We start from the raw sequence: 54,096 nt of genomic DNA, 5'->3' as shown, positions 1-54,096 counted from the left end.
TCGCCGTCGGCGGCGAAGTCGTCGCGCGTGTAGTCGATGACGTGGTCGGCGCCGAGCGATCGGACCAGGTCGAGCTTGGCGGCGCTGGCCACGCCCGTGACCTCGGCGCCGAACGCCTTCGCCATCTGTACGGCGTAGCTGCCGACTCCTCCGGACGCCCCGATCACCAGCACCTTCTGCCCGCGCCGGAGCCGGCCGCCGTCGCGCAGGGCCTGCAGAGCGGTGAGTGCAGAGATGGGCACGACCGCGGCCTGCTCGAAGCTGAGCTGGGCCGGCTTGGGCGCGAGCTTGTCCGCACGGGCCACGGCGTACTCGGCGAAGGAACCCTCGCCGACGCCGAACACCTCGTCGCCCACGGCGTGCCCGGTGACGGCCGACCCGATCGCCTCGACCGTGCCGGCGACGTCGCGCCCGGGCACCGGGTTCTTCGGCTTTCGCAGTCCGAACCCGAGTCGGATGGCATACGGGCGGCCGGCCATCAGGTGCCACGTGCCTCGATCGAGGCCGGCCGCGTGCACCCGCACCAGCACCTGGTCGTCGCCGATCCGGGGTCGCGGGATGGTCGCGAGACGGAGCACGTCCGCGGAGCCGTACGTGTCGTGCACGACCGCCCTCATCGTGTCGGTGGTTGTCGGGGTGCTCGTGGACATGGCGCTGGCGCTCCTTGTGATGGGTGGGGCCGTGAGGTCGGGCCCGGGAGTGCCTGACGGCTTTCGTACTTAGTAAGGGACGCTACCATACTAAGTACGGACCGGCAAGGGAGCCAGGAGCGCCATGAGTGTGGAAGCCAGCGAGCAGAGGCAACGTGGTCGGCTGAGCCGGGACGGCGTGCTGCGGCAGGCGGTCGCGGTCGCGGACGCCGGAGGCCTGGCGTCCTTGACGATCCGGTCGCTCGCCCAGGCCCTCGGGGTCAAGCCGATGTCCGTCTACCACCACGTCGCGAACAAGGACGAGATCCTCGACGGCATCGTCGACATCGTCTTCAGCGAGATCGACCTGCCCGCGGTCGGTGGCGAATGGCGGTCCGAGCTGGCCGGCCGTGCCCGCTCGGCCCGGCAGGTGCTACGCCGCCATCCCTGGGCGATCTCCCTGCTGGAGTCACGCACGTCGCCCGGGCCGGCGACGCTGGCGCACCACGATGCCATCCTCGGAACGCTGCGTACGGCGGGCTTCTCGCCGGAGCTGACCGCTCACGCCTATGCACTGCTGGACGCCTTCGTGTACGGGTTCGCGGTCCAGGAGGCAGCACTGCCCTTCGAGGGGCCGGACAGTGTCGGGGAGGTCGCCGAGCCGATCATGGAGCTGATGTCATCGGGCCAGTACTCCCACATGGTCGAGATGGCGCAGGACCACTATCTGCAGCCCGGCTACGACTTCGGCGACGAGTTCGAGTTCGGGCTGGGCCTGATCCTGGACGCGCTCGCGCAGCGGTTCTCCGACCGAGAAGGCGCACGACGTTCCTAGGGGCCTCACCGCGAGATGGTGCTCTGCTGTCGGGAACCGTCGGGAACGACGCCAGCGGCGGCGAGCGGAGGAGCGGACATGCCGAGCCCGTTGGTACGCACCAAGCTCTACGTCCCCCTGGGCGACTGGAGACCTGGAGGCCGCGCACCAGCGCTACTCGGCCGCCGTCGACGGGCTACGCCGGGCCGGGCACTTCTCGGACGTGCTCGGTTGCTCGATCACGCTCGCCGACCTCCGGATCACGCAGGGGCGTCTCGGTGACGCCCGACGTACCTTCGAGGACGCGCTGGAGCTCGCGGCTCGCGAGCCGGACACCGTGATGCGGGGTACGCCGGACATGCTCGTGGGACTCAGCCGGATGGCGCCCCGCTGGCCACGCTGCTCGAAGCCCTCAGCGGGAGCACGCCTCGTGGCCGTACCCCCGCCATCTCCTCGACGCGTACGACGGCGCTCGATCTGCTCTCGCGCGCCGACCACCGCTGACCGTCGAGGTTCACCAGCCCGTTCACCACACGATGTGAGGCGCGCTCACCACATCGGCTCCTACGTTGCGGCCATGAGCACCACATCCACCAGCTCCCCGGACGGGACCGGCTGGTACGAGATCCGCCTCCAGGGGCGCCTCGACCCCCGATGGGCCACCCGCTTCGACGGGATGACCCTCACCACCGGCGACGGCTTCACCCTGCTCACGGGTCCCGTCGTCGACCAGGCCGCTCTGCACGGCCTGCTGCACCAGCTTCGCGACGTCGGTCTGATTCTGGTCTCGGTCATCCAGGTCGAGAACGACGACAAGAAGCGCTCACCCCGCAAGACCGACACCTCGACCTCAGGAGACTGACATGACCATCACCGCACCAACCGCGACGACGGCGCACTCCGCCGCGCCCACCGATCGGATGCGGAACCACGCTCGGGCCGCGGGCATCTTCTACCTGCTCACCTTCGCGTCCTCGATCCCCGCGCTCATCCTGATCGGGCCGATCCTCGACAACGCCAACTACGTCACCAGCGCCGGCTCGGACACGCGGGTGCTGTGGGGCTGCCTCCTCGACGGCGTGAACGCGCTCACCGCTGTCGGCAGTGCCGTCGCGCTGTACCCGGTCGTGAAGCGACAGAACGGGTCGATGGCCCTGGGCTTCGTCACCTCTCGCCTGATGGAGGCGGCCGTGATCATGATCGGCGTGGTCAGCCTGCTCGCGGTCGTCACGATGCGCCAGGACTTCACCGGCGGCGACGCCGCGTCGCTGACGGTCACTGCCAACGCCCTGGTCGACGTCCGCAACTGGACCTTCCTGTTCGGCCCCGGCCTGATGCCCGTCTTCAACGCCGTCCTGCTCGGCACGCTTCTCTACCGAGCCCGGCTGGTGCCCCGGATCATCCCGACCGTCGGCCTGATCGGCGCGCCGCTGCTCTTCGCCGCCTTCCTCGCGACCTTGTTCGGCGGCATCGACCAGGTCTCGTCGACCGCGTTCCTCCTGACCCTGCCGATCGCCGCGTGGGAGTTCTCGGTCGGCGTGTGGATGACCTTCAAGGGATTCACGCCCTCCCCTGTCCTGCCCACGGTCGTCGAGGCGCACCAACAGGCGTGACCGGCTCGCCCACCGACCGAGGTGGTCCCGCATCAGCGGGACCGCCTTCGGCCGTACCTCGCTCCCCCTGCGGCTCGTCGTGGGCCGAGCCTCACGCCAGCGACGCGAGCACCTCTTCGGCAGACGGCATGGCGTCGATCTCGTCCCGGAGCCGGCGGGCGGCTGCGGCGTACGACGGATCCTCGAGCAGGCGGCGGACGGCGTCGGCCACCGCGGCGGCGGAGATCTGGTCGGGGAGCAGCATCAGCCCGGCCCCGGTCGACACCAGGGCGGCTGCGTTGAGCGGCTGGTCGGTGCCGAGCGGGAGACACAGCTGGGGCACCCCGTGGCACAGGGCGCCCAGCATGGTGCCGGCCCCGGCGTGCGAGACAACCGCATCGCAGCGCGGGAGGACCACGGCCTGGGGAACGTACGAGCGTGCGAGCACCCACGTGGCCGTGCCGGCGACCGACGCCGGGTCCGTGTCGGGCCCCGTCGTGAGCACGACGTTCACGCCGAGCGTCGCGCACGCCTCGAGCGCCGCCCGGAACACGTGCGGCGCCTGGTTCATCACCGTGCCGAGAGTGAGGTAGACGGTCCGGGCACGCGGCAGCGCGTCGAGGGCCGCGTCCAGAGCGGGATCCGGGTCGGCCTCGCCGGCAGAGGGTCGTAGCGGCCGGAGGTCGGCCCATGGCACCTGCTCCTCTCGACGGAGCCCCGGTGGAGTGAGGTCGAGGTACGGCGCGTCGAACACGCCACGCGGATCAGCCCGGCCCGCGTCGGCCACGACGGTCGCCACCGCCCGCACCATCGCGTCGTTCTCCGCGAGGAGGGGCCCGTAGCCGTGGGTCGCGTGCCGGACGCCGCGTTCCTCGGCCGCGGAGGGGCCTCCCAGCTCGAAGGTGTCGTGCACGACGAGGTCCGGCCGCCACTCGTCGAGGAGCTCGCCGAGGTCGCGTGCCCGGGCGAGGGCGCCGGGCCCGAACAGGTGCTTCGCGGCGAAGGAGATCTTCTCCTCGTCGGGCAGGGCGTCGATGGAGCGGCCGATGTCGGGGACGCCGGCGTACCCCTCGGCGGCGGTGAGACCGCTCGACCGGAAGGGGAGACCGAGTCGTCCGGTCGCCGCCGTGAGGTCGCTGCCCGAGGAGACCAGCGCCTCGTGGCCGGCGCGCTCGGCCGCCCGCACGAGCGGCACCATCGGCAACAGGTGCCCGTAACCGGGCCAGGAGCTGAAGAGGATCCTCACCGTCGTACTCGACAGCCCTCAGTCGCCGACCGGAGCGGGTTCTCGTTCGGGATGTGGGTGGGAGGGCGCCACCCGCAGCAGGCGGGCGACGGAGTCCGGGAGCATCCAGTTCCACCGGCCGAACAACGACACCAGCGACGGCACCAGCACCGATCGGACGATCGTGGCGTCGAGCAGGATGCCGAACCCGAGTCCGGTGGCCAGCACCTTCAGATCGGTCCCCGGCCCCGAGGCCAGGGCCGCGAAGGCGAGGAACAGGATCAGAGCCGCGCTGGTGACCAGCCGGCCGGTGCGCCCGATGCCCTGGATCACCGCTTCGTCGGTCGACGCGCCCGCGTCGTACTCCTCGCGGATCCGGGCCAGGATGAACACCTCGTAGTCCATCGACAGCCCGAACAGGAACGCGAAGACCATCAACGGGATCCAGAACGTCACGGCGCCGGTCGCGGCGATGCCGAAGATCGCATCCGAGCCGTAGCCCTCCTGCCAGAAGAGCACCATCAGCCCGTACACGGCGGCCAGGGAGATCAGGTTGAGGACCACCGCCTTGAGCGGGAGCAACAGCGATCGGAAGGCCCGCGCCAGCAGGATGTAGGTCAGGCCGGCGATGATCAGCAGCATCAACGGGAAGTTGCCGTAGACCGCATGCAGGAAGTCGACCTGCGCGTTGCCCAGGCCGGTCACGCCGATGACTCCGTCCGTCTGGTCCGCCAGCGCAGTCACGTCGCGGACGACCTGCACGCTCTGGGAGTTGACCGTCTCCTCGTCGGGGAAGACCAGGACGACCGTCTGCCCGTCCACCGAGGAACCGGGTCCGGTCGGGACGACGACTCTCGTCACCCCGTCGACACGGCCCAGGGTGTCGGCGACCGACTGGGCCTTGCCGGTCTCGGTGAGGACCTCCATGGGGGTGAGGACGCCGGTCGTCACGCCACCCTTCTTCAGCGTCTGGAAGGTGTCGTACGCCGCTCCGCTGTGGGCCAGCGACGCCGAGTCGGCCGACCCGATCTTGATGCCGAGGAACGACGCGAACAGCACCGCCAGCACGGCCAGCGCGCAGAGCAGGGCGGTCCACCGCCGACGCACGATCAGCCGCGCCCACGCCGTCCAGCCGCGGCTCGGCTTGTTCTCGTGCCGGATCTTCGGCCAGTCCACGCGCGGTCCGATGCCGCCGAGGATCGCGGGCGTCAGCGTCAGCGTGACCAGCACGCTGGCGACCGGGATGAGCGCGCCACCCATCCCGATGCTGCGCATGAACGGCACCGGCAGCACCACGAGCGCGAGCAGACCGATCGCGACGGTGATCCCGCTGAAGAGCACGGCATGGCCCGCCGTCTCCATGGCCGCCAGGACGGCCTCGTGGTTCTCCTTGCCGTGATCGCGTTCCTCGCGCCATCGGGTGACGAAGAGCAGGGAGTAGTCGATGGCGACCCCGAGCCCGACCAGCGCGACCAGGAACTGGACGATGAACGACACGTCGGTCAGGTAGGTCAGCGGCAGGAGCAGCAGGAACGTCGTCAGGATCGAGACCGCGGCGATCAGGAGCGGCATGAACGCCAAAGCGGACGCGAAGACGAACAGCAGCACGATCAGCGCGCCGATGGCTCCCAGCATCGTCTCGGTGAGGACGCCGTTGCCTCCGGAGTCGTCTCCGACCGCAAGCGCGTCCATGCCGGTGACCCCGACCGTGGCGCCGGCGGGCGCGGCGGTCCGCACGGTCGTCTCCACGAGCTTGGTGGGCACCTCGTCGGCGAAGCTCTGCGGGAACGGGTAGAACACCATCGCGTACGCCGTCCGGTCGTCCGAGGTACGGAAGGCCTTGTCGCCGGTGCTCGCCTCGTCCACGACGCGGAGCGGGACGTCGGCGTCGCCGAGCGACGCGAAGGCCTTCGCCACCTCGTCCTCGTGCCCGGTGAGCGTCTCGCCGTTCGGCAAGGTCACCGTGGCGATGAGAGGGGAGGTGTTCCCGCCGTTATGGAACGCCGCGATGATCTGGTTCGCCGCCTTGTCACCCGGCTGGCCGGGCAGCGAGAAGTCGACCGTCAGCCGGTCGTTGACCTTGCCGGTCACCGCGATGCCCGCCACCGCGACGACCAACCAGACGAGCATCACGATCCGGCGGTGTCGCAGGACCAGTTCTCCCCAACGACGCATCGTTTCCCCCTTGCGATCTCGGGAACGCTAGCGGGGTCGGAGCAGAGCGCAACAGGGACTTTCGGCAGGGTCCTCTGACCGGCTACAGGTCGAGCTTGTACCCCAGCCCGCGCACGGTGACGAGCATCGTGGGGTGGGACGGATCGCGCTCGAGCTTGGCGCGCAGTCGTTTCACGTGTACGTCGAGGGTCTTGGTGTCACCGACGTAGTCGGAGCCCCAGACGCGGTCGATCAGCTGCCCGCGCGTCAGCACCCGGCCCGGGTTGCGCAAGAAGAGCTCGAGCAGCTCGAACTCCTTGAGCGGAAGGCGTTGCGGCTCTCCGTCGACGGTGACGACGTGGCGCTCGACGTCCATCCGCACCGAGCCGGCCTCGAGCGTCGACGGGGCGAGGTCGGGCTCGATTCCGCGGCGGAGCACGGCCCGGATCCGGGCGACCAGCTCGCGGGGCGAGTAGGGCTTCGTGACGTAGTCGTCCGCGCCGAGCTCGAGCCCGACGATCTTGTCGACCTCGTCGTCCTTGGCGCTGACCATGATCACCGGGACGTTGGAGACGGCTCGGATCTGGCGGCAGACCTCGGTGCCTGGAAGGCCGGGCAGCATCAGGTCGAGCAGCACGATGTCCGCGCCGTTGCGGTCGAACTCCGTGAGCGCGTCGGGCCCGGTGGCGGCCAGCGACACGTCGTACCCCTCCTTGCGGAGCATGTACGAGAGCGCGTCGGCGTAGCTCTCCTCGTCCTCGACGACCAGGACTCGGGTCATGACGTGAACTCCTCTTGCTGGGTTCGGGGGAGGGAGAGCGTGAAGGTCGAGCCCTGTCCCTCCAGGGACCACACACGTACGTCGCCGCCGTGAGTGGCGGCGACGTGCTTGACGATCGACAGGCCGAGTCCGGTACCACCCGTGGATCTGTGCCGGGCGGGGTCGATGCGGTAGAAGCGCTCGAAGATCCGGTCCAGCTCGTCGTTCGGGATGCCGATGCCCTGGTCGACCACCGAGATGTCGACCATGTCCTCGTTCGGCTTGGTCGAGACGAGCACGGTCGAGTCTTCGCCCGAGTAGGCGACGGCGTTGGCGACGAGGTTGGTGATGGCCGCCGCGACCTGCTCCTCGTTGCCGAACACGGTGAGCCCCGGCGTACCACCGGTGACGACCGAGATGTGCCGGTTGGTGGCGTCCATCACCGTGATGTCCACCGACCGCTTGATCACGTCGTCGATGTCCACCACGGCCGGGGTCTCGAGCGGCTCGTCGCCCTGCAGGCGCGAGAGCTCGATGATCTGCTGGACCATCCGGGACAGCCGGTCGCTCTCGGTGAGCATCCGCCGGGCGAACCGCTCGACCGCCTCCGGGTCCCCGGAGGCGTCGGCCACCGCTTCCGCGAGGAGCTTGATCGCCCCGACGGGAGTCTTCAGCTCGTGGGAGACGTTCGCGACGAAGTCTCGGCGCACCGCCTCGACCCGGCGCTCGCGGGTGCGGTCCTCGACCAGCGCCAGGACCAGCCGCGAGCTCAGCGGCGCCACGCGCGCGGTGACCGTCCGGGGCGGACCGCTCGGCCGCGGCATCGTCAGCTCCGTCTCGCGGATCTGGCCGTCGCGGCGTACCTGCTGGACCAGGTCGGAGAGCTCCGCGGACATCAGACGATGGCCGCGCACGATCCCGAAGGCGAGTGCGGGGGCGGAGGCCTTCACCACCTCGTCGTCGTCGTTCACGACCAGAGCGCTGCTACGCAGGACCGACAGCACGGTGGCGATGCCGGTGGGCAGGGCGGGCTCGTCCTGCGGCGTACCTGTGTCCTGCTGACGCTCGCTCACGTGCCACGCGAGAACCGCGCCACCGGCGACGACGGCCCCGATGAGCGCGGCGAGGAACGCCTGCGTCGTGGGGCTCACACACAGATGGTACGCATCACGACACCTGTCGTTCGCTCACGGACGGCGTGCTCACGGAGTGTTCACGGCTCGTTCACCGGCCGACCCCGTCCGGACACCTTGGACACCTACCGTGCAGCCCATGCGCGAAGCGTTCCAGGAGCAGCTGGACTCGATCTTCTCCGACCTGGCCGAGATCTGCCACGAGGTCGAGACGTCGGTCCGCCACGCCACTCAGGCCCTTCTCGACGGCGATGCCGAGGTGGCCGAGCAGGTCATCGCTGCCGACGCCAAGATCGACGTGGCCCGTGAGCGAGTCGAGGACACGGCATTCTCGCTGCTCTCCCTCCAGCAGCCGGTGGCCGGCGACCTACGGGTCGTGGTGTCCGCCCTGCGGATGGTCACCGAGCTCGAGCGGATGGGCGATCTCTCGGTCCACGTCGCCAAGATCGCGCGGCTGCGCGTGCCCGAGGTCGCCGTACCCGACGAGGCGCAGCCCACGATCGCCCGGATGGGCGAGGTCGCGGAGGACATGGTCCGCCGCGTCGCGGCGGTGATCACCGACCGGGACGTCGACGCCGCCATCGAGATCGGTCGCGACGACGAGGAGATGGACCAGCTCCGCCGCGGCAGCTTCACGCAGCTGCTCGGCGACGACTGGCAGTACGGCGTCGAGTCGGCCGTCGACATCGCCCTCCTGGGCCGCTACTACGAGCGGATCGCCGACCACGCCGTGTCGGTCGCCAACCGGGTGATCTTCGTGGTGACCGGGCAGTTCCCGGTGGCGACCGAGTCCGCGTAGGCGCGAGCGGGCCCCTACCGACCCTGCTGGGCGACCGCGGCGGCGGCCTCGGCGGCCGCATCGGGGTCGAGGTAGCGCCCGCCCTTCTCGGTCGGCCTGAGCTGGTCGTCGAGCTCGTAGACCAGCGGCATCCCGGTGGGGATGTTGAGCCCCGCGATGTCGTCGTCGCTGATGTCGTCGAGGTGCTTGACGATCGCCCGCAGGCTGTTGCCGTGCGCCGCCACGAGCACGAGGTGCCCGACCCGCAGGTCGTCGGTGAGCGGGCCGTCCCAGTAGGGCAGGAGCCGGCCGATCACATCTTTCAGGCACTCGGCTCGGGGCAGCTCGGCTCCGAGGTCGGCATACCGCACGTCGTGGGCCTGGGAGAACTCGTCGTCGTCGTCGATCGGCGGCGGCGGTACGTCGTACGAGCGGCGCCAGAGCATGAACTGCTCCTCGCCGTACTCGTCCAGGGTCTGCTTCTTGTTCTTGCCCTGGAGGGCACCGTAGTGGCGCTCGTTGAGACGCCAGCTTCGGCGCACCGGGATCCAGTGCCGGTCGACCACGTCGAGCCCGATCACGGCGGTGCTGATCGCGCGGCGCAGCAGCGAGGTGTGGACGACGTCGGGGAGGATCCCCGCGTCGCGCAGCTGCTCGCCGCCGCGCTGCGCCTCGGCCCGACCCTTGTCAGACAGCGCGACGTCGACCCAGCCGGTGAAGAGGTTCTCGGCGTTCCAGGTGCTCTCGCCGTGCCGGAGCAGGACCAGCGTGGAGGTCATCTCAGCTCGTTGACGACGCGCTCGGGGACGAGGTCGCGTCGGTGGACGGCGACGTGCTGGGGGACGGCGTCGAGATGTCGAGCCCGGCCCACTGCCCGTCGTCGGCGACGACCGGGACGCTGAGGCTCGCGGTCTCGCCGTCGTCGAACTGGAACGAGATGGTGACGAACTGCCCGAGGGCGAACGTCCCGCTCACCGGCATGCCCTTGTCGCCCGCGAGGTTGAGCAGGGTGTTCGGCTGCAGGGTGAACGGCGTTGCGTCGACGTGGGTGATGGCGGTGTTGTCGCCCGACGCGGACTGCAGGCTGATCGCCTTGGTCGGGCTGCCGTTGACGAACGTCGCGATGAAGGTGCCGGAGTTGGCCTCCTTCGCGACCACCGCGGCGTTCAGGATGTCGACGGTCCCGTCGCGGTAGTCGACTCCGGCCGTGATGTTGTTGATGCGGTCGGTCGGGTAATCGAAGCCGCAGGCGGACAGGGCGATCATGGCGGCGAGGCCGACTGCTCCGAGCGCGAGGGGGCGTCGCAGGTTCACGGGCGACACCTTAGTGCTCGTCGACGGAACCTCTTCGGGCCCCCTCGAACGACTTCCGTCGAGGAGCACTGTCTGCCAGCACTCCGCGCTCCGATCGGGTGCTACCGGGACAACCCGACCGTGCTGCCGACCACCAGCATCGCCCCGATCACGAGGGCGCAGTAGAGGCCGGTGAGCACCAGCAGTCGGGGAGCGCCGACCCGCAGCGCGAGGCGCAGCGGAACGTGCCGCCGGCCGGCGCGGTTGTCGTCGACCAGCCCCCGCAGCGAGGTGAGGACGTGGACCCCGATCCCCAGGAGGCCGGCGGCGACGGTCATCGCGATCGTGGGTGGGTTGCCGTCAGCGCCGCCGCCCCACCCGCCGTACGAGAGGTACGCCGGGTACAGCGCGAACGCGATCGCCCAGGGGAGCCACGACCACCGACCGGTCCGCAGCAGGCGGTTTCCGAGCACGCCGACCACTAGGGAGAGCAGGTACGACAGGCCCGCGTTGATGCCGCTCGAGAGTGCCAACGGGACGACGAGAAGGACCGCGCAGGCGAGCCAGAAGCCGAGCGTGCCTCGCTCGAGCGCGCCGGACACCAGCGGCTTCGTGTCGCGCTGGTCCGCCCGATCGGCCTTCTCGTCGACGAGGTCGTTGTCCCAGCCCAGGAGCGCCTGACCCACCAGCACCGTGACCGCGACCAGTCCGACCTCGCGCGGGGCCCGGCCGGAGACGGCGGCCGCGATCGCGAGTCCGAGGGCGGTGAGCACCGCCTGCCGAGGGTGTGCGGCGCGCACCAGCAGGACCGGTGTCAGCCGCTTGAAGCGGCGCTCGCGCGGGCTCGAGGCGCGCTGCGGAGTGGAGGGCGCCGGCATGTCCCGCAGTATCGGCCATCCGGCCCGGGATCAGGGCTGGTGACCGGGTGGACACGCCCGGGCACATGCCGCTCGGGCCAGGCACATAGACGACCGATCTGTCAAGCCCGCAAACCGCGTCTGACCTGCGAAGACGCAACGGGAGCACCTTCGTGCCCGTGTTAGAATGGTCACCTAAGAAGGGTGGTACTGAGCAATATGTCTTTCACCGTGGGCGAAACGGTTGTGTATCCCAATCACGGGGCCGCAGTCATCGAGGACATCGAGACGCGGAAGATCAAGGGGGAGGACAAGGAGTACCTCGTACTCCGGATCGTGGCCCAACAGGATCTCGTAGTCCGCGTGCCGGCCTGCAATCTCGACCTCGTCGGCGTACGCGACGTGGTCGACAAGGACGGTCTCGACCGCGTCTTCGACATCCTGCGTGCCGCGCACGTCGAGGAGCCGACCAACTGGTCGCGCCGCTACAAGGCGAATCTCGAGAAGCTGCACAGCGGAGACGTGATGAAGGTGTCGGAGGTCGTCCGCGACCTGTGGCGCCGCGAGCGTGACCGCGGTCTGTCGGCCGGCGAGAAGCGGATGCTGGCGAAGGCTCGCCAGATCCTGGTTTCCGAGCTGGCACTGGCGGAGAACACCAACGAGGACAAGGCCGAGGCGATTCTCGACGAGGTTCTTGCTTCTTGATTTCGGTTTGATTTCGGTTTGATTTCGGTTTGAGAGCCGATTGACGAAGGCCCCGTTCCGCTCCGGCGGACGGGGCCTTCGCCTTGCCGTGCTGATGCGTAGCCCGGCCCGTAGCATCCGCGCCATGTACGACGAGTCCGATCCGGTGGCCTACGGCGTGGTCGTCGAGCGCGGCCGCGGGTCACTGCCGTTCGCCCTGCTCCACGGGGAGCCGCTGGTGGCCTGCGCGGCATGGGCGATGGGCGAGACGGGCGTCCACCTGCTCGACCTGACGACGCCCTGGGACGCCGTACGCGAGGCGGCCATGCCGCTGGTGTGGCACGACGCGCTGTGCCCGATGACGCCACCGGACTTCCTCGCCGCCTGTGTACGACGAGCGGTCGCCGACGGCGTGGCCGTGGCCGGCGTGCTCGCGGTCACCGACACGGTCAAGGAGCTCGTCGACGGGCCGGACGTGCCGATGGTCGGCGACACTCACGACCGCGACGGCCTGCGGCGGCTGGCCTCACCGCTGGTGGTACCGGCCGACGTGGTCGCCGAGCTGGACGACTGGCCGTCGACGAACTTCCGGGCCGCGCTGGCCGGCCTGCGGCGCCGGCACGACGTGGCGCTGGTGACGGCGCCCGCGGCCGCACGCCGCGTCCGGACGCCCGAGGACCTGGCGGTGCTCGAGGCTCTCACCCGGAGATGAGCGCCTCGGCGAGCGCGACGTCCTCTGTGACCGTGAGCTTGAGGTTCCGCTCGGTGGAGTCGACGGCGGCGACGGTCAGGTCGGCGTACGCCGCGAGGATCCCGGCCGTGTCGGTGGCCTCGAACCCGGCGGCCGCTGCCGCGCGGTGGGCGGCGAGCAGATCGCCCGCGCGGAACGCCTGTGGGGTCTGCACCCCGACCAGCACCGCGGGCAGGTCGGAGCCGTCGGCGGCGACCAGGTCATCGAGCCGCGCGACCGGGATGGCGCCGCCGACTCGCTCGGCGGTGCTCAGGACGGCTTCGTAGAGCGCCGCGCTCGCCAGTGGTCGGGCGGCGTCGTGCATCGCGACGACGTCGACGTCGCCCGCCTCGATCGCCGGGGCGAGGAGGGACAGTGCGGCCCACTCCGAGAGATGCCGGGTCTCGCCCCCGGTGACCATGGCGACCTCGGGATGCTCGGGGTCGAGATGTGGCTCCACCGCTGCGCGTACGGCGTCCTGCTCGCCGTCGCGGACCACCAGCACGACCCGCGCGACGCCCGGGACCTCGCATGCGGTGCGCACTGAACGCGCGACGACCGGGATCCCGGCCAGTGGCAGCAGGACCTTGTTGACCTCGGCCCCCACTCGGGTGCCGGCGCCGGCCGCGAGGACGACGACGGCGGCCCTCATCGGTGGACGAGGGCGGTCGCGATGGCGGCGATCCCCTCGCCCCGACCGGTCAGGCCGAGGCCGTCGGTGGTGGTGGCCGACACGGAGACCGGGGCGCCGACGGCCTCGGACAGCACGGCCGTGGCCTCGTCGCGGCGCGGCCCGAGACGGGGACGGTTGCCGACGACCTGGACCGCGATGTTCCCCACCTCGTACCCGGCGCGGCGTACTCGCGCGGCGGTCTCGGCGAGGAGCGCGACACCCGAGGCGCCCGCCCACTCCGGCTCCGCGGTGCCGAAGTTGCTGCCGAGGTCGCCGAGGCCCGTCGCGGACAGCAGCGCGTCGCACATCGCGTGGGCGCACACGTCCCCGTCGGAGTGACCCTCCAGCCCCTGCGGCTCGTCGGGCCAGGCCAGACCGGCGAGCTGCATCGGTACGCCGTCCGCGAGGCGATGGACGTCCGTACCCACGCCCGTTCGCACTCCGTAAGAACTTCCAGCCACGGGCTGATCATGCCCGAGCAACAATCGACCCGTGCGGACGCGTGCGCAGTGGGCGCTGGCGGGGGTGCTGGCCGGCCTCGGCGGCCTCGCCACGTCGTACCTCACCGCCACCTGGCTCGGCCTCCGCGGCAACCCGGTGACCGACGTCGCCGAGCTGGTGATCCGGCTGACCCCGGGGCCGGTGGCCGAGGATCTGATCCAGGTCGTGGGTCGGCACGACAAACCCTTGCTGGTGACCGGGGTGCTGATCGTGGTGCTGCTGCTGTTCGCGGCGTTCGGGCTGCTGTCGCGGCGGTGGCAGGGCGCCGGCATCGCCGGTTTCGTCGTGCTCGCCGTGATCGGGCTGATCGCCAACCAGTCGCAGTACGGCGCGCCCGCCACCGGGATCCTGCCGAGCCTGGTCGGCGTCCTCACCTGGCTGGCGCTCCTCGGCGTGCTCACGTCGTACCTCCGGCCGCAACCGTTTCGCGACGAGTCGTCCACGGACCCGCAACGACGCTTCCTGCTGGTGGCCTCCGGGGTCGGTCTGGGCAGCGCCGTCGTGGGGTTGCTGGGCTGGAAGGTGGGCGGCCACCGGCGCGCGGTGAACGCCGCGCGCGAGGCCCTCGACCTGCCCGGCGTCACCAACCCCGGGCCGCCCGCCGGCGTCGACGTGGGGCTGAGCGGCATCGCGGTCTGGCAGACGCCGAGCAGCCGGTTCTACCGGATCGACACCTCGCTCAGCCCGCCCGCGATCTCGCCAAACGACTGGAGCGTGCGGATCCACGGCATGGTCGACCACGAGACCACCCTGACGTACGCCGAGCTGGTCAAGCGGCCGCGCAGCGAGATCTGGATGACCCTCAACTGCGTCTCCAACCCCGTCGGCGGCCCGCTGATCAGCAACGCCTGGTGGAGCGGTACGCACCTGAAGGACCTGCTCGAGGAGGCCGGCGTCCAGCAGGGCGCCGACGCGGTCAAGCAGACCTCGGACGACGGCTGGACGTGCGGAACCCCGCTGTCGGCGATGCTCGACGGCCGCGGCGCGATGCTGGCCTATGCGATGAACGGCGAGCCGCTGCTGATCGAGCACGGGTTCCCGGTGCGGACCGTGGTTCCCGGCCTCTACGGCTACGTGTCGGCGTGCAAGTGGGTGCGCGACATCGAGGTGACGACGTTCGACTCGTTCTCGGCGTACTGGACCGAGCGTGGCTGGTCGGTCGAGGGGCCGGTCAAGCTCGCGTCCCGGATCGACGTGCCCGGCAACGGTCACCACGTGCCGGCCGGCCGGGTGCGCGTCGGCGGGCTCGCCTGGCAGCAGAACACCGGGATCTCGGCGGTCCAGGTGCAGCTGGACGGAGGCGGCTGGCAGCCGGCCACGGTCGCCCGCAAGAACCTCAGGGACTCGTGGGTGCAGTGGGTCGCGACCGTCGACGCCGCGCCGGGCCGGCACCAGCTCGCCGTACGCGCGGTGAACGACGACGGTCAGGTGCAGACCGCGGTGCGCGCCGACCCCGTGCCGAACGGATCGTCCGGCTGGCACACGATCTCGTTCCAGGCCGACTCCGTCAGTAGCGGATGACCCGGTAGCGCTTCGAGGTCGCGACGATGCTCTTGGTGCCCGCGATGATGATGCGGTACTTGGTGCCGTTGCGGCTGCCGGTGACGCCCACCTTGTAGCTGCCCTTGACGCTGGTGTGCAGCACCCGGTACCTCTTCCACGAGCCGTGCTTGACCTGCACCAGGATCCTGTGGTGCCTGGCCTTCGGGATGAGCTTGCCGCTGATGTGGCAGTGCCCGTTCGGGCAGGCGCTGGTGTCCTTGAAGTTCCACAGCGTGGTCACCGTCACGACGTCGGAGTACGTCGGCGCGTAGGTGGCGTCACCCAGGTAGTGGAGGCGGTACCTCACATTTCCCTTGGCCTTGCTGCCGTAGTCGGCGATGGTGAGGGTGGTCGGGTCGACGAACGACATGACCGTCTTCCAGCCCTTGCCCGGCTGCTTGCGCTGAAGGTCGGCCCGGCCTTCGTCCACCGGGTTCCCTGCGCCGTCGGTGACACCTCCCACCATGAAGCCGATGAAGTTGCCGTACTGACCTTTGGCCTTGTGGTGACCGTTGTTGATCGTCAGCGTCGCCTGGGTGACCGTCCCCGCTTCGGCCGGGCCGGCTGTGAGGATTGCGGTGGTCCCGACGGTAAGGGCCAGTGAGGCCACGACGACCCCGAGCTTCGTGCGCATGCGAGTTTCTCCCCGTGGAATGTGAGTGAGCGGTCCCGAGACTCGAGAACCGGCGTGAGCAGTCCTATCACCTGGTGGGGGTGAGAATCCCCGAAACGGCCGATCCGGTCACCACGCACCTCGGCTGCCGATCGGAAGAACCTGGTCGTCGCGGTGGATCACGTAGACCGTGCCGCCCGACCCGCCGAGCCAGGCGCGCTCGAACTCGCCGCGGTGATAGGTACGGCGCACGCTGTGGTCGGTCGGGGCGCCAGGGTCGTTGGTGACGACATCGCCGCCTGCTGTGAAGCCTCGGATGACGACGAGGTGGCCATCCGTGCCGTGGGTAGGGGCGCCGCGGAGTGCCCCGCGGGGATAGGCGACCGAGGCGACGAGGGGGATGCCGGCGTCGACGAACCGCTCGGCGTCGCGGAGGTCGCGGAGCCGGGTGACGAAGGCGTGCCCGGCCAGGCCCGCGGCCCACGCGGTGTTGAAGGACCAGTTGCCGGTGCCGGTCCAGGCCGGGTCGTGGACCTGCCGGGCCGCGGCCGGGATGTCGGTGCCCGGTGGCAGCCTGCCGGCATGGGACAGCACCATCGCGACCGACGAGGGCGAGCACCACCCGGCGCCGCCGGTGTCGGCGTACCTCATCTGGGAGAGACGGGGCACGTCGAGGATCCGCTCCCGCCGGTGCAGTGGTGCGGAGGCCGTGCCGCTCCACACGCCGGCGGAGACCATCGCGCCGATCCGGTGCAGATCCGGAGACGGCCGGCCGTGCCGGCGCACCCGCAGCCGGTAGGAGTCCGTGCCGTCAAGCGGGCGCCACACGTCGGTGTCGACCTCCGGGTCGCCGATGACACTGGTCCTCCGCGTCGGCCGCGTGCCCGACGACCAATGCCCGAGCACGTGCCAGGTGCGCGAGCCTCGGGCCTGGGCGGCGACCTCGATCCAGGTCCCGCGTGGGGTGGTCGCCGACCACGAGGCCACCAGTTCGGTGAACGCGAAGCCCGGCTGGCACCAGGGCGTCGTCCAGGTCGGCCGGTCGGCGGGTGACCACGCGTCGTACCGAATGAGCCGGGGCACCCCGCGACTCTACGATGGGGCGCGTGACTCTCCGGCTCCACGACACCGCGACCCGCGACGTCCGCGACTTCGTGCCCCTCGAGGCGGGCAGGGCGGGGATCTACGTGTGTGGACTGACGGTGCAGAGCGAGCCGCACGTCGGGCACGTGCGGTCGGCGGTGAACTTCGACGTGCTCCGGCGCTGGCTGACCGCGACCGGGTACGACGTCACGTTCATCCGCAACGTCACCGACATCGACGACAAGATCCTGGCCAAGGGCGAGGCACAGGGGCGGCCGTGGTTCGAGATCGCGTACCGGATGAGCCGTGAGCTGGACAAGGCGCTGGACGCGATCAACGTGCTGCCGCCGACGTACGAGCCGGCCGCGACCGGGCACGTGCCGGAGATCCTCGAGCTGATCGGGCAGCTGGTCGCGCGCGGCCATGCCTATCCGGCGGAGGACGGGTCCGGTGACGTCTACTTCGAGGTGCGCTCGTGGCCGGCGTACGGCGAGCTGACCCGGCAGAAGGTCGACGACATGGAGCCGACGGAGGGAGTTGCCGACCCGCAGGTAATGGCCAGGAAGCGCGACCCCCGCGACTTCGCGCTGTGGAAGGGCTGGAAGAAGGCCCTCGAGCCGGAGACGGCGGCGTGGCCGTCGCCTTACGGTCCGGGACGTCCCGGTTGGCACATCGAGTGCTCGGCGATGGCCGCGAAGTACCTCGGCCCGGCGTTCGACATCCATGGCGGCGGCGTCGACCTGCGCTTCCCGCACCACGAGAACGAGCTGGCGCAGTCGCGCGCAGCCGGGCAGCAGTTCGCGTCGTACTGGCTGCACAACGCCTGGATCACCACCGCCGGGGAGAAGATGTCGAAGTCCTTGGGCAACTCGCTGCTGATCCCCGAAGTGCTGAAGCGCGTGCGGGGCATCGAGCTGCGCTACTACATGGTGGCTGCGCACTACCGCTCGCACGTGGAGTTCTCGTTCGAGGCGCTCGATGAGGCGGCGGTCGCGTTCCGGAGGATCGAGTCGTTCCTGGACCGGGTGCCGTCGTCGGTCGAGGAGGTCGTGAAGCGACCGTCTCGAAACCAGCTGCCCAAGTCGTTCGTCGATGCGATGGATGACGACCTGGGCACGCCGGCCGCGGTCGCGGTGATCCACGACCAGGTGCGCGAGGGGAACCGCCTGCTGGGTGCCGGCGAGCCGGCGGACGACGTCGCCGCGTCGGTGCGGGCGATGCTCGACGTGCTCGGCCTCGACCCTGCCGACCCGGCCTGGGGCGTGCTGGGCGGCACGGACGACGCCAAGCTCTCGGCCGCGGTCGACGCCCTGGTCGCCGGGCTGCTCGAGGAGCGAGCGGCCGCGCGGGCCGACCAGGACTGGGCGCGGGCGGACGCCATCCGCGACCGGATCGCCGCCGCCGGCATCGCGGTCGAGGACACGCCGGGCGGTCCGAAATGGACCCTGGCGGAGCAGTCGGACGGAGCCTCCTGATGCCGGGGAACAGCCAGCGCAAAGGTGCGATCCGGAAGTCCTCGAAGCGGCCGACGGCCGGCTCGGGCGGCCGGGTCAAACGCGGGCTCGAGGGCAGGGGCCCGACTCCGAAGGCGGCCGACCGGCCCAACCACAAGGCGCACAAGCTGCGGGCGAAGTCCGAGCGAGACGCGGCTCGGCGCCCGAGGAAGCGGTCGACCGCCGGCGACGAGTGGATCGCCGGGCGGAACGCCGTCGTCGAGGCGCTACGGGCGGGCGTCCCGGTGAGCGGGCTGTACGTCGCCGAGGGTGCGGAGCGCGACGGCCGACTGCGTGAGGCGTTCAAGATCGCCGCCGACGGCGGCGTATCTCTGCTCGAGGTGACCAAGGGCGAGCTGGACCGCCGCACCGACGGAGCGGTGCACCAGGGTCTCGCCGCGCGGATCCCGGCGTACGAGTACGCACACCCCACCGACCTGCTCGACGCCGCGGCCGAACGCGACGAAGCTCCACTGATCGTCGCTCTCGACTCGGTGACCGACCCGCGCAACCTGGGTGCGGTGGTGCGGTCGGCGTCGGGCTTCGGCGCGCACGGGGTCGTCATCCCGGAGCGCCGTGCCGCCCGGATGACCGCCGCGGCCTGGAAGACCTCTGCCGGCGCCGCCGCCCGCATCCCGGTCGCCCACGCGACGAACCTGGTCCGCACCCTCAAGGAGTTCCAGGACGCCGGCTGTCAGGTCGTCGGCCTGGCCGCTACCGGCGACCTCACGCTGCCCGACCTGCTCGCCGACCCCGACCTCGCCTCCGGTCCGCTGGTCGTGGTCGTCGGGTCCGAGGGAGACGGCCTCGGCCGCCTGGTCAGCGAGACCTGCGACCGGCTCGTCTCGATCCCGATGTCGTCCTCCCTGGAGTCGCTCAACGCCGGCGTCGCCGCCTCCATCACCCTCTACGCCCTCTCACAGCACCGCTGACCGCCGAGGTGGCCCTTCTCCCGCGCCGAGGGGGGCCTTCTCCGCCTCCGAGGTGGGCCTTCTCCGCCTCCGACGGGGCGCTAGCGACGTGTACGTCGACGCTCGGCACGCGCGTAGCGCGTCCGGCGCGACGGCGAGCGCGCGATCAGCACCTCGCGCAGCTCCCGCAGCCAGGCCTCGAGGCGCTCCCCGTCGAAGTCCTCCCGGCCGACGACGATGACGTACCAGCCCAGCTTGCGCAGAGCCGCTCGGCGTTCCTCGTCGGACTCCTGGTCCTCGTCCTCGGAGTGGTGCTCCTCACCGTCGTGCTCCACGGCAATCCGCCGGCCTCGATAGGCCAGGTCGAGCCGTCGCCTGCCCAGCCCCGGCACCGCGACCCAGAGCTGCGGTTGAGGTACGGGAAGGCCGGCGTCGATGATCTCCATGCGCACCCACGACTCACGCGGGGACTCCGCCCGTGGGTCGGCGTACCCGACGAGCTCACGGAGCTGGGTGCAGCCCCGTCGCCCTCGGTAGCGCCCGAGCATCGCTCGGTAGTCCCCCTGGGTGAGTCCACAGACACGCATGAACGCGTCCAGGACGGCGAGCGCTTCTCGTCTGCCCCGTCGACAGGCCAGGTCGCAGGCAGTCCGGACCGGACTGGTGACTCGGAGTCCAGCTATCGTCCAGACCTCCTCGGGCCGCAGATCTCGCTTGCCACCGTGAACACCGGATCGCCTGGAACGATGGCGTCCGCCGATGCTGACGACATCCAGGTCCAGCGGCGCGTCGAGCGCCGCGGGTGGCTGACAGTCGACCCCCCACAACCAAGCCGCCGTGCGATCGCAGACGACACCATGTGCCGGGAGCACCTTCGCCAGGCAGGCGGCCCGGGTCTCGATCGAGAGCGAAACGTCGTGACGCACGTACACACCGCGTAGCACGCGCCGCAGCACCCCGAAACGGACCAGGCGGGAGGCTTGTTGGGAGGACACCCCCAGCTCCGAGAGGTCGGACAGAGTCATGGGAGTTATCGGGAATCCGCGCATGCGGCGGAGATTCCCCGATTCGGGTGCTTTGCGAACCTGGCGCTGCCGAGCCTGTGGAAAAGCAGTCCGATCTCGGGAGGAGGCACCGGAGATGGCCCACGTGCGCACAAGGGAACGGCCACTTCGGGCGCGGAGAAGGGCCACTTCGGGTCGGGAGAAGGGCCACTTCGGCGTGTGACGGGTTGGTGCGGGATGGGGGAGGAGTGTCACAGGGTGGCATCATCGCCCGCGTGGGTACGACGGTCGAACGCTTGCTGCCGACGGACGACGACGGGGTCGCCGAGGCGCTGCTCGAGCTGACTCGGGAGATCGCCACCAAGGAGCTCGCACCCCAGGTGCACGAGGCCGAGGAGCGGGGCGAGTTCCCGGCGTCGGCGTACCGCCTGCTCGGGAAGTCGGGCCTGCTGAGCCTGCCCTTCGACGAGGAGTACGGCGGAGGCGCGCAGCCGTACCAGGTCTACCTCCAGGTCGTCGAGGAGATCGCCACCGCGTGGCCGAGCGTCGGTGTCGGCATCAGCGTGCACAGCCTGACCGCGAACGTCGTCGACGCCCACGGGAGCGACGAGCTCAAGGCCGAGTGGCTGCCGCGGATGCTGCGCGGCGACTGGCTCGGTGCGTACTGCCTCTCCGAGCCGCAGGCCGGCTCCGACGTCAGCGGCATCCGCACGCGCGCGGTCCTCGACGGAGATGCGTACGTCGCGAACGGCACCAAGCAGTGGATCAGCAACGGCTCCTGTGCCGACTACTACATCCTGTTCGCCCGCACCTCCGACGACGCCAAGCGCGGGCTGTCGGCCTTCGTGATCCGGGGCGACGCCGAGGGGATGACCTTCGGCGCGCCCGAGAAGAAGATGGGTCTCGCCTGCGACGTCACCACCCAGGTGGTCTTCGACGGCGCCCGCATCCCCGCGGCGCAGCTGGTCGGCACGGAAGGCGCGGGCATGCGGGTCGCCCTCTCGGCCCTCGACGCAGGTCGGCTCGGCATCGCCGCGGTCGCCACCGGCATCGCCCAGGCGGCCCTCGCCCACGCGGTCGCGTACGCCGGGGAGCGCAAGCAGTTCGGGCGGCCGATCGGCGAGCTGCAGGGGCTGCAGTTCCTGCTGGCCGACATGGCCGCGGACGTCGAGCGCGCACGCGCGACGTACCTCCACGCGGCGCGGCTGAAGGATGCCGGCCGCCCGTTCAGCCGACAGGCGAGCATCGCCAAGCTGACCGCGTCCGACGCGGCGATGCGGGTGACGACCGACGCCGTGCAGGTGCTCGGTGGCAACGGCTACACCCGCGAGTACCCGGTCGAGCGGCTCTTCCGCGACGCCAAGGTGACCCAGATCTTCGAGGGCACCAACCAGATCCAGCGGACGGTGATCGGTCGCGACCTGCTCCGGTGACTGACCGGTGCCTACAGGACCGCCGCGTCCGGGTCGTCCTCGGGCAGCATCGCGCCGTCGGTCGCGGCGGTCACCAGCTCGTCGGGCTTGGTGGTCAGCACGTTGTCGATGTAGTCGCGAGCCGTCTCGAAGATCCCGACCTCGTGGCCGGCGCGTTCGGACAGGTACCACCGGTGCACGAGGATCTCGTGGAAGATCTCGGCGGGCTCCAGCTTGCCGCGTGCCTCGGCCGGCACCATCGCCGTGATCGGCTCGTAGATCTCGGTCAGCCATCGGTTCGCCGCGATCGCCTTGTCCTCCCGGCCGAGGTCGTAGTGCGCGATGAACGACGTCATGTCGTTGAGGAGCCGGCACGCCTGGCCGTCCTCGACGGAGAGGCCGGTCAGCGCCTGGAGCTCGCGCGTGTGGTGCCCCGCCTCGACCGCCTTGGGCTGGATCCGGATCCGGTCGCCGTCGAAGTCGGTGACGATGTCGAGCTCGTCGACGTCGAAGCCGAGCTCGTTGAGACGCTCGATGCGCCGCTCGATGCGCCACATCTCATCCGCGGTGAACTCCTCCTCGCGGGTCAGCTCGCTCCAGAGCTCGTCGTACCGCTTCTGGATCAGGGCGACGATCTCGTGCCCTTCCACGGTCGGGCCGAGCCGGCCACCGGCCTGGAGGTCGAGCAGCTCCGCGAAGACGTTCTCGCAGCCGACCTCCACGTCGTACTCCCGCATCTGGCGCGACAGCGTCGGGCGCAGCTCACCGGTCTCGGCATCCACGAGGTACGCCGCGAAGCCGCCGGCGCTGCGCCGGAACAGCACGTTCGACAGCGAGACGTCGCCCCAGTAGAAGTCGGCCAGGTGCAACCGCACCAGCAGCACGACCAGGGCGTCGATCAGGCAGGGCAGGCTCTCCACCGACATGCCGTGGGCGAAGAGCGCCCGGTAGGGGAGCGAGAACGCGAGGTGCTCGGTCAGCAGCGCGCAGGGCAGCTCCTCGTCGCGGTCGTCCTCGCGGCCCGTGACGACGCCGACCGGCTTGACCGCGGGGAGGCCGAGCCGCTGGAGGTCGCGCAGCAGGCGGTACTCGCGGAACGCGATCTCCTCCTGCGTCTCCTTGATCGCATAGGTGCGGCCACCGAGCCGGACGATGCGCACGATGTGGCGGCTCAGGCCGCGGGGAAGCGGGACGACGAAGTCGTCTGACCACTCCGCGAGCGGCGTCGACCAGGGCAGGCGCACGAGCGCGGGATCGGGCCTTCGGGCGACGATGTGCAGCGCCATGTCCTTCAGGCTAGTGCTGCTCGACGCTCAGTGACCGTCGAGGAACACCGGCCCCGGTCCGCGAGGCGCGACGACGTCGTCGGGATTGCTCAGGCTGCAGCGCCTGAGGCTGAGACAGCCGCAGCCGATGCAGGAGTCGAGGGTGTCGCGGAGTCGCTCGAGCTGGGCGATCTGCGCGTCTAGCCGCGGCCGCCACCCCCGGCTGAGGCGTGACCAGTCGGCTTTGGTGGGCGTGCGGCTGCTGGGCAGGGTCGCCAGTGCTGCCTCGATCTCCTCCAGGGAGAGGCCGACCCGTTGGGCGGTCCGGATGAACGCGAGCCGCCGCAGCATCGGCCGCTCGTAGCGGCGCTGGTTGCCCGTCGTACGACGCGAGGTGACCAGCCCGCGGTCCTCGTAGTACCGGATCGCACTCGTCGCGATGCCGGACCTTTCGGACAGGTCGCCGATCGTGAGTTCTGCCATACCGGCCAGCATGCCTTGACTTAAAGTTCACTTCAACTTGTGAAATGGGGCCGTGGACAACATCCAACGCCTGCTGACCCTGATGACGGGGGACGAGAAGCACGACCCTGCGTCGTACTCCACCCTCGACGTGCTCCGGGTGCTCTACGAGCGGGTCCTCGACGTCTCGCCCGAGACCGTCGACGACTCCCGTCGGGACCGGTTCCTGCTCTCGAAGGGCCACGGCCCGATGGCGTACTACGCCGTGCTGTGCGATCGCGGCTTCATCCCGGAGTCGTGGCTGCGCGAGTTGGGCGCGTTCGACTCACCCCTGGGCTACCACCCCGACCGCAACCTGGTGCCGGGAGTCGAGATCTCCAGCGGATCGCTCGGCCACGGGCTGCCGCTCGCGGTCGGTACGGCGCTCGGCCTGCGCGCGCAGGGGCTCGACTCCCGCGTGGTGGTGCTGGTCGGTGACGCCGAGCTCGACGAGGGCTCGAACCACGAGGCCCTGGAGCTCGCCCCCGCACTCGGCCTCGACGCGTTGACCGTGGTCGTGGTCGACAACCGAAGCACGTCGTACGTCGTGCCGGGCCGGATCGCCGAGCGCTTCTCGACCGAGGGGTGGCAGGTCACGACCATCGACGGGCGCGACCACGACGCGCTCGAGAAGGCGCTGTCCGAACGCGGCCTCGGTGTGCCGAACGCCGTCGTCGCGACCGTCCTCGACGAGGAGGTCGCAGCATGACGACCACGACACTCAGCCGCGACCCGCGGACCCAGTTCGGTCGTACCCTGACCGACCTCCTCGGCGAGGACCTCTCGGTGGCGCTGGTGTACGCCGAGATCTCCGGGCGGTTCTTCACCGAGGCAGAGCGCCGCTTCCCGGAGCGGGTGGTCAACGTCGGCATCCGCGAACAGCTGATGGTCAACGTCGGTGCCGGCATGGCCCTGACCGGCCTCCGTCCGGTGGTCCACTCCTTCGGGACGTTCCTGGTGGAGCGCGCCTTCGAGCAGGTCAAGCTCGGCTTCCCCCACCAGGGCGTGGGCGGAGTGCTGGTCGGTGGTGGTGGGTCGTTCGACGCGTCCCGGTCGGGCCGCACCCATCAGGTCCCGGGCGACGTGGCGCTCCTCGACACCCTCCCCGACGTCGCGATCCACGCGCCCGGCACCTCGGCCGAGACCGACGAGGTGCTGCGTCGGGCGGTGGCCGCCGACGGTCTCCACTACGTGCGGGTCGTCGAGCAGACGAACTCCGAGTCGTTCAGCGGCCCCGGCCTGCACGTCGTACGCCGCGGCGCGGGCGCCACCGTGCTCGCCTTCGGCCCGGTGCTCGACGAGGTTCTCACCGCCACCGCGGACCGCGACGTGACCGTCCTCTACGCGCACAGCGTCCGACCCTTCGACGCGGCGACGCTCCGGGCGGTGCTGACCGTCCCCGACGTCGTGCTCGTCGAACCGTGGCTGGCCGGCACCTCGGCTCGCGTCGTCTCCGACGCGCTGCACGACGTACCGCACCGCCTGCTGTCGCTCGGCACCCGCCGGATTGAGCTGCGTCACTACGGCACGCCGGCCGAGCACCAGCGCGCCCACGGCCTCGACGCCGCCGGCATCCGCCGCTCGCTGGAGTCGTTCCTGACGAGGTCGTCCCTCTAGGGTTTGTGGTGGCCGCGTTCGCGCGGCATCGCCGCGTTAGCTCAGGTGGCCAGAGCGTCGCACTTGTAATGCGAATGTCGAGAGTTCGAATCTCTCACGCGGCTCTGGCACGACCTGTCAACGCACCCGCTCGACCTCGAACTCGCCGGTCGGCGAGGCGATGGCATCCTGGCCGAGCACGATCTGGAGCTCTCGCTCGCCGGAGTCGATGGTCGCCCGGAGGACGCCGACCACGGATGAGGCGGTGAGGCCGAGCGCCTCGGCCGGGGAGCCGGTCGACCGCAGGTGGGCGGTGAAGAGGGCGGCGGTGAGGTCGCCGGAGCCGTTGGCCCCGATCGGCAGCCGCGGGGTGCGCACGATCCACGCGCCGGTGCCGGTCGCGGCCAGCATCTCGATCGTGTCGTCGGGGCGGTCCGGCCGGAGCACCGAGGTGACGAGCACCGTCGACGGCCCCATCGCCATCGCCGCGTCGGCCGAGGCCAGCGTCGACTCGAGGGTGTCCGGCTCGGTGCCGGTGAGGAACCCGAGCTCGAACTGGTTGGGCGTGATGATGTCGGCGTGCGGCACGACCTGCTCGCGGATGATCGGCGGGATGGCCGGATCGACGAAGCAGCCGCTCGTCGCGTTCCCCATCACCGGGTCGCAGGTGTACGTCGCAGCCGGGTTGGCCTTCTTCACGCGGCCGACCGCATCGACGACCACCTCGCAGATCCCCGGACCGCCGAGGTAACCGGACAGCACCGCGTCGCACGTCGGCAGCACGCCCCGCTCCTCGATCCCGGTCACCACCGCGCGCACGTCGTCCGGCGGCAGCAGCGGCCCGCGCCAGGCGCCGTACCCGGTGTGGTTGGAGAACACGACCGTGAGCACCGGCCACACCTCGTGCCCCAGCCGCTGCAGCGGGAACGTGGCGGCGGAGTTGCCGACGTGGCCGTACGCGACGAACGACTGGATCGACAGGAAGCGCATGCCACCATCCTGGCATCGGGGCCGGCGCGCGCCGGCGCGCGCTCTGTCGGAGGCGGGGCCTAGCGTGCGGGTCATGGAGCGCTTCGTTGACCAGGACCTGACAGAGGCGGAGTTCCGGGAGTGCGTGCTCGACCGGTCGCGCCTGATCGGCGTGGTCATGCAGGACGCCGAGATCGACGGTCTCGTGACCAACCTCGTGGTGAACGGCGTCGAGGTGATGGAGTACGTCGAGGCCGAGCTCGACCGGCGCCATCCGGTGCGGCTGCTGATCCGTTCCGACGACCCCGCCGAGCTGCTGGAAGGGTGGCGACAGCTGCGCGCCGACTGGGCGGCGACGATCGAGCGGTTGCGCGCGACGCCGGGCATCGAGCTCCGGAGCGTGAACGACGAGTGGTCCGCCGTGCAGACCCTGCGCCACCTGGTCTTCGTCCACGACTCGTGGTTCCGGCGTTGCTGCCTCGGGTCGACGGCGCTGTTCACCCCGATCGGGCTGGGGATCGAGGCCGTGCCCGATCGGGAGGAGCAGGGCCTCGACCCGACAGCAGACCCGACGCTCGACGAGGTCCTCGCGGTGCGTGATGAGCAGGGCGACGAGCTCGAGACCTGGCTCGAGACGATCACGCCCGAGCAGCTCCGGGCCCCGGCGCCGATCCCCGACGACGGCCGCTGGCCGCCGTACGCGGGCGGCCGCTCGGTGAAGCAGTGCCTCGGCACGGTGCTCGACGAGGACTGGGCCCACCACGGGTTCTGCGTCCGCGACCTCGACCTGATCCAGACCTCGAGCCCCTGACAGGGCCTGAGTAGGGTCGATCGGGTGACTGACATGACCTACCGCCCGCTGGGCGACTCGGGCCTGATGGTGAGCGCGGTCGGGGTCGGCTGCAACGCGTTCGGACGCCGGGTCGGGCTGGACGCCGTACGCGGCATCGTCGACGCCGCCGACGACACCGGGGTCACGTTCCTCGACACGTCCGACTCCTACAGCATCGGCCAGAGCGAGGAGATGATCGGCGTCGTCCTCGAGGGTCGGCGCGACCGGTTCGTGGTGGCCACCAAGTTCGGCAGCGACATGCGCGACACCAACGGTCCCGACCACGGTGCCCGTGGCTCGCGCCGCTATGTCCGGCGAGCCGTCGAGGCATCGTTGAAGCGGCTGCGCACCGATCGGATCGACCTCTACCAGTTCCACTTCCCGGACCCGATCACGCCGATCGAGGAGACGCTGTCGGTGCTCACCGACCTCGTCCGGGAAGGCAAGGTGCGATACGTCGGGTGCTCGAACGTCGCGGGGTGGCAGGTCGCCGACTGGGACTGGACCGCCCGCACCTCCGGGTTCGAGCGGTTCGTCTCCGTGCAGAACCGCTACTCCCTGCTCGACCGCGGCATCGAGGCGGAGGTCGCGCCGGCGGCCGAGCACTTCGGGCTCGGCGTCCTGCCCTACTTCCCGCTCGAGTACGGCCTGCTCACCGGCAAGTACCACCGCGGGCAGGAGGCGCCGTACGGGTCACGCGCGCGGTCCGGCCCCGCGCCCTGGCTCGAGAACGCCGACTGGGACCGGATCGAGGCGCTCGAGAAGTACGCCGAAGCGCGCGACCTGTCGATCCTCGACGTCGCGGTCGCCGGTCTCGCCGCCCAGCCGGCCGTCGCCTGCGTGATCTCCGGCGCGACGTCCGGTGACCAGGTGCGGGCCAACGCCGCGGCCATCCGCTGGGAGCCGACCGCCGACGACCTCACCGAGCTGGACGCGATCACCCAGAGCTGAGATCCCGGCCGGTGGCGCTCAGGTGCCGGGGAGCCGCGCATCGCGGTCGAGAGTGCCGGCGTCGAACTCCAGCAGCGTGTGCTTGGCGGTGATCGAGTGCAGGTCGTAGCGGATCGGCTGGTCGCGGATCTCGGCGAGCACCGGACGCGCGGCGTCGGCGTCCCAGAACAGCGCGGCGGCGGCGGACCACAACCGGACGACGGGACGTTCGTCGGCCATCAGCGCGACGATCGCGGCGCGGCCCTCCTCGGACCGCTCCAGCACCTGCCGGTCGCCCAGCCACTCGGCGACCAGCCGGTCCCACCGGCGGGTGTTGGTCGTGTGGCCCTGGTCGCCGACCAGGTCTGACATCTCACCCAAGGTCCGGCGGCTGCGCTCGATGCGGTCCGTGGCCTTCTCCGTCACGCACGCATGATCGCACGGAGCCGGGCCGCAAGCACCGGCCGCGGGCGTCGACGTACGACCCTCAGGCGACCTGGAGCGACCGCTTCGACAGCCCCATCCAGAAGCCCTCGAAGAGCTGTTCGCCCGGCTCCTCCGGGTCGGTCGCCGCGCCGAGGGTGACGAACAGCGGCGTGTAGTGCTCGACCGTCGGGTGTGCGTAGGGCATGCCCGGCGCCTCCGACCGGTACGACGCGAGCGCGTTGACGTCGCCACGGGCCAGCGCCTCGCCGGCCCAGGTGTCGAAGTCCTTCGACCAGCCCGGTGCCGCCGCGTCGATGCGGAACTCGGTGAGGAACGGCAACCCGTGGGTCAGGAAGCCCGACCCGATGATCAGGACTCCCTCGTCGCGCAGCGGGCGGAGCCGCTCGCCGAGCCTCAGCAGGCGGGTCGGGTCCTGGGTGGGCAGCGACATCTGCAACACCGGGATGTCGCCGTCGGGGTACATGATCTTGAGCGGCACCCACGCGCCGTGGTCGAGGCCGCGGCTCGTGTGCTGGTGCACCGGCTCGTCGGCGGGCATCATCGCGGCCACCCGCTGGGCGAGCGCGCTGGCGGCCGGCGTCGCATAGGTCATCCGGTAGTACCGCTCCGGGAACCCGCCGAAGTCGTAGACCAGGGGCGCCTGGTCGGCACTGAGCATCACCGGCGCGGACTCCCAGTGGGCGCTGATGATCAGGATCGCGGTCGGTCGTGGGAGGTCGGCGGCCAGGCCGGACAGCTGGCTCGACCACAGCGGGTCGTCCAGCAGCGGCGGCGCACCGTGGCCGATGTAGAGGGCAGGCATCCGATCGTTCATGACGGTGTAATAGTTTCACATTCAACTTTATTCCGCCAGGGTGCCGGCGAACGAACGGCTCAGGCGGGCAGCGACCAGTCCACGGGCTGTCCGCCTTGGTCGGTCAGCAGCCGGTTGATCCGGGAGAACGGGCGGGATCCGAAGAAGCCGCGGGCGGCGGAGAGCGGGGACGGGTGGGCCGACTCGACCCACGGGATCGGCCCGAGCGAGGGCCGAAGCGACTGGGCGTCGCGGCCCCAGAGGATCGCCGCGGCCGGGCCGCCGCGGCGTACCAGAGCGGCGATGGCGCAGTCGGTGACCTCCTCCCACCCGCGCCCCCGATGGGACGCCGCCTCACCCGGCCGCACCGTCAGGACCCGGTTGAGCAGCATGACTCCGCGGTCGGCCCACGCGGTCAGGTCGCCGTGCGGTGCCGGTGGAAGACCGAGGTCGGTCGAGAGCTCCTGGTAGATGTTGCGCAGTGACCCGGGCAGGGGGCGTACGTCGGGCGCCACGGCGAAGGACAGCCCGATCGGGTGACCCGGCGTGGGGTAGGGGTCCTGCCCGACGATCAGCACTCGCACGTCCGCGAGGGGCCGGCGGAACGCCTTGAACACGTCGTCCCCGGCCGGCAGGTAGTGACGTCCGGCCGCGAGCTCGGCCCGCAGGAACTGTCCCATCGCCGCGATCCGCTCATCGACCGGAGCCAGCGCCTCCGCCCAGTCGGGGGCCATCAGGCCGCGGCCGACGAGTCCGGAGAGGGCACCCACCCGGGCGACCCTAGGGCACCTGCCGCGCGAGGAGGTGCGACCAATGGTCACGAACCGCAGGCCTCGGGCCTCCATTCATGCGGTTTGGGACCAATCGGCGGGGGCGAGCCACGCTCACGTCCGGGACCGCGACCGTCGACCGGCTCCGTGCGGGTCACGAGTCGCTGACGCCGAGCAGGGCGTCGCGACGCTCCCGCAGCAGTCGCCGCTCGGCGCCGGTGGGCGCCTGTTCGATCGCCGTGGCGAGCGCGGCAGCGGCCTCGGTACGACGGCCCATCCGCGCGTGCAGGTCCGCCACCGTGGCGGCGTACAGGTAGTAGTCGCCCAGATCGTCGCCCAGCGCCTCGACCATGGGCAGTGCGGCTTCGGGCCCGTCGGCCATCGACACCGCCACCGCACGGTTCAGCTCGATCACCGGCGTGGCCGGAAGGAGGGTGTACAGCTCCGCGATCGCCGCCCAGTCCGTCTCCGCGGGCCGGGCCGCGACGTCGTGGCAGAGCGCGATCCGGGCCTGCACGGCGTAGGGGCCCCAGGGCGGCTCGGCGTCGAGCAGTCGGGAACCCTCGGCGACGAGGTCGAGGTCCCAGAGACGTCGGTCCTGCTCACCGAGTGGTACGACGCGCCCGTCGCGCACCCGGGCCGGCCGGCGCGCGTCGGTGAGCAGCATCAGCGCGAGCAGACCGCGCACCTCCGACTCAGCCGGGATCAGGTCGGCCAGCGCCCGGGTGAGCCGGATCGCCTCGGCCGAGACGTCGACCCGCAGGAGCGAGTCGCCGGAGGACGCGGCGTACCCCTCGTTGAACATCAGGTACAGCACCGACAGCACGCCCTCGACCCGCTCGGCCCAGAGCTCGGGAGGCGGGACGCGATAGGGGATCCCGGCGTGCTTGATCTTGGCCCGGGCTCGGACCAGGCGCTTCTCCATGGTCGGCTCCGTGACCAGGAACGCCCGACCGATCTCGGCCGGAGTCAGGCCGCACAGCGTGCGCAGCGTCAGCGCAACTCGGGCCGGCATCGGCAGTGCCGGGTGACAGCACGTGAAGATCAGCCGCAGTCGCTCGTCCGCGATGTCCTCGTCGTCGGCGGCCGCGACCTCGTCGTCGGTGTCGGCCGAGGCCAGGGTCAGCTTCGCGGTCTCGGTGGTACGTCGTCGCATCCGGTCGCGGGCCCGGTTGCGGGCGACCGTGGTCAGCCAGGCCAGCGGTGCGTCGGGCACGCCGGACCGCTCCCAGGCCGGCACCGCCTCGGCGAACGCCTCGGCGGCGCACTCCTCCGCGAGGTCCCAGTCGCCGCACCAGCCGATCAGGCCGGCGACGAGCCGCCCCCAGCTCTCACTGAAGGTGAGGGCGACCGCATCGTCGGACCGGGCCATGAAGGATCAGGCCCAGAGGGGTCGCAGCTCGAGCACACCGCCGTCGGCCACCGGGTGCCCGGCCGCGACCTGGATGGCGTCATCGAGATCGCTGCACTCGAGCAGGTCGAACCCGGCGACCTGCTCCTTGGTCTCGGCGAACGGTCCGTCCGTCGTCATCACCTCGCCGTCGAGGCGCCGGACGGTGACGGCTCGCGACGGGTGCTCGAGCGCCCAGCCGTAGATCCGGCGCTCGGCAGCGTCCGCGATCCAGCGGCTCACGTCCTCGGGCTCATCGTCCCCATCGGCCCGATCGGGCTCCGCCTCGCCGCCGTCGGCACGCTCCCAGCTGTTGCGCATGTCGGCGCAGACCAGCATCAGGTAGCGGCGCTTGCCCTCGGCCGGCGACTCGGGGACCACCGGGTCGGCCATCCCTGCGTCGAAGGCCCGGACCTCGATCGCACCGACGTGCAGCGTCGGGTGGGCGGATGCCACGGCGATCGCCGTGTCGAGGTCCGGGCAGTCGATCACGTCGTACCCGGCGACCTGCTCCTTGGTCTCGGCGAACGGCCCGTCCGTCACCTGGACCTCGCCGCCCGCCAGGCGCACGGTCGTGGCGTCGGAGGTCGGGTGGAGCCGGGCCCCGTCGAGCTCGACGCGGCGACCGACCATCTCCTCGACCCAGGCCTCGAGCTCGCCCTCGATCTGCGGTGGCAGGTTCTCCAGCCGCGACTCGTCGACGGCGTGCAGCAGCATGTACTTCATGGTGTTCTCCTGACCTCGGTGCGGCGCCGGTGTGCGCCATCACCTCGGGGACGAACGGCAGCATGCCCGTCAGGACACTTCTGTCGAAGAGATCTCGACCGGCTCACCGGCGCAGCGCTCGCGAGTCCGCGGAGCCGTAGCGACGGGTCGGGTTCGCGCCGAGGGTCGGGGTCTCGTCCGGCTTGTCCGTCGGCGTCCTGCCGGCGGTCTTCCGCGCCGCCTTCATCGTCGTACGGCGTGAGGTCGCGGAACGCGCGGGAGCAGGGGGCTCGTCCCGGTGCTCGGTCCACTGGTCGACCCAGGCGTCGATCACCGGCCACGTACTGGTCCGCGCCTTCCGGCCGGTCAGCATCCCGAGATGCCCGCCCGGCACGATCTCGAAGCGCGCCTCCGGCGAGCTGCTCAGCATCGGCACCGCCGCCTTGACCGCCTCGATCGGTGCGATCGCGTCGTTCGCCCCGCCGAACACCAGCACCGGCGCGGTGATGTCGGCGATCGACACGGTCCGGTCGCCGAGGTCGAACATGCCGTCGACCAGGGCGTTGCCCTTGAGCAGCCGGTGGTACAGCTGCCCGAAGGTGCGGCCGGGATAGGCGATCATGTTCGCGGTGAACCGGTCGACCGCCTCGATCTGGGCGAGGTAGTCGGCGTCGTCGAGGTGTCGGATGATCGCCAGCGGCTTGGTCACCAGCTTTTGGAACGCCGACAGCCGGAACGCCCAGCGCACCAGGGGCTGTGGCGCCGCGCCCGCGGCCCGGTAGATCCGGGTGATCGGGCCGCGTCCGTCGGCGAGCTGGAGGAGGGGCCGCAGCGGCGCGACCAACGGGACCTGACGCACGTCGAACGGCGTGCCGAGGACGGTGATCGACGCGATCCGCAGGGACGCGTCTGCAGCGGCGGACAGCAGTGCGAACGTCCCTCCCAGCGACCAGCCCACGACGTGAACGGGCCGGTCGCCGGCGTGCGAAGACACCTCCCGGATCGCGGTCGGGACGACCTCCTCGATCCAGTGCTCCATCCCCAGGTCGCGGTCGCGGAACGAGACCGCGCCGTACTCCACGAGGTACGTCGGGCGTCCCGCGTCGACGAGGTGCTCGACCAGCGAGCACCCGCGCCGCAGGTCGTAGCAGAGGGCCGGCGCCGCCAGCGGCGTCACCAGCAGCACCGGGTCGCCGTGGTCGCGCACCTGCGCTGCGGGTCGGTAGTGGTAGACCTCGCGCAGCGTCCCCTGGTCGATCAGGGTGCGCGGCATCGAGCGCAGGTCGGCCAGGCCGCCGTACACCAGACTGTGCGCGACGTTCCCGGCGGCGGAGACCACCTGATCGGGCTTCGGGATCAGGTCCACGGTCTCGAAACTACCCGAGCACCCGGGCGGCCCGGCGGGTGCCGACCGACGCAGACGAGCCGGCGCGGAGAAGATGCCCCGACCCGCGCCGGCTCTCGTGACGTTCGCGCGCCACTGGTGAGTGCAACGACGGGTCCAACGGGCGGTTACGGGTGTGACTCAGGAGGTGGGGGTCGGCTTCAGCTTCTTCCCGTGCGGGGGGCGTACCTTGTCCAGCTCGTCGAGGAACGCCGTCGCCCAGGCCGCGACGTCCGCCTGCCTGACCGTCTTGCGCATCGCCCGCATCCGGCGCTGCCGGTCGCGTGGCTCGGCCCGAGCGGCGTCGAGCAGCGCGGCCTTCATGCCGTTCAGGTCGTAGGGGTTCACCTGCCAGGCCTGCCGCAGCTCGGCCGCGCTGCCGGCGAACTCCGACAGCACCAGCGCGCCGTCGTCGTCCCACCGGCAGGCGACGTACTCCTTGGCGACGAGGTTCATGCCGTCGCGGTACGGCGTCACCACCATCACGTCCGCCGCGCGGTAGAGGGCGGCCATCTCCTCGCGGGGGTACGACGAGTGCAGGTAGCTGATCGCGGGGCGGCCGATCCGGCCGAGATCGCCGTTGATGTGGCCGACCAGGCGGTCGATCTCGTCGCGAAGGACGCGGTACTCCTCGACCTTCTCCCGCGACGGCGTCGCCACCTGGACGAACACCGTGTGGTCGACGTCGAGCTCCCCGTCGCGGATGAGCTCGGAGAACGCGCGCAGCCGGGCGTAGATGCCCTTGGTGTAGTCGAGCCGGTCGATCCCGAGGAACACCGTGTCCGGATCGCCGAGAGCCTTGCGGACCGAGGCGGCCCGGTCTTTCACCGGCTCCGACCGGGCGAGGTCCTCGAACGCCTCGTAGTCGATCGAGATCGGGAACGAGGCCGCGCGGACGGTGCGGCCGTCGGGCAGGTAGACCAGGTCTCGATGGGTCTTGTGGCCCACCCGCTGGCGGACCAGCCGGACGAAGTTCGCCGCCCCGCCGGGCAGCTGGAAGCCGATCAGGTCGGCGCCGAGCAGCCCCTCGAGGAGCTGGCGCCGCCACGGCAGCTGCTGGAAGAGCTCGGCCGGCGGGAACGGGATGTGCAGGAAGAAGCCGATCCGCAGATCGGGGCGCAGCTCGCGGAGCAGCTGCGGCACCAGCTGGAGCTGGTAGTCCTGGATCCAGACCGTCGCGTCCTTCGCCGCCCGGTCGGCGGCCCGCTCGGCGAAGCGGCGGTTGACGTCGACGTACCTGTCCCACCACTCGCGGTGGAACTCCGGCTTGGCGACGAGGTCGTGGTACAGCGGCCAGATCGTCGCGTTGCTGAAGCCCTCGTAGAAGCCCTCGATCTCCTGGGCCGACAGCGCGACCGGGTCCAGCGTCATCCCGTCGTACTCGAACGGCGTGACGTCGGCGTCCGTGCCGCCGGGCCAGCCGACCCAGATGCCCTCGTTCGCGCGCATGATCGGCTCCAGCGCGGTCACCAGCCCGCCGGGGGAGACCCGCCACTCACCGGTGCCGTCGTCGCGGTCCACCGGCAGGCGGTTGGCCACGATCACGAGCTCGGCGGAACCGTTCACGGGCACACCCCGACCCTAGTGCTCGGTGTCGGGACCTACCTCACCCCGCTGGTGCGGGGCCGAGACGCAGGGTCCGATTCTCGCCAGCACACCGGCCGGCCGCGTCACTCGTCGCCGGCCTGGCGCCGACCCCACTCGTCCTGATCGCCGCGCGCGTCGTACAGGGGGCCGGTGGAGCCCTGATGTTCCCGCAGACACTGACCGGCATCCAGCTGCACCGCACCGGGCCGGGTCGACGCCGGAGGTGGCGACGCACGCGTTCGCCGTGACGGTCGCACTCTCCGCGGTCGTGGCTCTCGCGGCAGCCGGCGCCGCGCGGCCGGCCGCGGTCAGCGGTCGGCGGCGTAGCTGACTCCGAGCTGGCGACGCACGTCGTCCATCACACCGAGCAGCTCGAGGGTCTGCACGTGGGGGACCAGCGGGCTCTCGGTCAGCCCGTCGCGGAGGCAGTCCTGCACGTGGGCCGCCTCGTTGCCGAGCCCGGTGCCGTAGACCTCCGAGGGCGGCTCGATCCGCTGGGGCTCACCTCCCTCCGGCGTCCAGACGGCGTACGTCGGGTGGTGGAAGTCCGCGGGCACCTCGAGCAGCCCCTCATCGGTCGCGACGGAGGCCGCACGCGGGCTCGCGGAGGTCATCGACGTGGTGAGGGCCGAGACCGCTCCGCTCTGGTGCCGGGCGGCAATGGCTACGTCGAGGTCGACGCCCACCTCGCTCACGTCGCCGGCGGCGACCGCCGCGACGTACGGACCGAGCATCAGCCGGGCGAACGTCAGGGGATAGATCCCCATGTCCAGCAGGGCACCGGCTCCGAGGGCGGGGTCCCACATCCGCTCGCTGGCGTCGCTCGGGACGACGAAGCCCAGGTCGGCGTGCACCTGCCGCGGCGTACCGAACTCGCCGGCGGCCAACCGCGTGCGCAGGTCACGGATCAGCGGGTGACAGGCCATCCACATGGCCTCCATGCAGAACAGGTCCCCGGCGGAGTCGAACAGCTCCTCGCCGTCGGCCCGGGTGAGGGTGAGCGGCTTCTCGCAGAGCACCGGCTTGCCCGCGGCGAAGGCCAGGCGTGCGTGCTCGAGGTGGTGGGAGTGCGGGCTGGCGACGTAGACGACGTCGACGTCCGGGTCGGCGACCAGGTCGTCGTACGACGCGTGGGCGCGGGTGTGCTCGTCCCCGAGGTCGCGGGCGAAGGCCTCGGCGGATCCGCGGGACCGGGAGCCGACGGCCGCGATCACCGCGCCCGGCGTGGCGTGGAGGTTCTGGGCGAAGTCGCGTGCGATCTTGCCGGTGGCGAGGATGCCCCAACGGGTGGCCGTGTTCGTCATGAACCCATCGAATCGGGATCCGGCGACGCGCCGCAAGCGAATGACATCGCTGTGATTCCTCGCGTAGACTCCGGGGCGTCGAGCACCTGTACCCGCGCTCACGAGGGGAGACACGCATGGACGCCGCTGCCGCACAGCCGGGCTCCGAAGCCCGCGCCGGCCTGGGCGAGCGCGACCGCGAGATCCTCGAGTTCGAGCGTCAGTGGTGGAAGTACGCCGGAGCGAAGGAGACTGCGATCCGCGAGTCCTTCGACATGTCGGCGACCCGGTACTACCAGGTGCTGAACGCACTCATCGACCGTGCCGACGCCCTGGCCGAGGATCCGCTGCTGGTCCGCCGCCTGCGCCGGTTGCGGGCGGAGCGTCAGCGGGTCCGCTCGGCCCGTCGCCTGGGCTTCGAGGTCTAGCCCGTGGGACCAGTCCGGCCACGCGACCAGCGGGGGGTCGTGTTCCCCTCGCCGGTGATGATCCTGAGCATCGTCGCGGTGACGATGGCCGGCGTCGCGTGGTTCGCCACCCGCGACCACGAGCCCACCGAGCGCCTGGTGACACCCAGCGCCCAGCACTCGCCGAGCGCGCACCACTCGACGTACACCAAGCCGAAGAACCACCAGAAGCCGCCGATACCCGCCCTCGACCGCTCCAAGGTCCTGGTCGAGGTCTTCAACAACTCCAGCGTCAGCGGCCTTGCCGGCCGGGTGGCCTCGCAGGCCGCGCAGCGGGGCTGGCAGGTCGTCGGATCGGACAACTGGTACGGCACGATCCCGGCCTCGACCGTCTACTACCCGCCCCGGCTCGCGAAGGCCGCTCATCAGCTGTCGCTCGACCTCGGCATCCGCCGCAGGATGCCCGCGGTGAGCCCGATGCGGCTCGACCGGCTGACCGTGATCCTGACCGGCCCGCTCGCACCGGCCCACTGACGCCGGTCGCCCACGGCGCGCGACCGCTCGCCGTACGGGTGGACCGGCCGTGACAGGGTGAGGTCCGTGCGCTTCACCTCGTCCGACGCCGAGCGGCGTTACGCCGCGCTGGTCGCGGTGGCGGACGCGACCGTGGTCGGGCTCGACTTCGACGGCACCCTGGCACCGATCGTCGACGACCCCGAGTCGGCCCACATCCACCCCGACGCGCGGCGGGTGCTGCTCGACCTGTCCGCAGTGGTCCGCGCGGTCGCGGTCGTCACCGGTCGGCCGGCGCGCAAGGTGCTGGCGCTCGGTGGCCTGGACGAGGTCGGCCGCGAGATCGGGGACGCGGGACGCGAGCTGTTCGTGTACGGCCAGTACGGCTTCGAGCGATGGACCTCGACGCGGCGCCGGGTGGTCTCACCCCGGCCGCCGCAGGGGCTGTCCGGTTTCCTGCGCGAGCTGCCGCGGGTGCTTCGCGACGCGGACGCGTCGGAGGCGTTCGTCGAGGACAAGGGCCTGGCGATCGCCGTACACACCCGGCGCCTCGACGACTCGGTCGCCGCCTTCACGCGGCTCGAACCGCGGATGCGCGACCTCGCCGCCCGGCACGGCATGGTGCTGGAGCCCGGTCGCAACGTGATCGAGGCGCGCTCGCCCGGCAGCGACAAGGGCACCGTGGTCCGCGACCTCGCCAAGGAGACCGATGCCGGCGGCTTCTTGTTCGCCGGCGACGACCTCGGCGATGTCGAGGCGTTCGAGGCCGTGGCCGATCTGCGTGACCAGGGGCTGCCGACGCTGCTGGTCTGCTCCGCCTCCGACGAGGAGAGCGCGCTCGTCGAGCGCTCCGACGTCGTGGTCCGCGGCCCCGACGGGGTCCTCGACCTGCTCCGCAAGCTCATCGACGACGCCAGATCCGGGTAGTCCCTGACAAAACGGTCCCGATCCGTGCTCCAGGTGGACGGTTTCGTCAGGGAGTACCCGCACTGTCTCGGGGGGCGAGACGTGCGCCCAACATGCGGACACGGCGTACAGCTCGACCGACGGGCCTCCTAGGCTGCAGGCAGCTCATCGAGAGGGACTGAGGGAACGGCCCGTCGACGTCCCGGCAACCACCACGAGCCTCCCGCCGTACGGCGGTCGTGGACCCGGTGCCAATTCCGTCCCGTGGCGAGATCCGCCCCGGGAAAGATGAGAAGGAGGACCTCCGTGAGCACTGCGGTCCACGAGACCCGTCCCACCACCCTGCGCGACGGCGCCTTCGGCAACGCTCGCGCGCTGTCGTGCCGCGAGTGCGGCCACGAGGTCGCGTTGGGTCCCCACTACGCGTGCCCGGAGTGCTTCGGGCCGCTCGAGGTGGCCTACGACTTCCCCGGCGTCACCCGTGAACAGATCGCCGCCGGCCCGCGCAACATCTGGCGCTACCAGCCGCTGCTGCCGGTGCCCACCGACATCACCGAGAGCCCGAACACCGAGCCCGGCTTCACCCGTCTCCTGCGCGCCGACAACCTCGCCCGCGAGCTCGGACTGGACAAGCTCTGGGTGAAGGACGACTCGACGAACCCCACCAACTCGTTCAAGGACCGCGTGGTGGCCTGCGCCCTGAGCGCCGCCCGCGAGCTCGGCGCGAAGGTCTTTGCCTGTCCGAGCACCGGCAACCTCGCGAACGCCGTCGCCGCGGCGGGGGCCCGCGCCGGGATCAAGACCGTCGTCTTCATCCCCGCGAACCTCGAGCGACCCAAGCAGGTCAACAGCGCGGTCTACACCGAGAACCTGGTCGCGGTGAACGGCACGTACGACGACGTGAACCGGCTCGCGTCCGAGATCGCCGGCGAGGAGGAAGGCTGGGCGTTCGTCAACGTCAACGTCCGCCCGTTCTACGCCGAGGGGTCCAAGACCCTGGGCTTCGAGATCGCCGAGCAGCTCGGCTGGCGGCTGCCCGACCAGGTCGTGATCCCGGTCGCCTCCGGCTCCCAGCTGACCAAGGTGGACAAGGCGTTCAGAGAGCTGGTCGAGCTCGGCCTCGTCGAGGACAAGCCGTACCGGATCTTCGGAGCCCAGGCGACCGGCTGCTCGCCGGTGGCCGCGGCGTACAAGGCTGGGGTCGACGCGATCCGTCCGGTCAAGCCGGACACGATCGCCAAGAGCCTGGCGATCGGCAACCCGGCCGACGGCATCTACGTGCTCGACATCTGCCGGCGCACCGGCGGGGCGGTCGAGGACGTCAGTGACGACGAGGTGCGCGAGGGGATCCTGCTGCTGGCGCGCAACGAGGGGATCTTCACCGAGACCGCCGGCGGCACCACGGTGGCCTGCCTGAAGAAGCTGGTCGAGACCGGCCGGCTCGACCCAGCGCTCGAGACCGTCGTGATCAACACCGGAATGGGCCTGAAGACGCTCGACGCGATCGGCGACTCGGTCGGTCCCGCGGCCACCATCGACCCGTCGTACGCTGCCTTCACGGCTATCGGCATCGCCTGAGCATCGCGTTTTCCCCGATAGTCACGGACTGTCCACCAGAGGAGAAGGAGAATTCATGAGCGTGTCCGTCCGCATCCCGACCATCCTGCGCACCTACACAGGGGGCGAGTCGGAGGTCTCGGCGAACGGCGACACCGTGGCCGCCGTGCTCGACGACCTGGACAGCAACTACTCCGGGATCAAGGGGCGGATCGTCGACGAGCAGGGCGAGCTGCGACGGTTCGTGAACGTGTACGTCGGGAACGACGACGTTCGCTTCCTGGAGAACCTCGCGACGGCGACGCCCGAAGGCGCTCAGATCTCGGTCATCCCGGCGGTCGCGGGCGGCTGACCCACGCGCTCAGGTCCCTGGGCTCGAGATCTTGCCCAGGCCGAGCAGGGCCGAGTGGCGCTGCGCATGGAGGAACTGCCACCCGACCGGCAGCGCCAGCGGTGTGTTCCAGTGCTCTGGGTGCTCGGCCACGGACCTATCCTCACCGGGCCCGCTCCGCCGGGTCATCGCCTTGGCCGGGGCGCGAGACTGGGCGCGTGCTCGACCATCTGGCCCCGGCCCGGCGCCGGGTCGTGCTCGCGACGGTCGGGCTGCTCGCGGTTGCCGTGCTGACCATCGCAGCGGTCACGGTCGCGCCCCGGCTCGGCGGCTCCCACGTCGACCCGGTGCCTCAGGACGCGCAGCCTCCGGTACTGCTCGTGCCCGGGTACGGCGGGGGCACGTCGGGGCTCGAGGTGCTGGCTTCGGCGTTGCGTCGCCAAGGGCGAGACGCCACGGTCGTCCATCTGGCCGGCGACGGGACGGGCGACCTGAACGTGCAGGCCGCCGTCGTCCAGCACGCCGTACGTCGCGCGCTCGGCGCGGGCGCGTCCTCGGTCGACCTCGTCGGCTACTCCGCCGGCGGGGTGACCGTCCGGCTGTGGGCAAACCGGTACGACGGCGGCTCGGTGGCGCGCCGGATCGTCACCCTCGGCTCTCCCCACCACGGGACGGACCTGGCCGCGCTCGCCACCGACCTCGCACCACGGTCGTGCCCGACCGCGTGCCGCCAGCTCGCCACGGACAGCGACCTGATCCGGCAGCTCAACCACGGCGACGAGACGCCCGCGGGTCCGGCGTGGGTGTCGATCTGGACCACCGACGACCAGATCTCGACGCCGCCCGAGACCGCGGACTTGGACGGCGCCCTGGACTTCTCCGTGCAGCAGGTCTGCCCGGGCGCCGACGTCACGCACGGCCGGCTGCCCGAGAGCCCGGTCGTGATCGCCATGGTGGAGGCCCAGCTACGGCGCACGCCCCCGGCCCTGCCGGACCGGACCGTGTGCGGTGAGGGCCGCTAGTCGGTGATGTCCTTGGTGACGAAGTTCGCCCACGCGGCGAGCAGGAACACCACGACGTACCCGGCCTGGAGCAGCACGCCCCGCACGACGTCGTGCCACAGGATCGGATCACGGAAGAGATCGACGAACGACAACCAGTACCTCGTCAGGAGGTAGGGACGCAGGACGTCGGCGGCGTCCAGGGTCAACAGCAGGGACGACCCGATCAGCAGTGCGAGCGTCCCCATCGCGGCTGCCAGGGGCGAGCGGACCATCGTCGACAAGAACAGCGCCACCGACGCGACCCCGAGCATCGACAGCAACGCGTAGAGCAGGGCCAGCCCGGTGCGCAGGGCGAGCTGGGTACTGCTCAGGCTGCTGCCCGAGAACGTCGTCGTGGTCTGGACCTCGCCGTGGCCCAGCAACAGCGCCCCGAGCAGGTACGCCGTGCCCGCGACCACGAGCAGGGCGAGCAGCACGAACCCCATCACCGCGATCAGCTTCGCCACCAGCAGTCGGGTGCGTCCGACCGGCCGGACCAGGAGGTAGCGCAACGTGCCCTGCTGGGCCTCCCCGGCGATCGCGTCCCCGGCGGTCACGGCCACCGCCGCCGGCAGGAACAGTGGCAGGACCATGGCGATCGCGGCCAGCGGGTAGAGCGTCCCGTCGGAGAGCACCGCGGAGAGGAAGGCCGGACCCGACCCGGGACGCGGGCCGATCTCGGTGGTGGCGAGCAGGACGGCGACGAGGGCGGGGAGGGCGTCGATCACGGCGACCGTCACCCAGGTACGACGACTCCGGAGCAGCTTGGCCAGCTCCACGCCGATCATCGCGCCACCCGGTCGGAGCCGGCCCGGGTCGCCTCGAGCACGACGTCCTCCAGGGTGCGGCGCTCGGGGGCGAGCAGCTCGACCCGCACTCCGCCCTGGACGAGCAACCGGTTCAGCCGGGCGGGATCGTCGTGGCGGACCAGGAGCTCGTGCGCGTCGACCTGCTCGATCCGGCCGTCGAGCAGGGCCCGTGCCTGCGCCACGTCCGGGGTGCGGACGTGCAGGCGTCCGGTCGGTCCGCGCAGGGCATCCAGCCGGTCCTGCACGACCAGCCGCCCGCGGTCGAGGACGCCCACCCGGTTGCACAGCTGCTCCACCTCGGCGAGGAGATGCGAGGAGAGGAACACCGTCGTGCCCTGCCGGTTCAGCCCGGCGAGGAGATCGCGGATCTCCCGGATGCCTTGTGGATCCAGACCGTTCGTGGGCTCGTCGAGGATCAGCAGGCGTGGCCGCCGGATCAGCGCCGCGGCCAGCCCCAGCCGCTGCTGCATGCCCAGGGAGTACGCGCGGGCCGCGCGGCCGTCGACCCCGCCGAGACCGACCTGGTCGAGTGCGTCGTCCACGCGTCGCGCCCGGTCGCTGCGCGTCCCGCCCACCCCCATGGCGTCGAACAGCGCGAGGTTCGCCCGGCCGGACAGTCCGGGGTACGCAGCCGGCCCCTCGACCAGCGCCCCGACCTGGGGCAGGACCTCGGCGGCGCGAGCGGGCATTCCCTGCCCGAGCAGCTCGACGCTCCCCGACGTGGCCAGGACGAGACCGAGCAGCATCCTGACCGTGGTCGTCTTGCCCGAGCCGTTCGGGCCCAGGAAGCCGTAGACGTCGCCCTCGTCCACCTCGAGGTCGAGATCGTCGACGGCGAGGACGCTGCCGAACCGCTTGGTGAGCCCGTGGGTGCGGATCATCGTGGTCCCGCCCCGATCGCCAGGTCGTACGCCGCGGTGAGCAGGGTCTGGTCGGTCACGGTGCCGGCCACCAGCCAGCGCACGCCGAGCGCGCCCGTCCCACGCGTGACCACGGCGCCGAGCGGACCGGACCGCAGCAACGGCAGACCACCTTCCCTGGCGGCGCCGGACGCCGTCAGGTCGTTCGCGATCTCGTCGGCCTCCCTCGGCGGCAGGGGTACCGCCAGGAGTCGGGTGAGACCGGTGCCGTACACCGCCGCGGCGAGGCCGGACGCTCGCTGAAGACCGGCGACCGACGAGGGAGCCCGGACCAGCGAGAACTCGTTGGCGGCGTCGGCGATGTCCAGGACGCGGTCCTGGAACACGTACACGCCTGGCGCGGGGTGGAAGCGCGTGACGTCGGCGCCCGGACGGCCCGCCGAGTACGTCGTGAACGTCGTGCTGACCGCGGGCTGCGACGAGTCGCCGTACACCTCGGCGGACAAAGTGACCCCGGTCTCCGGATCGACCCAGAGGTCGACATGGCGGAGGCTGCTGCCGGGGTCGGTGATCGGTACGCGCAGACCGGCGACATCGACCCCGGCGATCCGTCGCGCGGGTAGCCGGCCGATGTCCGTGGCGGTCTTTCCGTCGAGGGCACGGCGCGCCACCTCGGGAGGCAGGAGGTCGGGGTCCCGCGGCAGGCGGATCGCGGGATCGATGGAGACCCGGGCCTCGTGGCGCTCGTAGTTCCACTCGGTGGTCCGCGATCCCTGGTGGAACAGGTCGACCTCACCGGTCTCGAGGAGCCGGTCGACGCGCCAGTCGTGGTCGCCGCGCCACCAGACCCGGAGCCGCGTGTCGCCTCCGAAGAGGTCGGCGAGATCGCTGAAGTGGTCGGCGATCGGCAGGCCCACCCGCCCGTGCACGTCGACGGTGCCCGAGTACGGCGTGGCCGCCGAGTCGCGCACCGCCGTCACCAGGTCGGCCGTCGGGACGTCGGGGTCCGAGGCCGGTCGGAGACGCCCCGCGTACGGCGTGAGCAGGAGCAGCGCCGTCGCGAGGCAGGCCAGGCTCCAGCGGTGGACCGCCCTCATGTCCGAAACCTACGTCCTCAAGGGGTACGGGGTTCGGACAGCGAGTTAAGCGTAAGAACTGGCCTGGAGGGAGTAGAGCTCGGCGTAGGTGCCGCCCCGGGCGATCAGGTCCTCGTGGCTGCCGACCTCGACGACCCGCGCACCGTCCAGGACCACGATCAGGTCGGCCATCCGCACCGTCGAGAACCGGTGTGAGACCAGGACCGTGACCCGGCCGTTCGTCGTCTCCTCGCGGGCGCTCGCGGCGAACTGCTCGAACAGCGCGTGCTCGGTCTCCGCGTCGAGCGCAGCGGTCGGCTCGTCGAGCAGGAGCAGGAGCGGCTCCGGCCGCATGTAGCCGCGGGCGAGAGCCAGCTTCTGCCACTGACCGAAGCTGACGTCGACGCCGCTCTCCCATGAGGGCCCGAGCTGGGTGTCGAGGCCGTCGCGGAGGTCGTCGACCACCGGTGTCGCCCCGGCCCGGTCGACCGCGGTGCTCACCGCCACCCGGTCGTCCTGGCGGGGTTGGTCACCGAGCCCGACCGTGGTCGCGGCGACGAACTCGAGGCGGGCGAAGTCCTGGAAGGCGCCGGCCAGCCGCTCGCGCCACTCCTCGACGTCGATCCGGCCGATGTCGACACCGTCGGCGGTCACCCGGCCCGACGTCGGTGCGTACATCCGGGCCAGGAGCTTGACCAGGGTCGACTTCCCGGCGCCGTTCTCGCCGACGACCGCGACGACGCTGCCGGCCGGGAGGGCGAGGTCGACGTCGTGCAGCACCTCGCGCGTCGTACCTGGGTAGGTGAACGCGACGCCCTCGAACCGGATGCCGTCGGTCAGCTGGTCGGGCGCTGACTGGTCGACGCGCGCGTTCTGCGCGTCGGCGAAGTCCTCGAGCCAGGCGAGCCGCTGCGCCGAGTCGAGCCAGATGCCGCGCAGGAAGCCGAGCTCGCCGACCGCGGATCCGACGTACGCCGAGAGCCGGCCGCCGGCGGTCAGCACGAGGACCACCGCACCCGGACCGCGGTCGAGCCCGGTCACGACCCAGACGACGGCGGCGACGAACGCCACCGAGAACACCGCCCAGGCCAGCGAGAGCCAGGCGGCGCTGGCGAGGTTGGTGACGCGGATCGGCGCGAACCAGCTGCCCCACGCCGTACGCCGGCGGGACACCAGGTCGGACTGGTTGCCGGTGACGCGCACCTCCTTGCCGGGCGGCGTCGAGGTCGCGACCGTGAACAGGTGGCGCCCGAGCCGGCCGTGCGAGGCGACCTCCTCCTCGATGCGCTTCTCGATCTTGGGCCGCCACACCGCGACCAGGAGCAGCGGGACCGCGGTGACCAGGAGGAGGAGCAGCGCGGGGTGGATGGCCGCGAGCAGCACGCACACGAACGCCAGCCGGAGCAGCCAGCCGACCATCGTGAACATCGACCGGAACAGATGGTCGAGCGCGAACACCCCGGTGCGCAGCACCGCGATCCGGTCCAGGTAGACCGGCCGCTCGTGGTGCTCGACGGTGGCGACCTCGGCCTGGAGCCTGGCGACGCGGCCCTGGAACATGATGTTCAGCCGGTCGCCGAGCCGCCGGGTCGTGCGGTCGAGGGTCACCGACAGTGCCCACATCAGGGTCGCGGACACCGCGAGCCCGACGGCCCCGACGTAGGTCCGCGTCTCGTGGTGGTGCACCAGGCCGTCGGTGACCAGGGCCAGCCAGATGCCGACCAGGACGTCGGGCAGCGCCTCGAGCGCGGTCATCGCCAGCGAGGCCCACAGCAGCTTCGGCTCCGCGCGGTAGCCGTGCTTGACCACGCGGACCATCGACGGCAGCGCCGGCGGCATCTCGCCCGCGGTGTCCTGGCCGGTCGCCTCCGCGTTGCCCTCGTCAAAGCGACTCATGCAGGACCTCCTCCCCGTGTTCGTCCAGCTCCCGCTCGTCGTGGAAGCGGCTGGCCTGGAGGTCGTACATCGTGTGGTAACGCCCACGCAGCGCCATCAGCTCGTCGTGGCTGCCGAGCTCGATCGCGCGCCCGTGCTCGACGACGCAGATCAGCTCCGCCTGTCTGACGGTCGAGAACCGGTGGGAGACCAGGATCGCGGTCGCCTCGGACGTCGCGCCCAGCACCCGGCGGAAGATCTCGGACTCGCCCCGGACGTCGAGCATCGCGGTCGGCTCGTCGAGCAGTACGACGGTCGCCCCGGTGCCGACCTTGGCGATCGCCCGGGCGAGGGCGACGCGTTGCCACTGACCACCGGAGAGGTCGATGCCACGGGGGTAGCCCTTGGCCAACGGGGTGTCGAGGTCGGCCAGGTCGAGGGCACCCGCCTGGTCGAGCGCGCGGGTGACGACGTCCGTCGTGGCGCCGAGCGGTGCGACGTTGTCGCGCAGGGGCAGCTCGTAGCGGACGAAGTCCTGGAAGACCGCCGCCAGATGCGCGCGCCAGGCCGCGAGGTCGAGGTCGCGGAGGTCGACCCCGTCGATCTCGATGGTGCCGGAGTCGGGGTCGTAGAGGCGGCAGAGGAGCTTGGCGATGGTGGTCTTGCCGGCGCCGTTCTGCCCGACGATCGCCAACGACGCCCCGGCCGGGATCGTGAGGTCGAATTGCTCGAGAACCGGTCGGCCGCCGGTCGGGTACGTGAACGTGACGTCGCGGAACCGGATCCCGGGAGCGCCGGCTTCGCTGGTCGTGGGGGTCGCTCTGCGACCGTCTCGAGACCCGGCGCGGCTCAACGCCCCGGCGCTCGCCATCTCGATCTCGAGCCGTTCGATGGCCACCACGGGCGCGGCTGCCCCGTCGAGCGCCCAGCTCAGCCCACCGAACGCGATCGCACTCGCGCCGAACGCCGCCCCGGAGTACGTCACGACCGACTGGAGGTCGATGCTCCCGGCGTACCCCTGCCGGGCCAGAACGACGAACAGCACGCCGTTGGCCGCCAGGACGATCAGGAGCGCGCCGGTCAGCGACTTCTCGCGCAGCCGGGTCGCGTCGTACTGCAGGTCATGGAGGCGGAGCCGGTGGCCGGTGAAGCGCTCGAGCAGCCACGGGGCGAGCCCGAACAGCCGGACCTCCTTCGCCGCGGCGGGCTCGGTCGCGAGGTCGTAGGCGTAGTCGGTATGGCGGCGTGCGGTCTTGACCTCGTCGGTGTTGCGGTCGCGCCACACGCCGCTCTCGCGGAGCAGCCAGTGGGTCGAGCCCCACGCGAGCAGGAGGAGCAGCGGTGCCCACCAGCTGAAACCGACAAGGACCAGCGCCGACGCGATGCCGCCGAGGAGCATGGTCAGCCCCTGGGCGATGAAGTCCATGTTCATGAACATCGGCGGGCCGGTCCATCCGAGGTCGAAGTCGCGCGCCGTGGTCAGGTCGTTGGTGAGGTCGCCGCGCTCGAGGTGGCCGACACCTTCCGGGCCGAGGGTCGCGGCCATCAGCCGGTCGTTGAGCACGGAGCTGAAGTGGTGGCCGAGCAGCGCGCCGACGACCTGGTGCAGCGGCGGGGCGACCTGCGACGCGACGAACACGACGCCGAAGGCGACCAGGGGTGTGGTCAGGTCGGCGCCGTCCTGGACGCGCCCGACGAGGAGCCCGGTGGCGATCGCCAGGCCGGCGGGGACCAGCGCGCGCACCAGCAGGATCAGCCACCACGCGGCGGCGAACCCGGGCACCGATCGGGTCAGGACGAGGAAGAACCGGGTGGCCGGGCGTGCGCGCACGCTCGCGAGCATCCGAGACGCAGAGCTGGCCACGCGGTCACCCTAGAACCGGCGGCCGACACCCGCCTGGCTCGTCGGTCTGCGCGGACTATCCACCCAGTGCGCCGAGCCGGGTGGCGAGGTGGGTGCGTTCGGGGTCGTTGTCGCAGAGCTCGACGGCGCGGGCCAGGTCGGCGCGCGCCTCCTCGGTACGGCCGACCCGTGCGAGCAGCTCCCCACGGACACCGGGCAGCCGGTGACCCGGGAGCTCGAGGCCGTCGAGGGCCCGGAGACCCGCCAGGGGACCGTCGGCCTCGGCGACGGCGACGGCCCGGTTGAGGCGTACGACGGGCGTGTCCTCGAGCGCCAGCAGCTCGTCGTACCGCTCTACGATGCGGGGCCAATCGGTCGCGTCGGGGTGCGGCGCGATCGCGTGCTCGGCCGCGATCAGTGCCTGCAGGAGGTACGGCGTGCCCGGCCCGGTCACGTGGGGGGTGAGCACCTCGAGGGCCTCGGTGATCTCGTCGGGGTGCCACCGGGACCGATCCTGCGCCGGCAGCAGCACCAGTCGGCCGTCGCGCAGGCGGGCGTCGCGCCGCGAGTGCTGCAGCAGCATCAGCCCGAGCAGGCCGTCGAGATCGGCCCGCGCGGGGAGCAGCTCGCGGAGCAGCCGGGCGAGCCGGATCGCCTCGGCGGCCAGGTCGGTCCGCACGAGCTCCTCGCCGGAGGGCGGGGTGTACCCGGCGGTGAACGCCAGGTAGGCGACGTCTGCCGCCCGCCCGACGCGGTCCTTCAGCTCGGGTCCGAGCGGCACCTCGAACGTCTCGCCGGAGAGGCTCTTGCGCGAGCGGGTCAGCCGGGCGGCCATGGTCGCTGTCGGTACCAGGAAGAGCCGGGCGATGTCGGCCGTCGAGACACCCATCACCATCCGCAGCGTGAGCGCTGCGGCGTTCTCACGCGAGAGCGCAGGGTGCGCGCAGAGCATCACGAGCCGCAGCCGCTCGTCGCGGACGGGCTCGCCGGCATCGGCCATCACGCGCTGCGCCTCCTCCTGCAGCTCGGCCTCGACCCCCAGCTGGGGCAGGCGTCTGGCGGCCACCGCCTCCGCGCGTAGCCGGTCGAGGATGCGGCGCCGGGCGCTCGTGAGCAGCCAGGCCGGGGGATTCATCGGTACGCCGTCGCGCGGCCAGGTGCGCGCGGCGGCCTCGAAGGCGTCGGCGAGGCCGTCCTCGGCCAGGTCGAGGCGCCGGTACTGCGCGACCAGCAGGGCCGTCAGCCGACCCCAGTGGTCGCGCCAGGCGGCGTCCAGCGCCGTTGCCGGATCATTCCCAGTCGCGGGTGTCCTCATAGCCCTCGATGTCGATGACGGGTCGGACCTCGACGGCGTACGACGAGGGGAGCAGGTGGCACAGCTCGACGACCAGGTCGAGCGACTCCGCCTCGATCATGTAGAAACCGCCGATCTGCTCGGCGGCCTCGGCGTACGGGCCGTCGGTCACGACAGGCGATCCGGCCACGTGCCTGAGGGTCCGCGCCTCCCGCGCCTCCGCGAGCGCCTCACCAGCCAGCATCGTGGCCCGCTCGGCGACCGCCTTGTGGAACGCCGTGTGGGCGTCCATCACCTCCTGGCGCTGCTCCGCGGTGGCGGATTCCCAACCGCCCTCCGTGGCGGCCAGCAGGATCACGGCCTTCACATCCCACCCCCGCGGCACTCGCGGATCTCGATCGCGCTCTCGCCCTGGCCGAGCACCCTGCAGACGTCGATCAGGTCGTCGAGGTCCGAGGACTCGACCACGTAGAAGCCGGTCAGCTGCTCCGCGGTCTCGGCGTACGGCCCCTGCGTGACGCTCTGCTCGCCCTCGGCCGTCGTACGCAGCACCCGCGCGTCGCGGCTCGGTGCGAGCTCGGCGCCCCCGGTCACCTTGTGCCCGCGCTCGGCGAGACGCTTGGCGAACTCGGCGTGGACGGCGTACATCTCCTGCTTCTGCGCCTCGGGCGTGGCCGCCCAGGCGGCTTCGTCACCGGGCAGGAGTACGACGTAGCTGGTCATGGCTGTCCTCTCGGGTCGTGAGGGTGAGTGTCCCCCTCATCCCGATGACGCGCGAGTGCCCGAGAGATCGACACCGGTCGCTCAGGTCCCCTCCACAGGGCGGATCTCGACGGCCGGGTGCGAACGGAGCAGGACGTGGGCGACATCGAGCAACCCGGCCTCGTCCTCGGTGGTGACGAGGTAGAACCCGGACAGCTGCTCGGCCGTCTCGGCGTACGGGCCGTCGGTGACCAGCGCGGTGCCGTGCGGGCCGCGCCGCACGACGTGGGTACGCCTCTTGGTGGCCAGCTCGGCACCGCCCGTGATCTTCCCTCCACGCTGCTCGAGCAGGCGGCCGAACTCGAGGTCGGTGTCGTAGACGGCCTGGTGGTCGGCCTCGCTGCCGGCGTCCCACTCCGCCTCGTGGTCCGCGGGGAACATCACGACCTAGTCGGTCATGGCACTTCCTTTCGGTGATGGGTCTGTCACCGGGGTGACGATCAGGGGCGTGCTCAGTTCGACGTTCGGGCCGGAACCGGCGGTGGGAACAGCTTGACGAACCGTCGGACGACCGACCGCAGGCCGCCGACCGAGACCGAGCCGTCGGCCTGGGCATCGGTCAGGGAACGCCCCCGCCAGAGGACCTCGCGCAGCGATGCGACCGAGGACTCGATCCGCGCAGCGGGCTGCTCCGCGCGTCCGCGCCGGATCGTCAGGGTGTCGTCGTGGACCTCGGCGACCAAGGGGTCGCCGTCGACGACCAGGGCCAGCGTCGCATCCAGCCCGGCGGCACGACCCGCGTCGAACACCGTGGACAGCGCCACGGCAAAGGCGTCGACACTCATGTCGTGGGTCACCCCCTCGAACCCCTCCTGGCTGCCCCAGCGACCGAGCGCATGGAGCACCGGCTCGAGGTCGCGCCCCCGTGGGGTCAGCTCGTAGGCCTGGCCCGATGCCGGAGCGGGGAGGGCGACGGGCCGGAGCACGCCGGCCCGCTCGAGCTGACGCAGGCGTTGGGAGAGGATGTCGGTGGCGATGCCCGGAAGGTGGGCGCGGAGGTCGGTGAACCGCTTCGGCCCCAGCACCAGCTCGCGGACGACGAGCAGTGCCCACCGTTCGCCCACCACATCGAGCGCCCGCGCGATGCCGCACGGGTCGCCGTAGGAACGTTTGCCGGCCACGCATCCAGCCTAGCCCAGCTCTGAACGGTATTTCCAACTGGACACTTGGAATTTCCAACCAACCGGGTCTACGGTGGTGCGGCATCGAGCCGACATCGACCACCACGGAGGATGAGATGAGCGAGCGCGACACCTACCCGGCCGGAGTCCCCTGCTGGGTGACCAACCTGCAGCACGACGTCCCCAGGGCGACGGCGTTCTACCGGGAGCTCTTCGGGTGGGACATGGAGACCGGCCCCGACGACGTCGCGCCGTACGCTCTCGGCCGGCTGCGCGGCCGCGACGTGGCCGCGATCGGGACCGTGCCCGGAGCCGACACGCCACCGGCGTGGGTGATGGAGGTGCGCACCGACGACCTCGCGGCCACGGTGGCCGCGGTCCGGGACGCGGGCGGCGAGGTCCTCCAGGAGGAGGTCGACTTCAGCCCGGTCGGGAAGCTGGGCGTCTTCACCGATCCGGTCGGCGCGACGTTCTGCGCCTGGGAGGCGGGCGACCGTGAGGGTGCGCAGGTGATCAACGAGGCCAGCGCCTGGTCGATGAATGCGCTGCAGACGAACGACACCGACCGCGCAGCGCGCTTCTACGGCGCCGTGTTCGGCTGGGAGACCGAGGCGTTCGGCCCCGCCACGATGTTCCGGCTGCCCGGGTACTTCGGCGGCGAGGAGTCCCAGCCCGTCCCCCGCGACGTGGTGGCGGTGATGATGCCGGCCTCTCCGGAGACGGCGCCGGCGTGGGGCGTGGATTTCTGGATCGACGATCTCGAGCGAGGGGTCGACGTCGTACGGCGACACGGTGGGACGGTGGTCGCGGGACCGTACGACGCGCCGCCGGCGTTCTCGCAGGCGGTCGTGGCCGACCCCGGTGGAGCGGTGCTCAGCCTGAGCCAGCTGAAGTCCTACGAGTAGACAGACCGACCGGGCTACGTTGGTCCGGGCTGGCCACCAGCGGTCTGCGCGTCGCGCGGCCGCGGACTCGGGAGCGGGAGCGGCGATGAGGCGGATCGACTACGACACGGAGCAGTACCACGACTACGTGCGCGGCCGTGCGCTCAGCGAGCAGCAGATGGCGGCTTGGATCGGTGCCTTCGAAGGTCTGCTGCCCGGGCGGCGTCCGCTGGCCGGGCTGGACGTCGGGTCGGGGACCGGCAGGTACACCCCCGCGCTGGCGCAGGCGTTCGGGCCGGTGACGGGCGTCGAGCCGTCGGTCCGCATGCGCGAGATTGCGCAGCAGCAGTCCCGGCATCCCGACGTGCGATATCTGGCCGGCTCCGCCGAGGATCTGCCGGTGCCGTCCGGCAGCGCCGACTACGCGTTGATGTTCTTGTCCTGGCACCACGTCGAGGACAAGCCCCGGGCCGTCGAGGAGCTGGCCAGGGTGCTCAATCCCGGCGGACGGCTGCTCCTGCGTGAGAACTTCAGCGACCACATTCCCCCGTCGGGGTGGTGGTTGGAGTACTTCCCCCGCGGCTACGAGGTGGACGCCGCGATGTTCCAGCCGCTGCACGAGGTGATCGCGACGTTCACGACGGCCGGCTGGCGCGTGGCCGGCTTCGGCAGGGTGATCGAGCCGTCCTCCGGCACCCGCGGTGAGATGCTCGAACGGCTGCGCCTCGGCGTCCACTCGACCCTGGCTCACTTCACTCCCGACCAGCTCGAGACCGGCTTCCGCCGCTTGGAGCAGGCGGTCGCTGCAGATCCCGACGCACCGGCGCCTGCCGATCCGGCGACCCTCCTCACGCTCGAGCGCGGCTCGTAGCACCACACCTCGCAGCTGGGTTCAGTCGGTCAGCGTCCGGACCGACGGCGGTACGTCGATGCCCTTGCGGAGGTCCGGGGCCGCCAGCGGTCCGTCGTACACCTCACGGACGGGGACCACGCCCGCCCAGGCCGGTCCCGCGACGTCGTCGTCCTCGTCCTCGGGCCAGCCGGCGGAGATCTTCAGCGACCAGTCCTCGAGCGGCAGGGCGAGGACCAGCGTGGCCGCCAGCTCGGCCTTGGTCGGCCGACGGATCTCGGCGGCCCGGCCGGGGATCAGTGCCTCGGTGACCAGGTCGAGGAAGCGCTCCTTGTCCTCGGTCAGGTGCGAGCACCGGCCGAAGACGACCGCGGAGCGGTACCGGATCGAGGACTCGAAGGCGCTCCGCGCCACCACGAGCCCGTCGTACGCCGTGACCGCCAACGCCGTGGGCACTCCCGTGGCGAGCCGGCGCATCCACCGCGAACCCGTCGACCCGTGCGCGAGGACCCGGTCGCCGTCGCGGACCACCATCGTCGGGATCACCGCGGGGGTGCCGTCCTCGGCGACCATGGCGAAGTGCCCGACGCGGGCCGTGTCGAGGAGTGCGTCGAGGTCGCCCCGGTCGACGCTCGCCTTCTCGGCCAGCCGTGTGGGCAGCCGGATCGGCCGGCGTGGTTCGGTCATGGCCAGAACGTAGTGGTTCGCGAGGCGTCGGCGCGTCCTCGCAGCCGTTTGCACTCGGGGGGTGCGAGTGCTAAACATGACGCTGGCACTCTCGGGTTGAGAGTGCCACCACATCGGACCGGTTGAGCTGAGGTCAGCAGCGCCGGCGGGAAGGGTCCGCCGGGTCAGCACTGGCCGTCCGTCGCGGGCAGCCATCCGTTCCGCCACAGCTGTATCAAGCCAGAAGGAATCGCTGCGAATGTCGAAGCTGATTGCTTTCAACGAGGAGGCCCGCCGCGGTCTCGAGCGAGGGATGAACCAACCCGCCGACGCGGTCAAGGTCACGCTCGGCCCCAAGGGCCGCAACGTCGTCCTCGACAAGAAGTTCGGCGCCCCGACCATCACCAACGACGGCGTTACCGTCGCCCGCGAGGTGGAACTCGAGGAGCCGTACGAGAACCTCGGCGCCCAGCTCGCCAAGGAGGTGGCCACCAAGACGAATGACATCGCCGGGGACGGCACCACCACCGCGACCGTGCTCGCCCAGGCGATGGTCCGCGAGGGCCTGCGCTCGGTAGCGGCCGGCGCCAACCCGATCGAGCTCAAGCGCGGCATCGACGCGGCGTCCGAGGCCGTGTCCGAGCGCCTGCTCAAGCTCGCCCGTGAGGTGACCGAGCGCAGCGACATCGCGCACGTGGCCACGATCTCCGCGCAGGATCGCGAAATCGGCGACCTGATCGCCGAGGCCTTCGACAAGGTCGGCAAGGACGGCGTGATCACCGTGGAGGAGTCCCAGACCATGGGGCTCGAGCTGGAGTTCACCGAGGGCCTGCAGTTCGACAAGGGCTACATCTCGCCGTACTTCATCACCGACCAGGACAGGATGGAGGCGGTCCTCGAGGACGCCTACGTGCTGCTGAACGCGGCCAAGATCTCCTCGATGACGGACTTCCTGCCGCTGCTGGA

59 protein-coding genes, 1 tRNA gene, 1 pseudogene and 1 riboswitch (1 of these 62 only partly in view) are annotated in these 54,096 nt (G+C 71.2%); of the genes and pseudogenes, 24 read left to right on the top strand and 37 right to left on the bottom strand.

The genetic code is table 11. The features are described 5' to 3' along the window. Positions 1-650 carry the 5' portion of an NAD(P)-dependent alcohol dehydrogenase gene (locus VGJ24_RS12360; RefSeq protein WP_331500916.1) on the bottom strand. 355 nt of this gene lie to the left of the window's left edge, so 650 of the gene's 1,005 nt are visible here — the first part of the coding sequence; it begins with the start codon at positions 648-650; its stop codon lies off the left edge, out of view. 124 nt (positions 651-774) lie between these two features. On the opposite strand from VGJ24_RS12360, the gene VGJ24_RS12355 reads away from it, so the two are divergent. From VGJ24_RS12355 to VGJ24_RS12345, 3 genes are all read left to right on the top strand, one after another. Then, positions 775-1,464 (top strand): TetR/AcrR family transcriptional regulator, encoded by a 690-nt coding sequence (locus VGJ24_RS12355; protein WP_331500915.1) that lies wholly within the window; start codon positions 775-777, stop codon positions 1,462-1,464. Between the two features lie 556 nt (positions 1,465-2,020). Further along, a complete protein-coding gene (locus tag VGJ24_RS12350) occupies positions 2,021-2,305 on the top strand; it encodes a hypothetical protein (protein ID WP_331500914.1) in 285 nt (94 codons plus the stop codon). A gap of 1 nt (position 2,306) precedes the next feature. Further along, on the top strand, positions 2,307-3,056 hold the full coding sequence (locus tag VGJ24_RS12345) for a DUF4386 domain-containing protein (protein ID WP_331500913.1): 750 nt from the start codon (positions 2,307-2,309) through the stop codon (positions 3,054-3,056). Positions 3,057-3,147: 91 nt separating this feature from the next. Here VGJ24_RS12345 and VGJ24_RS12340 read toward each other — a convergent pair whose 3' ends face one another. From VGJ24_RS12340 to VGJ24_RS12325, 4 genes are all read right to left on the bottom strand, one after another. Beyond that, positions 3,148-4,281 (bottom strand): glycosyltransferase, encoded by a 1,134-nt coding sequence (locus tag VGJ24_RS12340; RefSeq protein ID WP_331500912.1) that lies wholly within the window; start codon positions 4,279-4,281, stop codon positions 3,148-3,150. Between the two features lie 18 nt (positions 4,282-4,299). Beyond that, a complete protein-coding gene (locus tag VGJ24_RS12335) occupies positions 4,300-6,435 on the bottom strand; it encodes an MMPL family transporter (protein WP_331500911.1) in 2,136 nt (711 codons plus the stop codon). Between the two features lie 82 nt (positions 6,436-6,517). Beyond that, on the bottom strand, positions 6,518-7,195 hold the full coding sequence (locus VGJ24_RS12330) for a response regulator transcription factor (protein WP_331500910.1): 678 nt from the start codon (positions 7,193-7,195) through the stop codon (positions 6,518-6,520). Then, the gene (locus VGJ24_RS12325) at positions 7,192-8,325 is read right to left on the bottom strand and encodes a sensor histidine kinase (RefSeq protein WP_331500909.1); all 1,134 of its coding nucleotides are present in this window, start codon (positions 8,323-8,325) and stop codon (positions 7,192-7,194) included. The genes VGJ24_RS12330 and VGJ24_RS12325 overlap by 4 nt, the downstream gene beginning before the upstream one ends. A 121-nt stretch (positions 8,326-8,446) precedes the next feature. On the opposite strand from VGJ24_RS12325, the gene phoU reads away from it, so the two are divergent. Beyond that, on the top strand, positions 8,447-9,106 hold the full coding sequence (phoU, locus tag VGJ24_RS12320; RefSeq protein WP_331500908.1) for a phosphate signaling complex protein PhoU: 660 nt from the start codon (positions 8,447-8,449) through the stop codon (positions 9,104-9,106). Positions 9,107-9,120: 14 nt separating this feature from the next. Here the strand turns inward: phoU and VGJ24_RS12315 are convergent, their stop codons facing one another. The 3 genes from VGJ24_RS12315 to VGJ24_RS12305 form a co-directional block, all read right to left on the bottom strand. Next, positions 9,121-9,864, bottom strand: a complete 744-nt coding sequence (locus VGJ24_RS12315; protein ID WP_331500907.1) for a phosphoglyceromutase — start codon at positions 9,862-9,864, stop codon at positions 9,121-9,123. A gap of 1 nt (position 9,865) precedes the next feature. Continuing rightward, entirely contained in the window at positions 9,866-10,399 is a 534-nt protein-coding gene (locus VGJ24_RS12310; protein WP_331500906.1) for a hypothetical protein, read from the bottom strand. Positions 10,400-10,500: 101 nt separating this feature from the next. Further along, a complete protein-coding gene (locus VGJ24_RS12305) occupies positions 10,501-11,256 on the bottom strand; it encodes a UbiA family prenyltransferase (RefSeq protein WP_331500905.1) in 756 nt (251 codons plus the stop codon). A gap of 198 nt (positions 11,257-11,454) precedes the next feature. Between VGJ24_RS12305 and VGJ24_RS12300 the strand changes: the two genes are divergently transcribed. Together VGJ24_RS12300 and VGJ24_RS12295 are read left to right on the top strand one after the other, a co-directional pair. Then, positions 11,455-11,940, top strand: a complete 486-nt coding sequence (locus VGJ24_RS12300; protein WP_331500904.1) for a CarD family transcriptional regulator — start codon at positions 11,455-11,457, stop codon at positions 11,938-11,940. A 124-nt stretch (positions 11,941-12,064) separates the two neighbouring features. After that, on the top strand, positions 12,065-12,631 hold the full coding sequence (locus tag VGJ24_RS12295; RefSeq protein WP_331500903.1) for a 2-C-methyl-D-erythritol 4-phosphate cytidylyltransferase: 567 nt from the start codon (positions 12,065-12,067) through the stop codon (positions 12,629-12,631). Here VGJ24_RS12295 and VGJ24_RS12290 read toward each other — a convergent pair. Next, positions 12,618-13,301, bottom strand: a complete 684-nt coding sequence (locus VGJ24_RS12290; protein WP_331500901.1) for an IspD/TarI family cytidylyltransferase — start codon at positions 13,299-13,301, stop codon at positions 12,618-12,620. The genes VGJ24_RS12295 and VGJ24_RS12290 overlap by 14 nt on opposite strands. Beyond that, positions 13,298-13,783 (bottom strand): 2-C-methyl-D-erythritol 2,4-cyclodiphosphate synthase, encoded by a 486-nt coding sequence (gene ispF, locus VGJ24_RS12285; RefSeq protein ID WP_331500900.1) that lies wholly within the window; start codon positions 13,781-13,783, stop codon positions 13,298-13,300. Before ispF ends, VGJ24_RS12290 begins: the two co-directional genes overlap by 4 nt. A 31-nt stretch (positions 13,784-13,814) precedes the next feature. On the opposite strand from ispF, the gene VGJ24_RS12280 reads away from it, so the two are divergent. Then, a complete protein-coding gene (locus VGJ24_RS12280; protein WP_331500899.1) occupies positions 13,815-15,344 on the top strand; it encodes a molybdopterin-dependent oxidoreductase in 1,530 nt (509 codons plus the stop codon). Here VGJ24_RS12280 and VGJ24_RS12275 read toward each other — a convergent pair. After that, positions 15,331-15,999: a hypothetical protein gene (locus VGJ24_RS12275; protein WP_331500897.1), complete on the bottom strand. Its 669-nt coding sequence runs from the start codon at positions 15,997-15,999 to the stop codon at positions 15,331-15,333. The genes VGJ24_RS12280 and VGJ24_RS12275 overlap by 14 nt on opposite strands. Positions 16,000-16,107: 108 nt before the next feature. Continuing rightward, on the bottom strand, positions 16,108-17,061 hold the full coding sequence (locus VGJ24_RS12270) for a C39 family peptidase (protein WP_331500896.1): 954 nt from the start codon (positions 17,059-17,061) through the stop codon (positions 16,108-16,110). Between the two features lie 23 nt (positions 17,062-17,084). On the opposite strand from VGJ24_RS12270, the gene cysS reads away from it, so the two are divergent. Both cysS and rlmB read left to right on the top strand, forming a co-directional pair. Then, positions 17,085-18,536 (top strand): cysteine--tRNA ligase, encoded by a 1,452-nt coding sequence (cysS, locus tag VGJ24_RS12265; RefSeq protein WP_422656617.1) that lies wholly within the window; start codon positions 17,085-17,087, stop codon positions 18,534-18,536. Next, entirely contained in the window at positions 18,536-19,486 is a 951-nt protein-coding gene (gene rlmB / locus VGJ24_RS12260) for a 23S rRNA (guanosine(2251)-2'-O)-methyltransferase RlmB (RefSeq protein WP_331500894.1), read from the top strand. The genes cysS and rlmB overlap by 1 nt, the downstream gene beginning before the upstream one ends. A gap of 80 nt (positions 19,487-19,566) precedes the next feature. Here rlmB and VGJ24_RS12255 read toward each other — a convergent pair whose 3' ends face one another. Further along, entirely contained in the window at positions 19,567-20,052 is a 486-nt protein-coding gene (locus VGJ24_RS12255) for a DUF559 domain-containing protein (protein WP_331500893.1), read from the bottom strand. 345 nt (positions 20,053-20,397) lie between these two features. Beyond that, positions 20,398-20,490, bottom strand: a pseudogene (locus tag VGJ24_RS19610) (type IV toxin-antitoxin system AbiEi family antitoxin domain-containing protein); the annotation flags it as partial. Positions 20,491-20,744: 254 nt separating this feature from the next. On the opposite strand from VGJ24_RS19610, the gene VGJ24_RS12250 reads away from it, so the two are divergent. Continuing rightward, the gene (locus tag VGJ24_RS12250; RefSeq protein WP_331500891.1) at positions 20,745-21,902 is read left to right on the top strand and encodes an acyl-CoA dehydrogenase family protein; all 1,158 of its coding nucleotides are present in this window, start codon (positions 20,745-20,747) and stop codon (positions 21,900-21,902) included. A gap of 11 nt (positions 21,903-21,913) precedes the next feature. On the opposite strand, the gene VGJ24_RS12245 is transcribed toward VGJ24_RS12250, so the two are convergent. Both VGJ24_RS12245 and soxR read right to left on the bottom strand, forming a co-directional pair. Continuing rightward, positions 21,914-23,167: a DUF4032 domain-containing protein gene (locus VGJ24_RS12245; protein ID WP_331500890.1), complete on the bottom strand. Its 1,254-nt coding sequence runs from the start codon at positions 23,165-23,167 to the stop codon at positions 21,914-21,916. 27 nt (positions 23,168-23,194) lie between these two features. Next, on the bottom strand, positions 23,195-23,629 hold the full coding sequence (gene soxR / locus VGJ24_RS12240; RefSeq protein ID WP_331500889.1) for a redox-sensitive transcriptional activator SoxR: 435 nt from the start codon (positions 23,627-23,629) through the stop codon (positions 23,195-23,197). A gap of 52 nt (positions 23,630-23,681) precedes the next feature. Here soxR and VGJ24_RS12235 point away from each other — a divergent pair, with 52 nt between their 5' ends. From VGJ24_RS12235 to VGJ24_RS12225, 3 genes are all read left to right on the top strand, one after another. Then, the gene (locus tag VGJ24_RS12235) at positions 23,682-24,356 is read left to right on the top strand and encodes a thiamine pyrophosphate-dependent enzyme (protein ID WP_331500888.1); all 675 of its coding nucleotides are present in this window, start codon (positions 23,682-23,684) and stop codon (positions 24,354-24,356) included. Continuing rightward, a complete protein-coding gene (locus VGJ24_RS12230; RefSeq protein ID WP_331500887.1) occupies positions 24,353-25,264 on the top strand; it encodes a transketolase in 912 nt (303 codons plus the stop codon). Before VGJ24_RS12235 ends, VGJ24_RS12230 begins: the two co-directional genes overlap by 4 nt. Positions 25,265-25,294: 30 nt before the next feature. After that, a tRNA-Thr gene (locus VGJ24_RS12225) sits at positions 25,295-25,368 on the top strand. A 13-nt stretch (positions 25,369-25,381) separates the two neighbouring features. Here the strand turns inward: VGJ24_RS12225 and pdxY are convergent. Further along, positions 25,382-26,233 carry a pyridoxal kinase PdxY gene (gene pdxY / locus VGJ24_RS12220; RefSeq protein WP_331500886.1) on the bottom strand — a complete coding sequence of 284 codons (852 nt, stop codon included), beginning with the start codon at positions 26,231-26,233 and terminating at the stop codon, positions 25,382-25,384. A 73-nt stretch (positions 26,234-26,306) separates the two neighbouring features. On the opposite strand from pdxY, the gene VGJ24_RS12215 reads away from it, so the two are divergent. Both VGJ24_RS12215 and VGJ24_RS12210 read left to right on the top strand, forming a co-directional pair. Further along, positions 26,307-27,023 carry a DinB family protein gene (locus VGJ24_RS12215; RefSeq protein WP_331500885.1) on the top strand — a complete coding sequence of 239 codons (717 nt, stop codon included), beginning with the start codon at positions 26,307-26,309 and terminating at the stop codon, positions 27,021-27,023. A gap of 33 nt (positions 27,024-27,056) precedes the next feature. Next, entirely contained in the window at positions 27,057-27,995 is a 939-nt protein-coding gene (locus VGJ24_RS12210) for an aldo/keto reductase (RefSeq protein ID WP_331500931.1), read from the top strand. Positions 27,996-28,013: 18 nt separating this feature from the next. Here the strand turns inward: VGJ24_RS12210 and VGJ24_RS12205 are convergent, their stop codons facing one another. The 8 genes from VGJ24_RS12205 to VGJ24_RS12165 form a co-directional block, all read right to left on the bottom strand. Beyond that, positions 28,014-28,400: a hypothetical protein gene (locus tag VGJ24_RS12205; protein WP_331500883.1), complete on the bottom strand. Its 387-nt coding sequence runs from the start codon at positions 28,398-28,400 to the stop codon at positions 28,014-28,016. A gap of 61 nt (positions 28,401-28,461) precedes the next feature. Continuing rightward, positions 28,462-29,235 (bottom strand): class III extradiol ring-cleavage dioxygenase, encoded by a 774-nt coding sequence (locus VGJ24_RS12200; RefSeq protein ID WP_331500882.1) that lies wholly within the window; start codon positions 29,233-29,235, stop codon positions 28,462-28,464. Between the two features lie 59 nt (positions 29,236-29,294). Then, positions 29,295-29,984, bottom strand: a complete 690-nt coding sequence (locus VGJ24_RS12195; protein WP_331500881.1) for a uracil-DNA glycosylase — start codon at positions 29,982-29,984, stop codon at positions 29,295-29,297. Positions 29,985-30,138: 154 nt separating this feature from the next. After that, positions 30,139-31,356: an RNA polymerase sigma factor gene (locus VGJ24_RS12190; protein WP_331500880.1), complete on the bottom strand. Its 1,218-nt coding sequence runs from the start codon at positions 31,354-31,356 to the stop codon at positions 30,139-30,141. Between the two features lie 6 nt (positions 31,357-31,362). Beyond that, positions 31,363-32,100, bottom strand: a complete 738-nt coding sequence (locus VGJ24_RS12185; RefSeq protein ID WP_331500879.1) for a YciI family protein — start codon at positions 32,098-32,100, stop codon at positions 31,363-31,365. 103 nt (positions 32,101-32,203) lie between these two features. Next, a complete protein-coding gene (locus tag VGJ24_RS12180) occupies positions 32,204-33,445 on the bottom strand; it encodes an alpha/beta fold hydrolase (protein ID WP_331500877.1) in 1,242 nt (413 codons plus the stop codon). Between the two features lie 159 nt (positions 33,446-33,604). Continuing rightward, positions 33,605-35,035 carry a trehalose-6-phosphate synthase gene (locus VGJ24_RS12175; RefSeq protein ID WP_331500876.1) on the bottom strand — a complete coding sequence of 477 codons (1,431 nt, stop codon included), beginning with the start codon at positions 35,033-35,035 and terminating at the stop codon, positions 33,605-33,607. Positions 35,036-35,358: 323 nt separating this feature from the next. Beyond that, positions 35,359-36,354 (bottom strand): Gfo/Idh/MocA family oxidoreductase, encoded by a 996-nt coding sequence (locus VGJ24_RS12165; protein ID WP_331500875.1) that lies wholly within the window; start codon positions 36,352-36,354, stop codon positions 35,359-35,361. 116 nt (positions 36,355-36,470) lie between these two features. Here VGJ24_RS12165 and VGJ24_RS12160 point away from each other — a divergent pair, with 116 nt between their 5' ends. From VGJ24_RS12160 to VGJ24_RS12140, 5 genes are all read left to right on the top strand, one after another. Next, positions 36,471-36,761: a DUF3263 domain-containing protein gene (locus tag VGJ24_RS12160; RefSeq protein ID WP_331500874.1), complete on the top strand. Its 291-nt coding sequence runs from the start codon at positions 36,471-36,473 to the stop codon at positions 36,759-36,761. Between the two features lie 3 nt (positions 36,762-36,764). Continuing rightward, positions 36,765-37,274, top strand: coding sequence for a LytR C-terminal domain-containing protein (locus tag VGJ24_RS12155; protein WP_331500873.1), 510 nt, complete (start codon positions 36,765-36,767; stop codon positions 37,272-37,274). A 66-nt stretch (positions 37,275-37,340) separates the two neighbouring features. After that, positions 37,341-38,180, top strand: a complete 840-nt coding sequence (gene otsB, locus VGJ24_RS12150) for a trehalose-phosphatase (protein WP_331500872.1) — start codon at positions 37,341-37,343, stop codon at positions 38,178-38,180. Between the two features lie 141 nt (positions 38,181-38,321). After that, a riboswitch (SAM riboswitch) is annotated at positions 38,322-38,454 on the top strand. Further along, complete coding sequence (gene thrC / locus VGJ24_RS12145; RefSeq protein ID WP_331500871.1) at positions 38,448-39,737, top strand: threonine synthase; 1,290 nt, start codon at positions 38,448-38,450, stop codon at positions 39,735-39,737. It overlaps the preceding riboswitch by 7 nt. A gap of 55 nt (positions 39,738-39,792) precedes the next feature. Further along, on the top strand, positions 39,793-40,068 hold the full coding sequence (locus VGJ24_RS12140) for a MoaD/ThiS family protein (RefSeq protein ID WP_331500870.1): 276 nt from the start codon (positions 39,793-39,795) through the stop codon (positions 40,066-40,068). Between the two features lie 9 nt (positions 40,069-40,077). On the opposite strand, the gene VGJ24_RS12135 is transcribed toward VGJ24_RS12140, so the two are convergent. Further along, positions 40,078-40,200 (bottom strand): hypothetical protein, encoded by a 123-nt coding sequence (locus VGJ24_RS12135; protein ID WP_331500869.1) that lies wholly within the window; start codon positions 40,198-40,200, stop codon positions 40,078-40,080. A 65-nt stretch (positions 40,201-40,265) separates the two neighbouring features. On the opposite strand from VGJ24_RS12135, the gene VGJ24_RS12130 reads away from it, so the two are divergent. Continuing rightward, positions 40,266-41,069 carry an esterase/lipase family protein gene (locus VGJ24_RS12130; RefSeq protein WP_331500868.1) on the top strand — a complete coding sequence of 268 codons (804 nt, stop codon included), beginning with the start codon at positions 40,266-40,268 and terminating at the stop codon, positions 41,067-41,069. Here the strand turns inward: VGJ24_RS12130 and VGJ24_RS12125 are convergent. The 10 genes from VGJ24_RS12125 to VGJ24_RS12080 form a co-directional block, all read right to left on the bottom strand. After that, a complete protein-coding gene (locus VGJ24_RS12125; RefSeq protein ID WP_331500867.1) occupies positions 41,066-41,878 on the bottom strand; it encodes an ABC transporter permease in 813 nt (270 codons plus the stop codon). The two genes, VGJ24_RS12130 and VGJ24_RS12125, sit on opposite strands and share 4 nt — an antisense overlap. Beyond that, complete coding sequence (locus VGJ24_RS12120) at positions 41,875-42,780, bottom strand: ABC transporter ATP-binding protein (RefSeq protein WP_331500866.1); 906 nt, start codon at positions 42,778-42,780, stop codon at positions 41,875-41,877. The genes VGJ24_RS12125 and VGJ24_RS12120 overlap by 4 nt, the downstream gene beginning before the upstream one ends. Then, the gene (locus VGJ24_RS12115) at positions 42,777-43,856 is read right to left on the bottom strand and encodes a hypothetical protein (protein WP_331500865.1); all 1,080 of its coding nucleotides are present in this window, start codon (positions 43,854-43,856) and stop codon (positions 42,777-42,779) included. Before VGJ24_RS12115 ends, VGJ24_RS12120 begins: the two co-directional genes overlap by 4 nt. 45 nt (positions 43,857-43,901) lie before the next feature. Then, the gene (locus VGJ24_RS12110) at positions 43,902-45,731 is read right to left on the bottom strand and encodes an ABC transporter ATP-binding protein (RefSeq protein ID WP_331500864.1); all 1,830 of its coding nucleotides are present in this window, start codon (positions 45,729-45,731) and stop codon (positions 43,902-43,904) included. Further along, positions 45,718-47,574 (bottom strand): ABC transporter ATP-binding protein, encoded by a 1,857-nt coding sequence (locus tag VGJ24_RS12105; RefSeq protein WP_331500862.1) that lies wholly within the window; start codon positions 47,572-47,574, stop codon positions 45,718-45,720. The genes VGJ24_RS12110 and VGJ24_RS12105 overlap by 14 nt, the downstream gene beginning before the upstream one ends. Before the next feature lie 55 nt (positions 47,575-47,629). Beyond that, complete coding sequence (locus VGJ24_RS12100; RefSeq protein ID WP_331500860.1) at positions 47,630-48,868, bottom strand: RNA polymerase sigma factor; 1,239 nt, start codon at positions 48,866-48,868, stop codon at positions 47,630-47,632. Beyond that, positions 48,843-49,214, bottom strand: a complete 372-nt coding sequence (locus VGJ24_RS12095) for a YciI family protein (RefSeq protein WP_331500859.1) — start codon at positions 49,212-49,214, stop codon at positions 48,843-48,845. Before VGJ24_RS12095 ends, VGJ24_RS12100 begins: the two co-directional genes overlap by 26 nt. Then, positions 49,211-49,570, bottom strand: coding sequence for a YciI family protein (locus tag VGJ24_RS12090; RefSeq protein ID WP_331500858.1), 360 nt, complete (start codon positions 49,568-49,570; stop codon positions 49,211-49,213). Before VGJ24_RS12090 ends, VGJ24_RS12095 begins: the two co-directional genes overlap by 4 nt. Before the next feature lie 81 nt (positions 49,571-49,651). Next, positions 49,652-49,990 carry a YciI family protein gene (locus VGJ24_RS12085; protein WP_331500857.1) on the bottom strand — a complete coding sequence of 113 codons (339 nt, stop codon included), beginning with the start codon at positions 49,988-49,990 and terminating at the stop codon, positions 49,652-49,654. A gap of 71 nt (positions 49,991-50,061) precedes the next feature. Then, complete coding sequence (locus tag VGJ24_RS12080) at positions 50,062-50,730, bottom strand: winged helix-turn-helix transcriptional regulator (RefSeq protein WP_331500856.1); 669 nt, start codon at positions 50,728-50,730, stop codon at positions 50,062-50,064. 116 nt (positions 50,731-50,846) lie between these two features. On the opposite strand from VGJ24_RS12080, the gene VGJ24_RS12075 reads away from it, so the two are divergent. After that, positions 50,847-51,635, top strand: coding sequence for a VOC family protein (locus VGJ24_RS12075; protein WP_331500854.1), 789 nt, complete (start codon positions 50,847-50,849; stop codon positions 51,633-51,635). A gap of 85 nt (positions 51,636-51,720) precedes the next feature. Beyond that, positions 51,721-52,485: a class I SAM-dependent methyltransferase gene (locus tag VGJ24_RS12070; protein ID WP_331500853.1), complete on the top strand. Its 765-nt coding sequence runs from the start codon at positions 51,721-51,723 to the stop codon at positions 52,483-52,485. Positions 52,486-52,506: 21 nt separating this feature from the next. On the opposite strand, the gene VGJ24_RS12065 is transcribed toward VGJ24_RS12070, so the two are convergent. Continuing rightward, the gene (locus VGJ24_RS12065) at positions 52,507-53,151 is read right to left on the bottom strand and encodes a pyridoxamine 5'-phosphate oxidase family protein (RefSeq protein ID WP_331500852.1); all 645 of its coding nucleotides are present in this window, start codon (positions 53,149-53,151) and stop codon (positions 52,507-52,509) included. Between the two features lie 238 nt (positions 53,152-53,389). Between VGJ24_RS12065 and groEL the strand changes: the two genes are divergently transcribed. After that, positions 53,390-54,096 (top strand): chaperonin GroEL (gene groEL / locus VGJ24_RS12060; protein ID WP_331500851.1); only part of this gene is annotated, 707 nt, incomplete at its 3' end.

Origin of the sequence: Nocardioides sp. (assembly GCF_036493135.1) — a bacterium.
Classification (GTDB): Bacteria; Actinomycetota; Actinomycetes; order Propionibacteriales; family Nocardioidaceae; genus Nocardioides.
The sequence above is the reverse complement of the archived record's forward strand: the minus strand, read 5'-3'. Positions and strand labels throughout refer to the sequence as shown.

What these genes read in the sequence shown, in the direction of transcription:
- VGJ24_RS12355 (WP_331500915.1), top strand. Translation starts at nt 775, where the DNA reads ATGAGTGTGGAAGCCAGCGAGCAGAGGCAACGTGGTCGGCTGAGCCGG.
- VGJ24_RS12350 (WP_331500914.1), top strand. Translation starts at nt 2,021, where the DNA reads ATGAGCACCACATCCACCAGCTCCCCGGACGGGACCGGCTGGTACGAG.
- VGJ24_RS12345 (WP_331500913.1), top strand. Translation starts at nt 2,307, where the DNA reads ATGACCATCACCGCACCAACCGCGACGACGGCGCACTCCGCCGCGCCC.
- VGJ24_RS12335 (WP_331500911.1), bottom strand. Translation starts at nt 6,435, where the DNA reads ATGCGTCGTTGGGGAGAACTGGTCCTGCGACACCGCCGGATCGTGATG.
- VGJ24_RS12330 (WP_331500910.1), bottom strand. Translation starts at nt 7,195, where the DNA reads ATGACCCGAGTCCTGGTCGTCGAGGACGAGGAGAGCTACGCCGACGCG.
- phoU (WP_331500908.1), top strand. Translation starts at nt 8,447, where the DNA reads ATGCGCGAAGCGTTCCAGGAGCAGCTGGACTCGATCTTCTCCGACCTG.
- VGJ24_RS12315 (WP_331500907.1), bottom strand. Translation starts at nt 9,864, where the DNA reads ATGACCTCCACGCTGGTCCTGCTCCGGCACGGCGAGAGCACCTGGAAC.
- VGJ24_RS12305 (WP_331500905.1), bottom strand. Translation starts at nt 11,256, where the DNA reads ATGCCGGCGCCCTCCACTCCGCAGCGCGCCTCGAGCCCGCGCGAGCGC.
- VGJ24_RS12300 (WP_331500904.1), top strand. Translation starts at nt 11,455, where the DNA reads ATGTCTTTCACCGTGGGCGAAACGGTTGTGTATCCCAATCACGGGGCC.
- VGJ24_RS12295 (WP_331500903.1), top strand. Translation starts at nt 12,065, where the DNA reads ATGTACGACGAGTCCGATCCGGTGGCCTACGGCGTGGTCGTCGAGCGC.
- VGJ24_RS12290 (WP_331500901.1), bottom strand. Translation starts at nt 13,301, where the DNA reads ATGAGGGCCGCCGTCGTCGTCCTCGCGGCCGGCGCCGGCACCCGAGTG.
- VGJ24_RS12275 (WP_331500897.1), bottom strand. Translation starts at nt 15,999, where the DNA reads ATGCGCACGAAGCTCGGGGTCGTCGTGGCCTCACTGGCCCTTACCGTC.
- rlmB (WP_331500894.1), top strand. Translation starts at nt 18,536, where the DNA reads ATGCCGGGGAACAGCCAGCGCAAAGGTGCGATCCGGAAGTCCTCGAAG.
- VGJ24_RS12255 (WP_331500893.1), bottom strand. Translation starts at nt 20,052, where the DNA reads ATGCGTGTCTGTGGACTCACCCAGGGGGACTACCGAGCGATGCTCGGG.
- VGJ24_RS12245 (WP_331500890.1), bottom strand. Translation starts at nt 23,167, where the DNA reads ATGGCGCTGCACATCGTCGCCCGAAGGCCCGATCCCGCGCTCGTGCGC.
- soxR (WP_331500889.1), bottom strand. Translation starts at nt 23,629, where the DNA reads ATGGCAGAACTCACGATCGGCGACCTGTCCGAAAGGTCCGGCATCGCG.
- VGJ24_RS12230 (WP_331500887.1), top strand. Translation starts at nt 24,353, where the DNA reads ATGACGACCACGACACTCAGCCGCGACCCGCGGACCCAGTTCGGTCGT.
- pdxY (WP_331500886.1), bottom strand. Translation starts at nt 26,233, where the DNA reads ATGCGCTTCCTGTCGATCCAGTCGTTCGTCGCGTACGGCCACGTCGGC.
- VGJ24_RS12215 (WP_331500885.1), top strand. Translation starts at nt 26,307, where the DNA reads ATGGAGCGCTTCGTTGACCAGGACCTGACAGAGGCGGAGTTCCGGGAG.
- VGJ24_RS12210 (WP_331500931.1), top strand. Translation starts at nt 27,057, where the DNA reads ATGACCTACCGCCCGCTGGGCGACTCGGGCCTGATGGTGAGCGCGGTC.
- VGJ24_RS12200 (WP_331500882.1), bottom strand. Translation starts at nt 29,235, where the DNA reads ATGAACGATCGGATGCCTGCCCTCTACATCGGCCACGGTGCGCCGCCG.
- VGJ24_RS12190 (WP_331500880.1), bottom strand. Translation starts at nt 31,356, where the DNA reads ATGGCCCGGTCCGACGATGCGGTCGCCCTCACCTTCAGTGAGAGCTGG.
- VGJ24_RS12185 (WP_331500879.1), bottom strand. Translation starts at nt 32,100, where the DNA reads ATGAAGTACATGCTGCTGCACGCCGTCGACGAGTCGCGGCTGGAGAAC.
- VGJ24_RS12165 (WP_331500875.1), bottom strand. Translation starts at nt 36,354, where the DNA reads ATGACGAACACGGCCACCCGTTGGGGCATCCTCGCCACCGGCAAGATC.
- VGJ24_RS12160 (WP_331500874.1), top strand. Translation starts at nt 36,471, where the DNA reads ATGGACGCCGCTGCCGCACAGCCGGGCTCCGAAGCCCGCGCCGGCCTG.
- thrC (WP_331500871.1), top strand. Translation starts at nt 38,448, where the DNA reads ATGAGAAGGAGGACCTCCGTGAGCACTGCGGTCCACGAGACCCGTCCC.
- VGJ24_RS12140 (WP_331500870.1), top strand. Translation starts at nt 39,793, where the DNA reads ATGAGCGTGTCCGTCCGCATCCCGACCATCCTGCGCACCTACACAGGG.
- VGJ24_RS12125 (WP_331500867.1), bottom strand. Translation starts at nt 41,878, where the DNA reads ATGATCGGCGTGGAGCTGGCCAAGCTGCTCCGGAGTCGTCGTACCTGG.
- VGJ24_RS12120 (WP_331500866.1), bottom strand. Translation starts at nt 42,780, where the DNA reads ATGATCCGCACCCACGGGCTCACCAAGCGGTTCGGCAGCGTCCTCGCC.
- VGJ24_RS12115 (WP_331500865.1), bottom strand. Translation starts at nt 43,856, where the DNA reads ATGAGGGCGGTCCACCGCTGGAGCCTGGCCTGCCTCGCGACGGCGCTG.
- VGJ24_RS12110 (WP_331500864.1), bottom strand. Translation starts at nt 45,731, where the DNA reads ATGAGTCGCTTTGACGAGGGCAACGCGGAGGCGACCGGCCAGGACACC.
- VGJ24_RS12100 (WP_331500860.1), bottom strand. Translation starts at nt 48,868, where the DNA reads ATGAGGACACCCGCGACTGGGAATGATCCGGCAACGGCGCTGGACGCC.
- VGJ24_RS12090 (WP_331500858.1), bottom strand. Translation starts at nt 49,570, where the DNA reads ATGACCAGCTACGTCGTACTCCTGCCCGGTGACGAAGCCGCCTGGGCG.
- VGJ24_RS12085 (WP_331500857.1), bottom strand. Translation starts at nt 49,990, where the DNA reads ATGTTCCCCGCGGACCACGAGGCGGAGTGGGACGCCGGCAGCGAGGCC.
- VGJ24_RS12075 (WP_331500854.1), top strand. Translation starts at nt 50,847, where the DNA reads ATGAGCGAGCGCGACACCTACCCGGCCGGAGTCCCCTGCTGGGTGACC.
- VGJ24_RS12070 (WP_331500853.1), top strand. Translation starts at nt 51,721, where the DNA reads ATGAGGCGGATCGACTACGACACGGAGCAGTACCACGACTACGTGCGC.
- VGJ24_RS12065 (WP_331500852.1), bottom strand. Translation starts at nt 53,151, where the DNA reads ATGACCGAACCACGCCGGCCGATCCGGCTGCCCACACGGCTGGCCGAG.